General features: G+C 40.4%; 51 protein-coding genes and 1 pseudogene (2 of these 52 running past the window's edge). 26 read left to right on the forward strand and 26 right to left on the reverse strand.

Going from position 1 to position 57671, the window contains the following annotated elements; genetic code table 11:
• The 4 genes in view from FTV04_RS00775 to FTV04_RS00790 are tightly spaced (at most 22 nt apart) and all read left to right on the forward strand, a layout consistent with a single transcriptional unit that may run on beyond the window.
• Nucleotides 1-680: the final stretch of a circularly permuted type 2 ATP-grasp protein gene (locus tag FTV04_RS00775; RefSeq protein ID WP_180088152.1), read on the forward strand. It extends 868 nt beyond the left edge of the window; only the last 680 of its 1548 coding nucleotides appear in the window; its start codon lies beyond the left edge, outside the window; its stop codon occupies nucleotides 678-680.
• Between the two features lie 22 nt (nucleotides 681-702).
• Entirely contained in the window at nucleotides 703-1305 is a 603-nt protein-coding gene (locus FTV04_RS00780; RefSeq protein WP_168377743.1) for an alpha-E domain-containing protein, read from the forward strand.
• Nucleotides 1302-2081 (forward strand): transglutaminase family protein, encoded by a 780-nt coding sequence (locus FTV04_RS00785; RefSeq protein ID WP_168377742.1) that lies wholly within the window; start codon nucleotides 1302-1304, stop codon nucleotides 2079-2081. Before FTV04_RS00780 ends, FTV04_RS00785 begins: the two co-directional genes overlap by 4 nt.
• Nucleotides 2082-2098: 17 nt before the next feature.
• Nucleotides 2099-2833 carry a proteasome-type protease gene (locus FTV04_RS00790; protein WP_168377741.1) on the forward strand — a complete coding sequence of 245 codons (735 nt, stop codon included), beginning with the start codon at nucleotides 2099-2101 and terminating at the stop codon, nucleotides 2831-2833.
• 92 nt (nucleotides 2834-2925) lie between these two features.
• Here the strand turns inward: FTV04_RS00790 and alr are convergent, their stop codons facing one another.
• The 14 genes from alr to ppsA form a co-directional block, all read right to left on the reverse strand.
• The gene (gene alr, locus FTV04_RS00795) at nucleotides 2926-3999 is read right to left on the reverse strand and encodes an alanine racemase (protein WP_180088153.1); all 1074 of its coding nucleotides are present in this window, start codon (nucleotides 3997-3999) and stop codon (nucleotides 2926-2928) included.
• A 48-nt stretch (nucleotides 4000-4047) separates the two neighbouring features.
• Nucleotides 4048-5487 (reverse strand): replicative DNA helicase, encoded by a 1440-nt coding sequence (gene dnaB, locus FTV04_RS00800; protein ID WP_078188586.1) that lies wholly within the window; start codon nucleotides 5485-5487, stop codon nucleotides 4048-4050.
• Between the two features lie 238 nt (nucleotides 5488-5725).
• The gene (gene rplI / locus FTV04_RS00805) at nucleotides 5726-6172 is read right to left on the reverse strand and encodes a 50S ribosomal protein L9 (protein ID WP_078188585.1); all 447 of its coding nucleotides are present in this window, start codon (nucleotides 6170-6172) and stop codon (nucleotides 5726-5728) included.
• Between the two features lie 9 nt (nucleotides 6173-6181).
• Nucleotides 6182-6409, reverse strand: coding sequence for a 30S ribosomal protein S18 (gene rpsR / locus FTV04_RS00810; protein WP_004278792.1), 228 nt, complete (start codon nucleotides 6407-6409; stop codon nucleotides 6182-6184).
• 12 nt (nucleotides 6410-6421) lie between these two features.
• Entirely contained in the window at nucleotides 6422-6808 is a 387-nt protein-coding gene (gene rpsF, locus FTV04_RS00815; protein ID WP_004696436.1) for a 30S ribosomal protein S6, read from the reverse strand.
• 157 nt (nucleotides 6809-6965) lie between these two features.
• Nucleotides 6966-7754 carry a DUF3142 domain-containing protein gene (locus tag FTV04_RS00820; RefSeq protein ID WP_180007955.1) on the reverse strand — a complete coding sequence of 263 codons (789 nt, stop codon included), beginning with the start codon at nucleotides 7752-7754 and terminating at the stop codon, nucleotides 6966-6968.
• Nucleotides 7755-7760: 6 nt separating this feature from the next.
• Nucleotides 7761-9878, reverse strand: coding sequence for a hypothetical protein (locus FTV04_RS00825; protein WP_180088155.1), 2118 nt, complete (start codon nucleotides 9876-9878; stop codon nucleotides 7761-7763).
• Nucleotides 9879-9979: 101 nt separating this feature from the next.
• Entirely contained in the window at nucleotides 9980-10858 is an 879-nt protein-coding gene (gene cyoE / locus FTV04_RS00830) for a heme o synthase (RefSeq protein WP_180088156.1), read from the reverse strand.
• A 10-nt stretch (nucleotides 10859-10868) separates the two neighbouring features.
• The gene (locus FTV04_RS00835) at nucleotides 10869-11195 is read right to left on the reverse strand and encodes a cytochrome o ubiquinol oxidase subunit IV (RefSeq protein ID WP_078188582.1); all 327 of its coding nucleotides are present in this window, start codon (nucleotides 11193-11195) and stop codon (nucleotides 10869-10871) included.
• The gene (cyoC, locus tag FTV04_RS00840) at nucleotides 11195-11815 is read right to left on the reverse strand and encodes a cytochrome o ubiquinol oxidase subunit III (RefSeq protein ID WP_078188581.1); all 621 of its coding nucleotides are present in this window, start codon (nucleotides 11813-11815) and stop codon (nucleotides 11195-11197) included. The genes FTV04_RS00835 and cyoC overlap by 1 nt, the downstream gene beginning before the upstream one ends.
• 4 nt (nucleotides 11816-11819) lie before the next feature.
• Nucleotides 11820-13808 carry a cytochrome o ubiquinol oxidase subunit I gene (gene cyoB, locus FTV04_RS00845; protein WP_180088158.1) on the reverse strand — a complete coding sequence of 663 codons (1989 nt, stop codon included), beginning with the start codon at nucleotides 13806-13808 and terminating at the stop codon, nucleotides 11820-11822.
• 3 nt (nucleotides 13809-13811) lie between these two features.
• Complete coding sequence (cyoA, locus tag FTV04_RS00850; RefSeq protein ID WP_180088160.1) at nucleotides 13812-14879, reverse strand: ubiquinol oxidase subunit II; 1068 nt, start codon at nucleotides 14877-14879, stop codon at nucleotides 13812-13814.
• 302 nt (nucleotides 14880-15181) lie between these two features.
• Nucleotides 15182-15964 (reverse strand): RDD family protein, encoded by a 783-nt coding sequence (locus FTV04_RS00855; protein ID WP_180088162.1) that lies wholly within the window; start codon nucleotides 15962-15964, stop codon nucleotides 15182-15184.
• A gap of 82 nt (nucleotides 15965-16046) precedes the next feature.
• Nucleotides 16047-18425, reverse strand: a complete 2379-nt coding sequence (ppsA, locus tag FTV04_RS00860) for a phosphoenolpyruvate synthase (protein WP_078188577.1) — start codon at nucleotides 18423-18425, stop codon at nucleotides 16047-16049.
• 153 nt (nucleotides 18426-18578) lie between these two features.
• Here ppsA and FTV04_RS00865 point away from each other — a divergent pair, with 153 nt between their 5' ends.
• Nucleotides 18579-19415: a pyruvate, water dikinase regulatory protein gene (locus FTV04_RS00865; protein ID WP_168377735.1), complete on the forward strand. Its 837-nt coding sequence runs from the start codon at nucleotides 18579-18581 to the stop codon at nucleotides 19413-19415.
• A gap of 1000 nt (nucleotides 19416-20415) precedes the next feature.
• Here FTV04_RS00865 and FTV04_RS00870 read toward each other — a convergent pair.
• From FTV04_RS00870 to FTV04_RS00890, 5 genes are all read right to left on the reverse strand, one after another.
• Entirely contained in the window at nucleotides 20416-20988 is a 573-nt protein-coding gene (locus tag FTV04_RS00870; protein WP_180063546.1) for a flavoprotein, read from the reverse strand.
• 260 nt (nucleotides 20989-21248) lie between these two features.
• Nucleotides 21249-21725, reverse strand: coding sequence for an inner membrane protein YiaA (gene yiaA / locus FTV04_RS00875; RefSeq protein WP_180010362.1), 477 nt, complete (start codon nucleotides 21723-21725; stop codon nucleotides 21249-21251).
• 233 nt (nucleotides 21726-21958) lie between these two features.
• Nucleotides 21959-22966 carry an LLM class flavin-dependent oxidoreductase gene (locus FTV04_RS00880; protein WP_180088164.1) on the reverse strand — a complete coding sequence of 336 codons (1008 nt, stop codon included), beginning with the start codon at nucleotides 22964-22966 and terminating at the stop codon, nucleotides 21959-21961.
• A gap of 179 nt (nucleotides 22967-23145) precedes the next feature.
• Nucleotides 23146-23673, reverse strand: a complete 528-nt coding sequence (locus FTV04_RS00885; RefSeq protein ID WP_168377731.1) for a hypothetical protein — start codon at nucleotides 23671-23673, stop codon at nucleotides 23146-23148.
• Nucleotides 23674-23961: 288 nt separating this feature from the next.
• Complete coding sequence (locus tag FTV04_RS00890) at nucleotides 23962-24390, reverse strand: glycine zipper domain-containing protein (protein WP_078193959.1); 429 nt, start codon at nucleotides 24388-24390, stop codon at nucleotides 23962-23964.
• Nucleotides 24391-24758: 368 nt separating this feature from the next.
• On the opposite strand from FTV04_RS00890, the gene prfA reads away from it, so the two are divergent.
• Both prfA and prmC read left to right on the forward strand, forming a co-directional pair.
• On the forward strand, nucleotides 24759-25847 hold the full coding sequence (prfA, locus tag FTV04_RS00895; protein WP_078193958.1) for a peptide chain release factor 1: 1089 nt from the start codon (nucleotides 24759-24761) through the stop codon (nucleotides 25845-25847).
• A complete protein-coding gene (gene prmC, locus FTV04_RS00900; RefSeq protein WP_180084825.1) occupies nucleotides 25847-26665 on the forward strand; it encodes a peptide chain release factor N(5)-glutamine methyltransferase in 819 nt (272 codons plus the stop codon). The genes prfA and prmC overlap by 1 nt, the downstream gene beginning before the upstream one ends.
• A gap of 69 nt (nucleotides 26666-26734) precedes the next feature.
• Here the strand turns inward: prmC and FTV04_RS00905 are convergent, their stop codons facing one another.
• A complete protein-coding gene (locus FTV04_RS00905) occupies nucleotides 26735-27088 on the reverse strand; it encodes a hypothetical protein (protein WP_078188566.1) in 354 nt (117 codons plus the stop codon).
• Between the two features lie 200 nt (nucleotides 27089-27288).
• The gene (locus FTV04_RS00910) at nucleotides 27289-28323 is read right to left on the reverse strand and encodes an AraC family transcriptional regulator (protein WP_180088166.1); all 1035 of its coding nucleotides are present in this window, start codon (nucleotides 28321-28323) and stop codon (nucleotides 27289-27291) included.
• A gap of 141 nt (nucleotides 28324-28464) precedes the next feature.
• Between FTV04_RS00910 and FTV04_RS00915 the strand changes: the two genes are divergently transcribed.
• The 3 genes from FTV04_RS00915 to FTV04_RS00925 all read left to right on the forward strand — a co-directional run bounded on the left by FTV04_RS00915 (nucleotide 28465) and on the right by FTV04_RS00925 (nucleotide 32644).
• On the forward strand, nucleotides 28465-29235 hold the full coding sequence (locus FTV04_RS00915) for a 3-hydroxyacyl-CoA dehydrogenase (protein ID WP_078188564.1): 771 nt from the start codon (nucleotides 28465-28467) through the stop codon (nucleotides 29233-29235).
• Nucleotides 29236-29553: 318 nt separating this feature from the next.
• Entirely contained in the window at nucleotides 29554-30693 is a 1140-nt protein-coding gene (locus FTV04_RS00920; RefSeq protein WP_180088168.1) for an acyl-CoA dehydrogenase family protein, read from the forward strand.
• A gap of 307 nt (nucleotides 30694-31000) precedes the next feature.
• Nucleotides 31001-32644, forward strand: coding sequence for an AMP-binding protein (locus tag FTV04_RS00925; RefSeq protein ID WP_180088170.1), 1644 nt, complete (start codon nucleotides 31001-31003; stop codon nucleotides 32642-32644).
• Between the two features lie 98 nt (nucleotides 32645-32742).
• Here FTV04_RS00925 and FTV04_RS00930 read toward each other — a convergent pair whose 3' ends face one another.
• Nucleotides 32743-33942 (reverse strand): multidrug effflux MFS transporter, encoded by a 1200-nt coding sequence (locus FTV04_RS00930; protein WP_257220683.1) that lies wholly within the window; start codon nucleotides 33940-33942, stop codon nucleotides 32743-32745.
• Nucleotides 33943-34013: 71 nt separating this feature from the next.
• On the opposite strand from FTV04_RS00930, the gene FTV04_RS00935 reads away from it, so the two are divergent.
• The 7 genes from FTV04_RS00935 (at nucleotide 34014) to FTV04_RS00965 (ending at nucleotide 39226) form a co-directional block, all read left to right on the forward strand.
• Nucleotides 34014-34616 (forward strand): TetR/AcrR family transcriptional regulator, encoded by a 603-nt coding sequence (locus FTV04_RS00935; RefSeq protein WP_180088172.1) that lies wholly within the window; start codon nucleotides 34014-34016, stop codon nucleotides 34614-34616.
• A 104-nt stretch (nucleotides 34617-34720) separates the two neighbouring features.
• Nucleotides 34721-35500 (forward strand): HesA/MoeB/ThiF family protein, encoded by a 780-nt coding sequence (locus FTV04_RS00940; RefSeq protein ID WP_180088175.1) that lies wholly within the window; start codon nucleotides 34721-34723, stop codon nucleotides 35498-35500.
• A 58-nt stretch (nucleotides 35501-35558) separates the two neighbouring features.
• Nucleotides 35559-36857 carry an AarF/ABC1/UbiB kinase family protein gene (locus tag FTV04_RS00945; protein WP_180040380.1) on the forward strand — a complete coding sequence of 433 codons (1299 nt, stop codon included), beginning with the start codon at nucleotides 35559-35561 and terminating at the stop codon, nucleotides 36855-36857.
• Nucleotides 36858-36940: 83 nt separating this feature from the next.
• Nucleotides 36941-37321 (forward strand): dihydroneopterin aldolase, encoded by a 381-nt coding sequence (gene folB / locus FTV04_RS00950; protein ID WP_078188558.1) that lies wholly within the window; start codon nucleotides 36941-36943, stop codon nucleotides 37319-37321.
• Nucleotides 37278-37727 carry a 2-amino-4-hydroxy-6-hydroxymethyldihydropteridine diphosphokinase gene (locus FTV04_RS00955; protein ID WP_180088177.1) on the forward strand — a complete coding sequence of 150 codons (450 nt, stop codon included), beginning with the start codon at nucleotides 37278-37280 and terminating at the stop codon, nucleotides 37725-37727. The genes folB and FTV04_RS00955 overlap by 44 nt, the downstream gene beginning before the upstream one ends.
• A gap of 162 nt (nucleotides 37728-37889) precedes the next feature.
• A complete protein-coding gene (locus FTV04_RS00960; RefSeq protein ID WP_257220684.1) occupies nucleotides 37890-38468 on the forward strand; it encodes a DedA family protein in 579 nt (192 codons plus the stop codon).
• Nucleotides 38469-38545: 77 nt separating this feature from the next.
• Nucleotides 38546-39226, forward strand: a complete 681-nt coding sequence (locus tag FTV04_RS00965; protein ID WP_180088179.1) for a hypothetical protein — start codon at nucleotides 38546-38548, stop codon at nucleotides 39224-39226.
• A gap of 58 nt (nucleotides 39227-39284) precedes the next feature.
• Here FTV04_RS00965 and coq7 read toward each other — a convergent pair whose 3' ends face one another.
• Both coq7 and FTV04_RS00975 read right to left on the reverse strand, forming a co-directional pair.
• Nucleotides 39285-39920 (reverse strand): 2-polyprenyl-3-methyl-6-methoxy-1,4-benzoquinone monooxygenase, encoded by a 636-nt coding sequence (gene coq7, locus FTV04_RS00970; protein WP_180088181.1) that lies wholly within the window; start codon nucleotides 39918-39920, stop codon nucleotides 39285-39287.
• Nucleotides 39921-39923: 3 nt separating this feature from the next.
• Entirely contained in the window at nucleotides 39924-41243 is a 1320-nt protein-coding gene (locus FTV04_RS00975) for an MFS transporter (protein WP_180088183.1), read from the reverse strand.
• Nucleotides 41244-41420: 177 nt separating this feature from the next.
• On the opposite strand from FTV04_RS00975, the gene FTV04_RS00980 reads away from it, so the two are divergent.
• The 6 genes and pseudogenes from FTV04_RS00980 to rapA all read left to right on the forward strand — a co-directional run bounded on the left by FTV04_RS00980 (nucleotide 41421) and on the right by rapA (nucleotide 53955).
• Nucleotides 41421-44162: an autotransporter assembly complex family protein gene (locus FTV04_RS00980; protein WP_180088185.1), complete on the forward strand. Its 2742-nt coding sequence runs from the start codon at nucleotides 41421-41423 to the stop codon at nucleotides 44160-44162.
• A gap of 21 nt (nucleotides 44163-44183) precedes the next feature.
• Nucleotides 44184-48704 carry a translocation/assembly module TamB domain-containing protein gene (locus FTV04_RS00985; RefSeq protein ID WP_180088187.1) on the forward strand — a complete coding sequence of 1507 codons (4521 nt, stop codon included), beginning with the start codon at nucleotides 44184-44186 and terminating at the stop codon, nucleotides 48702-48704.
• A gap of 338 nt (nucleotides 48705-49042) precedes the next feature.
• Nucleotides 49043-49373: pseudogene (locus FTV04_RS16690) on the forward strand (IS3 family transposase); the annotation flags it as partial.
• Nucleotides 49374-49493: 120 nt separating this feature from the next.
• Nucleotides 49494-50198 (forward strand): phosphopantetheine-binding protein, encoded by a 705-nt coding sequence (locus FTV04_RS00990; RefSeq protein WP_180007925.1) that lies wholly within the window; start codon nucleotides 49494-49496, stop codon nucleotides 50196-50198.
• Between the two features lie 133 nt (nucleotides 50199-50331).
• Complete coding sequence (locus tag FTV04_RS00995; RefSeq protein ID WP_180007926.1) at nucleotides 50332-50976, forward strand: RluA family pseudouridine synthase; 645 nt, start codon at nucleotides 50332-50334, stop codon at nucleotides 50974-50976.
• A 141-nt stretch (nucleotides 50977-51117) separates the two neighbouring features.
• Nucleotides 51118-53955 carry an RNA polymerase-associated protein RapA gene (gene rapA, locus FTV04_RS01000; protein WP_180088189.1) on the forward strand — a complete coding sequence of 946 codons (2838 nt, stop codon included), beginning with the start codon at nucleotides 51118-51120 and terminating at the stop codon, nucleotides 53953-53955.
• A gap of 112 nt (nucleotides 53956-54067) precedes the next feature.
• On the opposite strand, the gene FTV04_RS01005 is transcribed toward rapA, so the two are convergent.
• Entirely contained in the window at nucleotides 54068-54505 is a 438-nt protein-coding gene (locus tag FTV04_RS01005) for a hypothetical protein (RefSeq protein WP_078193593.1), read from the reverse strand.
• 512 nt (nucleotides 54506-55017) lie between these two features.
• Between FTV04_RS01005 and FTV04_RS01010 the strand changes: the two genes are divergently transcribed.
• Together FTV04_RS01010 and FTV04_RS01015 are read left to right on the forward strand one after the other, a co-directional pair.
• Nucleotides 55018-55281: a PAAR domain-containing protein gene (locus FTV04_RS01010; RefSeq protein WP_078193592.1), complete on the forward strand. Its 264-nt coding sequence runs from the start codon at nucleotides 55018-55020 to the stop codon at nucleotides 55279-55281.
• A 106-nt stretch (nucleotides 55282-55387) separates the two neighbouring features.
• Entirely contained in the window at nucleotides 55388-56185 is a 798-nt protein-coding gene (locus FTV04_RS01015) for an alpha/beta fold hydrolase (RefSeq protein ID WP_180048880.1), read from the forward strand.
• Nucleotides 56186-56247: 62 nt separating this feature from the next.
• Here FTV04_RS01015 and fabR read toward each other — a convergent pair whose 3' ends face one another.
• Nucleotides 56248-56922, reverse strand: coding sequence for an HTH-type transcriptional repressor FabR (gene fabR, locus FTV04_RS01020; RefSeq protein ID WP_372491111.1), 675 nt, complete (start codon nucleotides 56920-56922; stop codon nucleotides 56248-56250).
• A 168-nt stretch (nucleotides 56923-57090) separates the two neighbouring features.
• Here fabR and FTV04_RS01025 point away from each other — a divergent pair, with 168 nt between their 5' ends.
• Nucleotides 57091-57671: the 5' portion of a ferredoxin reductase gene (locus FTV04_RS01025; protein WP_180088191.1), read on the forward strand. The gene runs 487 nt beyond the window's last position; only the first 581 of its 1068 coding nucleotides appear in the window; the start codon lies at nucleotides 57091-57093; its stop codon lies beyond the right edge, outside the window.

The raw sequence follows: 57671 nt of genomic DNA on the forward strand, positions 1-57671 counted from the left end.
ATGTAGAAAACGATAAGGTTTATGTGAAAACCATTAAAGGCCAACAACAGGTTGATGTAATTTATCGTCGTGTGGATGATGCTTTTCTCGATCCATTATGTTTCAAACCTGACAGTACTTTGGGCGTAGCAGGGCTCATGTCAGCGTATATGCAACATAATGTGGTCATTGCAAATGCACCGGGAACAGGCGTAGCAGATGATAAATCGATTTATCCATATGTGGATAAAATGATTCATTTCTATTTAGGCGAACAAGCGATCCTGAAAAATGTGCCGACCTATCAATGTCGTGAGCAGAACGAATTGGATTATGTGCTCTCGAATATCGAAAAATTGGTGGTCAAAGAAGCGCAGGGTTCAGGTGGTTACGGCATGCTGATCGGTCCGCAAGCCTCTTTACAAGAATTAAATAGCTTTAAAGATAAAGTGGCCGCAGCACCACATTTATATATTGCACAGCCGACTTTAAATTTATCTGTCAGCCCAACCCTAAGTGAGGCGGGTGTTTCGGAACGCCATATCGATTTACGCCCATTTGTACTGAGTTCACCATATCGAACTGAAATTGTACCGGGTGGCTTAACTCGTGTCGCGATGCAAGCAGGTTCATTGGTAGTGAATTCTTCTCAAGGCGGCGGCATTAAAGATACGTGGGTAGTAGACGATTTACGCTCATAGCACTCCAGTGAAGGAGCAAAACATGATTTTATTAAACAGTAATGCAGAACATATTTTTTGGTTGGGGCGTTATTTAGCACGTACTCAATATTTATGCAGTATTTTCCCTTTTCAAGATGTTGATACGGCATTGAACTATGCACATGCTTTTTGTTTGCCAGCATTTGATGCCGATTCAATGAATGAGTTAGTTTTAAATGCGGAGCAGCCGGCGTCATTTTCCAGCCAATTTCAATATGCGCAAAGTAATATTCAGGACTTAAGGGGTGTACTTTCAGCAAAAAGTTATGCAGAACTCAGCCGTTTAATTCGTAATGCGAGTGATAACCCTGGTTATATCTGTGACGTGGTAACAGATTGCCAAGATGTTTTAGAGTCCGAATCTGAAGATGTATTTTTATTTTTTAGTTTAGGACAAGCCATAGAGCAGCTTGATCGCCAGTTACGCATGCAGCAGGACATTCAACACACCCTAGCGAAGATTGAACATATTGTCATGGCTTTGGTTCAGTTTGGATGGGAAAGCGTGCAAGAGGCATGGTTGGCACTTAAACAGCAGCCGAATAGCCAAAACTTCTACCATTTCAGTGATCATATCCAAAATATGTTTGAGGTGGCTGTATGAGGCTCATGATCAACCATCAGACCCATTATGTTTACACTGATGTGGTAAACAGAAGCATTCAATATATCAAAATGACCCCGTCCACCAATGCACACCAACAGGTGCAAAATTGGGATGTGAGTGTGCCGGGGCAGCGTGATATGCAATTGGATACTTTTGGTAATGTGTGGTTGACCACAACGCAGCGCGAACCTTATCTGCAAATGACCATTATGGCGCAGGGCATCGTAGAGATGAATTTGAGTTCAAATGATTCAAATGCGGATGATTTAAACCCGAAATTGTTTTTACAGCCAACGCCGAGTACGCAGTACGATATTCACATGAAAAGTTTTGCCGATTGCTATGTCCCTCGTATCAATCGTGCCAATCTGATTCGTTTGGCTGAAGCGATCTTGGCGCATATTCCCTATGTATCGAATCAAACATCGGTACATACTTCAGCGATTGATGCTTTTCATCATAAGCAAGGGGTATGTCAGGATCATAGCCATGTCATGATCGCAATGTGTCGCTATTTGGGTATTCCTGCACGTTATATTTCTGGGTATTTATTTGTGCCGAATAGTAGCCACCTTGCCAGTCACGCTTGGGTAGAAGTCTATATCGAAAATAAATGGTATTGTTTTGATGTCAGTAATCAGCTATTTACACCACAATCACATATTTATGTTGCGATTGGGCGGGACTACTGGGATGTAGCTCCAGTTCGAGGCGTTCGTGATAAAGGTGGTATTGAGTCTATGAGCTCAATTGTACAAGTGCTGAGTTGTTAATCATTTGAGGGATAAAAATGACCTATTGTTGTGCATTACGGTTAAAAGATGGCATGGTATTTATCAGTGATACACGGACAAATGCAGGTGTTGACCATATTTCAGTTTTTCGCAAACTTTATTCCTTTGGTATTGTGGGTGAGCGATTTATTACCATCCAAACCTCTGGAAATTTAGCCACAACACAAGCGGTCATTGGGCATTTACAAAATCAGCTAGAGGTCAAACAAGAGCCGAATTTATATAGTGTAAATACGATGTTCGAAGTGGCTGAATTGGTCGGGCATACCTTAAAAAAAGTCATCTCAGATGTCACCTCAGATATTTTAGAACAAAGTAATTATTACTGTAGTTTATTGGTAGGCGGTCAAATTGGCAGTGCGGATATGCAGCTATATAATATCTATCCGCAAGGTAATTTTATTTGTGCGACACCGGATACCCCATATTTTCAAATTGGAGAAAGTAAATATGGTAAGCCGATACTTGACCGAACTTTGCGTTACGATATGCCACTCGATGAAGCAATGCGTTGTAGCTTAATTTCTTTTGATTCAACGATACGTTCGAATGTGTCTGTAGGTATGCCTTTAGATGCTTTGGTTTATAAAAAGGACAGTTTAGAAATACCAAATGGTAAGCGCATTTATGAAGAAGACCCATACTTCACCATGATCAGTAAAGGCTGGTCAGAAGCATTGCGTCAGGGCTTAATAGAATTGGCAAAACCAACAGCTGACTATTTTCAATAACGATTTGATTTACGAATAGATCAATAAAAAAAGTCAAGAAAAAAAGCCAATAAAAAAGCCCAGATTTGATCTGGGCTTTTTTATTTGGCTAATTAAGCTAATTTACGTACAGGGCGCGCGCTCATACGGCATAATAATTCATAGCCAATGGTTCCGTTCGCTTCTGCAACGTCATCAACCAGACGATCTTTACCCCAAAGCTCGACTTCTGTGCCTATGGGTGCATTCATACCAGTGATATCAATCGCAATCATATCCATGGCAACACGACCAATCACACGTGTTTTCTGTCCTTGAATAGATACATAGTTTTGTTTAGGGAAGGCACGTGGATAACCGTCACCATAACCAATCGACACAATCGCAAGATCCATTTCTTGTTCTGCAACGAAAGTCGATCCATAACCCACAGATTCACCAGCTTGAATGGTATTTAAAGCAATCACTTCAGCGGTAAAGGTCATCACCGGTTTAAGATCTAAGGCTTCTACAGAACGATCTGCGAAAGGTGTCGCGCCATAAAGCATGATGCCTGGGCGAACAAAATCAAAATTCAGTTCTGGCCATTTGAAAATCGCTGCTGAGTTACAGCACGAACCCATGATTGGCGCACAGGCTTCTTTTACGTGTAAAAATTGTTCACGTTGTTGGTCATTTAGTGGATGATTTTCTGCGTCAGCATTGGCAAAATGCATCGCCAGTACGCAAGTAAAACCTTCCGCCTTTAATGCATTGATAACATCAATAATTTCAGGCACTTTAAAACCTAAACGGTTCATACCGCTGTTGAGTTTAACCCAAACTTTCAGACCTTGAGCGATATAGGCATCTTTATGCTCACGTAACCAATCTAGTTGTTGCTGATGATGTACCACACATTCAATTTTTTTATCGATGATAATTTGCATTTCATCATCTGAGAAAATGCCTTCAATCAATGTAATAGGCTGTTCATAACCCAACTCTCGAATTTCTAAAGCTTCTTCTAGGCAGGCAACACCGAAGGCATCACTGTCTTTTAAGGCTGCTAAGCAGTCTTTAACTCCATGTCCATAAGCATTGGCTTTTACCATGCTTACAATTTTAGCGGTTGGGGCAAGTTGTTTGACACGGTTTAAATTATATTGAAGTGCTTGTTGATCAATATAAACTGTAGCTTGGCGCACCCTAAATACTCCTACAGGGTCGATGAATTAATGGATGATAGAGAGTCTTTACTCTTCATCATCATACTGAGCATAAAACTCAGGAGAGAGGTTACTAAATTTGGTGTATTGACCTTCAAAGGCAAGACGCACAGTACCAATTGGACCGTTACGCTGTTTACCAATAATAATTTCTGCAGTACCCGCTTCTTTAGATTCTTTGTTATAAACCTCGTCGCGGTAAATAAACATGATCAAATCGGCATCCTGCTCGATTGCACCTGATTCACGTAAGTCGGACATCACTGGGCGTTTATTAGGACGGTTTTCCAGTGATCGGTTCAACTGTGACAGTGCAATTACTGGGCAGTGCATTTCTTTAGCCAGTGCTTTTAAGCTTCGGGAAATTTCTGAGATCTCGCCAACACGGTTATCGCCCATACCGGGTACTTTCATAAGCTGCAAGTAATCGACCATGATGCAGCCAAGTTTACCGCCGTGCATTTTGGCAATTCGGCGCGCGCGGGCACGTACTTCCGTTGGAGGTAGTGCAGACGAGTCATCGATATACAAATTCTTTTCTTGGAGATGCACAATGGTACTGGTTACTTTCGACCATTCATCTGCATCCATTTTACCTGCACGTAAATGCCCTTGGTGTACACGACCGAACGAGGATATCAAACGCATTGCAATCGAGTCCGCGGGCATCTCCATAGAGTAAACTAGAGCGGGCAGGTTGTTATTAAACAGCACACTTTCAACCAAGTTCATGGCAAAAGTAGTTTTACCCATCGATGGACGGGCCGCCACAATAATCAAATCGCCTGCTTGCATACCTGAGGTTTTATTATCAAGTTCTACAAATCCAGTGGTTAAACCCGTGATACTGCCTTCAGTTTGAGAAAGTTCATTCAACTTATCAAATACACTAGCAACGACAGAGTTAATGGCTTTAGGGCCTTGAGCTTTGGCGTTGTTGTTGTGTTGCTCGGCAATAGAGAAAATATTAGTTTCTGCTAGATCTAAAATTTCACTGACCGTACGACCTTTGGTGTCATAGGCATTTTGTAAAATCTCCGAGCTGACTTTAATCATGCTGCGTAAAGTGGAAAACTCTTTAATTTTTGCAGCATACGTTTCAAGGTTATAGAAACTTGAAGGTGAATCTGACATGAGTTGCATCAGATATTCTTCGCCACCTGCAGCATCGAGCAAGTTTTGTTTAATCAGCCAGTCATTGACTAAGACCGCATCATAAGGTGAGCTATCTTTTGATAACTGGTCGATGGCACGGAAAATATATTTATGACGAGTCGCATAAAAATCAGCTTCAGTCAGTACATCACCCACTTGCTCAAAAGATTCTGCAACGGTCATCAGTGCAGCAAGCACAGCTTGTTCAATCGCTAGGTTATGGGGTGGGGTACGAAACTCTTTCAACGAACTTTGTTCTGTGGTTTTTGCTGTTGGCGTAGAGTTTGGCTTGCTGGCATTCGCCTGTGACATAAAAATCCCTGATGCTGAAACCATTTAATGTGATGGAAATGGGTGCTAATTACAGTTTTTTCAACTCTTCATTGAACTGAAATGATAGGCGTTTTCTACAGAAATGCGAACAAGTATTTCCGATTAATTCGTCATACATTGAATTGAATGAAGAGTTAAAAATATAAAAAAGTTGGAGCACTATTTTTTACAGATAAAAAAAGAGCATGCGTAAGCATGCTCTTTTCTTTGCAAGAAATTACTCAGCTACGATAGTAACTAGAACTTCTGCAACAACATCATGATGCAATTGGATTGCGATGTTGAATTCACCAGTGTTGCGAAGCGCACCATTTGGTAAACGAACTTCTGCGCGGTCTACAACAAGACCAGCATTAGTTAACGCGTCAGCGATGTCACGAGTACCGATAGAACCGAATAGTTTACCTTCGTCACCAGCTTTAGCAGTGATCACGATGTTAACTTCGTTCAATTGGTCAGCACGTGCTTGAGCAGCAGCTAATACCTCAGCTTCTTGTTTCTCAAGTTCAGCACGACGAGCTTCAAATGCAGCAGTGTTAGCTTCAGTAGCAGCAACTGCTTTACCTTGAGGGATAAGGAAGTTACGGCCGTAACCAGCTTTAACTGAAACTTTATCGCCTAATTTACCAAGGTTTTTAATGCGTTGTAATAAGATAATATCCACAGCTCAACCTCACTTATGATTGTCAGTGTAAGGGATCAAAGACAAGTAGCGAGCTTGTTTGATAGCAAGCGCTAATTGACGTTGGTAACGAGCTTTAGTACCTGTAATACGGCTAGGAACAATCTTGCCGTTTTCAGTGATGTACTGTTTTAAAGTGTCGATATCTTTGTAGTCGATGTACGTAACGTTCTCAGCTGTAAAGCGGCAGAACTTGCGACGACGGTAAAAACGTGCCATGTTATGTTCTCCTTATGCTTCAGCAGAGTCTTGAGCTTGTTGTGCTTCTTCACGTTGAGCTTTACGCGCACGTTTTTCTTCAGCACTCTTAGCCAATAGTGACTCTTCAGTGATAGCGTTTTCACGACGGATGATAAGGCTACGAATGATTGCGTCGTTGTAACGGAACAATTCTTCTAGCTCATCAAGAGTAGTTTGACCACACTCAACATTCATAAGAATGTAGTGAGCTTTGTGGATCTTGTTGATTGGGTAAGCCAATTGACGACGACCCCAGTCTTCAAGACGGTGGATTTGACCTTCAGCTTCTTTGATGTGAGTTAGGTAACGTTCTACCATACCCACAACTTGATCGCTTTGGTCTGGATGTACCAATAGTACGATTTCGTAGTGACGCATTGTCAGCTCCTTACGGTTTAGGCAGCCCCAATCATTAATTGATTGAAGCAAGGAGTCACAACCAAAGTTGTGTCGCAATAATTGCGAAGCGTGAATTTTAGAGCGTTTAGGTTTGAAATACAAGGCATGGATTTAAAATGCTTGAATTATTTATGGTTTAAGGCCGATTAGCGGTACGTAATAAAAACACCACATAACCTTTAAAATAAGGATCATTAATTAAATGTTGAGGTGCGTGCCAACGGCCATGTTGTACGAGGCCTATTTTATAGGGTAGTTTCAATTTTGAGACTTTATTCAGATAACTCGTGTAATTCTCGATCGTGGCACTACCACGATAAGTTTGAATGGCGATCTCATCAATATTGCGGCGCAATATACTGAGCGTTTGCTGATCTTGAACATTGGTCCAATCCATTAAACCAGTAATGCTTAAACGATATTTTTGAGGTAGTTGCTTTCGTATATTTTCAAGGAATAAGGCATATTGATGAATGTTTTTAGTTTTGGCGTCAAAATCGATTTGTAAGCCTTGGATCTGATTGCCGTTATTTTCCCAATGTTTAAGCCGCTGCAAAATTTGCTGAATATTGTTATTTGACCATTGTAAATGATGGCTACGGATTACAATCCAAATTTTCTGCTGTGGTTTATGGAGGACTTGAATACCTTGTGGGATAAACTCGGATTGCTTTAAAGGTTTATTCCAATTCATTTCACCTTGTAAAATATAAAGCTCTGAGGCTTGCTGTAAGTAGGGGCTACTAGAAATATTGCCCCAAATCCAAAAACTTGAATAATGTGCTGCATCAACACATTGCTGTAATTCGGTTTGAGCTTGTTGTGTATTTCCAGATTGGGCCGGTGTGCAAGCTGTACACAGAGCTATACTCAAGATAAGCAAAAGTCGAAATGTTCTTGACCACTTGATCACCTGCAAAATCATCATCAATTACCAATAATATTTTAGAGATTTAGCCCAGCTGGTTTCAGGATAGTCGCGTTTGATTTGATCAAACCATTGTTTTCGAACCGACTTATTTACATCTTTGTCTTGGCATTCATTATTGCCACTTGGCGCATAACATTGAATGGCACGGTACAGCGCATAAGCCGTTAATTCAGATTTTGTCCCTGTTTTAATAATGTTTTTATATACATCGCCACGGGCAAAATAAGTACCCTTGAAACTTTGCAGTGAATGATCAGGCAGGTAGTTGAGATTTAGTATGTTATAGGCTTGTGAACTACGCACATATTCACCTAAGCATAAATTAAGGCTCAGGTCTTTTGGGTTGACTTGCAATTGTTGGGTCAAAGTTGCCAAGTCAGGACATTTAATCGAATTGCTCACGCTTGCACCTTTCCATAAGAAATTTGCAAATGGTGGCTGATTGCGAAACTTCTCCGCAGTGTTTTGTTCAGTATTAAATTGAGCCGCGTTGCTTGGTAATTCACGGTACGCTTGGTTAAATAAATCAAAGTTTTGATAAGCCAATGACTTATTTAGTAGGGTATAAAGCGCAACATTTTTTTGATCTTGTGTGGCCACGTTATTTTTGACTACAGACATTAAACTTTGTTCATTCGCTGCATCGACTAAATATTGTTGCTGTAGATAAGCTTGCTTGATTTTGGCTGAAGAACCAATAAATTGTGCAGTATTTTGCTGTTGAGCATAGTAGCGATAGAGCATAAGTTCAGCCAATCCACGTTGTTCGGCGGTTTTGCTGATGGAAAGTAGGTTTTCCCAATATTTTTGAGTGGCCTGATTTCGCCCACTAGCTTCCAGAATACGGCCTTTAAGTAGTAACTGACTCAACTGTAGATAACTGTTGATGCTGCTCGGTACTTGTTGTGGCAGATATTTGAGTGCTTCTTGTGCTTTGTTTTGCACATTAAATAAGTGATTTGCCTGCAAATACTGAAACAGTTCTGGTGAATCTTTAAAATATTTTTTCTGTGCGTTTAACTCAGCCCATGAAATGACCACATCATCGGCCATTTCTTTTTTGCGCATATGCATAAGGTCATAAATGCTAAGAAAAAATGGATCTTTCAAATTTTTGACATTGAGTCTATTACTTTGAAAAACATGTCGATCTAATTCATAAGGTAGATTTGGCAATTCTAAATTATAGACGCTGGATGTTGGATGATTGATTTGCCAAACATATTCATTGATCAGTAAATCGTGTTTACCGCTGAGCCAAAAACCACGTCTTAATAAACCGCGTGCGCTTGCAGCATATTGACCCTGCGGATAGAGCTTAAAGTACTGAGTAATGTTATTAAAAAAAGTGGTTAATAAGTTTTGATTGAGTTTGTCATGTACTAAATCACCATATTCACCAACACCACTTTGATAGGCTTCATTTAAGGTGCTACGAATAAGCATATATTGAGAAGTTTCTTTTAACCACGTTTGATCAACATTGGTTAGTACTGAATAAATCTTAGTCGCTGTGGAAAAGTTAGCATTATAAAAAGAGATCGTTGCATTTAAATAGGATACATATTGACGTGCAGCGGCAGACCAATTGGGATTCACGCTCAGTAAAGCTAATGTGTTTTCACAGTTATTAATTTTTTCACGCTCGTGGATCAACATGTCTTTTTCACTGCTTGAAAGCTTAGTGTCGGTTTTGACTTGTTGAATAAACGCGTGCGCACCATTTTGCAGGCTATTGCAATGCTCGTTATAGCTTAAATCTGGTGCTTTTAGAGGTTTGCGTGCATTTGGCAATTTATTGTGGCTATTCACTAAAAGACTGGAAACTTCAAAAGGGACTTTGCTATAGCTAGTTGTCCATAAAGTGGATTTTTCTTCTTGAATATTAAATTTGGCAATGCCTAAATCGCTAAGCAACAGCAGCATATTGGTTTGATTGTCATTTGCCGGCGTGAGCGCAGGCAATTCATTGCATGCAGTATAGGCATTGGTCTGAATTTCTGTCGAAGGTTCACAATAGACATCCATACCTGCATGACTGTGTGCACTAAAGAAAATGCCAAAAGGAATAAATGATGTGAAAAGAGCAGAGCGAAGAATTTTTTGTTGAGAAGACATAAGGCACAGTTATTTATAATTGTAGGTGCAATGATATCAAGTGGGGAAAGTTGATTGAAGATGCCTAGAAATAAAAAAGATAGAGTAAAACTCTATCTTTTTTAAAAAAATACAATTGGCTTTAGAGGGGCAGTGGAAGTAAAACTAAAAATTAAACTAATCACTGTGATCAATTTGACTGAAAACATGAAATATTGTTTTGCCCAAACTTGATCATCTTCAGCTTTGAATCCTTGAATGGTTAAATAAATCCAATACAGACTTAAGGCATTCAGGATAATCATATAAATCCAATTTGCATAACCAAAAAAGAATAAACCATTCATGGTCATGCAGAACAAAAACACATAAACCAAAGACTCAACTTTGGTACGGTGAATTGAACGAGCTACAGGTAAAATTGGAATACCTGCATTTTTGTAATCATCAAATCGGTAAACAGCAATTCCCCAAGAATGAGGCATTTGCCAAAATGCATAACCAATAAAAATCAGTAATGCACCTAAATCAAACTGGTTTGCAACAGCCGTATACCCGATTACAGGTGGTGCTGCGCCAGAAAGACTGCCGATAATGGTTTGATGAATTGTTGTTCGTTTTGTCCATAAGCTGTAAAAACCAACGTATACGACAAAACCAATAACAGCAAAAAGAAAAGCGTAAGCATTTACCCAGAACCATAAAATGCTAAAACCAATTACACCTAAAACTAAAGCAAAAACTAAAGCAACAGGAATCGAGATTGATTTTTTAACCATCGCACGATTTTGTGTGCGTTGCATTTTTGAGTCGATGTCTTGGTCAATAACGTTATTGACAACACATCCAGAAGCGACCACAAAGAGGGTGCCTAAGAGGGTAAGAAGCAACAGAAGGAAATCTACAGAACTTTGGGCAGCTACAAAGTAGCCACCCAAAGCGGTAACAAAGTTACCAAAGAGAATTCCTGGTTTAGTCAGGAATAAATACTTTTTCAGCATGACGACCAGTTTAGATCATCATGTTGAAGTGAAGGTAGTTCATAATCCACACAGAACCTACTAAAAGGATAGCAATTGTGAGGATTGTATAAACAAATGCAATCACGTTCCAGCGTTGCTCTGAAGAAGAGTTCATATGCAGGAAGTAAACTAACTGAATAAGAACCTGAGCAACCGCAGTAATCGCGATTACGGCAACCAATAGACCACGGCTAAAACCACCCGCCATTACCATACCGAATGGAATTACGGTAAGTAGAACAGAAAGGATAAAACCGATTGTATATTGTTTAACGTTACCGTGAGCTGCACCAGCAGAGTTATGATCGTGACTCATTAGATAACTCCCATCAAGTAAACAACGCTGAATACGCAGATCCAAACGATGTCAAGGAAGTGCCAGAACAAGCTTAGGCAAGCAAGACGACGAGTGTTTGGAAGTGTCAAACCATATTTCTTGATTTGGAACATCAACACAAGCATCCATACCAAACCAGAAGTTACGTGAATACCGTGCGTACCAACTAAAGTAAAGAACGCAGATAAGAACGCACTTGTGCTTGGGCCATGACCAGCATGAACTAAATGATTGAACTCATAAAGTTCCATGCCAATGAAGGCTGCACCAAATACCCAAGTAACTGCTAACCAAGTTAAAACTTGACCAACATTTTTCTTGTATGCTGCAAGAACAGCAAAACCAAAAGTTACAGAAGAGATAAGAAGGGCGAAAGTTTCAGTTAAAACGAAACCTAAAGATTCACCAAACAGCTCTTGTGCACTTGGCGTACCCACTGGAACGTGGCTACTTAATACCGCGAACGCGATGAAGAGTGTCCCGAAAAGAACCAAGTCACTCATCAAGTAAGTCCAGAAACCAAAGACAGTGATGTCAGTATCATCGTGATGATGATGTTCGTCATGTCCGTGGTTGTCGTGATGAAGTACTTCAGCCATTGTCTTAGTCCTTCTTCAAATGTTTTTCAAGAAGCGCATAGCGTTCGTTTTCGATACGTTCAACTTCTGCAGCAGGAACATAGTAGTCCACTTTCTTAGTGAAAGAAGAAACGATGAAGCTGATGATTGAAGCAACGAAAGTAACAACTACTAACCACCAAATATGCCAGATTAATGCGAAGCCCATAACTGTAATAAACATTGCAATTACGAAACCAGCCGCACGGTTTGTTGGCATGTGGATGTCTTCATAGGTAGTTGGTTTAGCGTATGCAACACCATTTTCTTTGTCAGTCCAGAAAGTATCAATACCATTGATCTTTGGAAGATAAGCAAAGTTATAGAATGGTGAAGGAGATGAAGTAGCCCACTCAAGAGTACGACCATCCCAGATATCGCCAGTAACGTCCATGTTGTCTTTGCGTTGAAGGAAACCAACAACAATTTGCATAACAAAACAGAAGATACCGATAGCAACCAATACAGAACCAAATAAAGCGATCGCTAAGTACGGATCCCATTCAGGGTTGTCATATGTATTCAAACGACGAGTCATACCCATGAAACCAAGGATATAAAGTGGCATGAATGCAAAGTAGAAACCGAAGAACCAGAACCAGAACGCTGCTTTACCCCAAGTTTCATTCAGTTTCCAACCAAACATTTTTGGCCAGTAGAAAATGATACCCGCGAACATCGCGAACACAACACCACCAATAATTACGTTATGGAAGTGAGCGATAAGGAATAAAGAGTTGTGTACTAAGAAGTCCGCTGGTGGAACTGCCATTAATACGCCTGTTAAACCACCAATACCGAAAGTCACAAGGAAGCCAAGTGTCCAAAGCATTGGAGTTGTATAGGTGATGCGGCCCTTGTACATGGTGAATAACCAAGAGAAGATTTTCACACCAGTTGGGATCGCAATGATCATGGTCATGATACCGAAGAACGCGTTAACGTTGGCACCAGCACCCATTGTAAAGAAGTGGTGAACCCAAACAACCAGTGAAAGAACACCAATTGCTACAGTTGCGTACACCATAGATTTGTAGCCGAACAACGCTTTGCGTGAGAACACAGCAGTAACTTCTGAGTAAATACCAAAAGCAGGTAATACCAAGATGTAAACTTCCGGGTGACCCCAAGTCCAAATCAAGTTTACATACAACATTGGGCTACCACCCATGTCATTTGTAAAGAAGTGGAAGCCGAAGTAACGGTCAAGTGAAAGCATTGCAATAGTCGCAGTCAAAACTGGGAAAGTTGCAACGATAAGCACTACAGTAACTAATGCAGTCCAAGTGAAAATAGGCATGTCCATAAGTTTCATGCCAGGCGCACGCATTTTGATGATGGTAACGAAGAAGTTAACACCAGTAAGAAGCGTACCTAGACCAGAAACCTGAAGTGCCCAGATATAGTAGTCTACACCTACACCTGGAGAGTATTCGATGCCAGAAAGTGGAGGGTAAGCCATCCAACCTGTTGCAGCGAATTCACCAATTGCAAGAGAAGCCATCATTAAGCCCGCAGCGCCGGCAAATAACCAGAAGCTTAGAGAGTTTAATAATGGGAATGCTACGTCACGCGCACCAATTTGAAGTGGTACAGCAACGTTCATTAAACCAACAACTAGACCCATTGCTACGAAGAAGATCATGATTACGCCGTGGGCAGTAAAGATCTGGTCATAGTGTTCTGGGTGTAAGTAACCTTCACCGCCACCTTTTGCAAGGAACAGTTGAAGACGCATCATAATCGCATCGGCAAAACCACGCACAAGCATGACAATTGACACGAGGATATACATGATACCAATTTTTTTATGGTCTACAGATGTGAACCATTCGTTCCACAAGTAGCCCCATTTTTTAAAGTAGGTGATACCAGCAACAACTGCGATACCGCCAAGGATCATCATTGCAACAGTAACCAACACGATTGGATCGTGTGGAATAGCATCTGGTCCTAACTTACCTAATAAGCTCATGTCTTATTCCCCTGCAACAGTCGCATGTTCAACGTCTGCATGAGCTTCAGAAGCAGCAGCTTCATGTCCAACAGTAGCTGTATGATCAGCACCGTGGTAGTTGCTCATGTATTTGTTAATCACTGATTCGAACAATTTAGGTTCAACTGAAGAATAGTAAGTCACTGGGTGTGGCTTAGTAGGGTAAGGCTTCATTGCTTCAGCTAGAGCCTTCTCTTCAGGAGTAGTTGCTTTGGCAACTAAAACTTCGATCTGGTGTTTAGAACGGTTGCCGTCACGTAAGGTTGCAAATTCAGCTTGGTCTAAAACAGTTTTTTGAACTGCTTGTGGATTCACTGAAGTACCATTACCAGCTTTAACAGCAGAAACCCATTCAGCAAACTGAGCATCAGTCACAGCATGTGCACGGAAGCGCATTTGTGAGAAGCCATAACCTGAATAGTTAGAAGAGAAACCACGGAAGCCTTCAGCAGGACTAGTTTCATCAGCTAATAAGTTCAAGTGAGTTTGCATACCTGCCATAGCATAAATCTGACCACCTAACGCCGGAATGAAAAATGAGTTCATTGTGAAGTTAGATGTTAAACGAAGGCTTACAGGAGTTTTCTCAGGGAAGCGGATCTCGTTTACAGTCGCGATGCCTTGTTCCGGGTAGATAAAGATCCATTTAAATTGTTCAGCAATAACTTGAACAGTTAAAGGAGCTTTATCTGACTCGAGTGGACGGTAAGGGTCATACTTGTGGGAACCCCACCAAGTTAACCAAGCTAAAATAGCGATAATAATTACGGGAATACCCCAAACTACAACTTCAATTGCAGTCGAGTGTGCCCAAGTAGGTGCATAGTCTGCATCTTTATTTGACGCGCGATATTTCCAACCAAACCAAAGAGCCATAAGTGCTGATGGAATAACGACCAACAACATTAGGTAGATCGCAGTAAGCATGAGGTTTGACTGACCTTCAGCAACTGGACCTTTTGAGTTTAGAAGTACCATATCACCACCACACCCAGTTAAGAGTGCAGCGATCGCAGATAAAGACAATACAGCTAAAATTGTTTGTCTCATTTTACAACCTCGGTGAAGAGTCCCATTCCCTAAATTTAAAATTTGGGATAGCGAATAAAGTGTCGCATGATTGTGATTTTTTCAGACATGAAAAAACAGTCACAATGATGCGACACCGCTACGTTGTAGGGCATTATGCCTGATATCGGCAAACTAAGCTATACATAAAGATGCTTTAAATGACTGTATTAAAACCCTATTTTGTTGGTCGGGATTGTATTTTTTTTATCTAAATTTTATTTTAATTTCAATATAATGCACAAAAAAGGGATGAAAAAATCATCCCTGAATAAAAGTGAAAATTATTGGTTTATTACCTTGGTTTTTGCCAATTTGTCATGCAAGGTTTGACGCTTCTTGCCGAAAATGAAAACGGAATCGATGATTACGCTTAATGGCATTGATAAAAAGTTCAGGAAAATAAATAAAACACTGCGTAAAGTGAAGCCACGCATGAGGTTTACAGGTTGACTGGTTTCGGCATCTACAATTTTAATCTTGGTGATTTTTTTACCAATGCTTTGACCAGATTTAGCAATCAAATACGCTTGAATGAAAAGCATAATGAAGAGGTAAGCAAACATTGCAATCCAAGCTTGGTTGGGAAACATCTCAACCATTTGTGTTTGTAGTGCTTGTAAAACATTAGGGTCAGCATTTGGGGTCATCACAGCTTGCATAAACTGTTCATTTAGATTGGCAAATTGTGTCTTTTCACTTGGATTAAAAAATGCCGTTAAGATAAAAGTTGCCGGTATCCAAAGGAGTAAATCGACGATTTTAGCCAGGACACGTTTAGGAATACTTGCTAGGCTAGTTTGCTCTTGTACCGCTTGAGACTGTGCGTAGGTATTTGATGGTGTAGTTGCAGTTTGATTTGATTCGAATGCTGTTGGTGCAGTATATCCTGCAGGCATATAAACCAACTGACCTTGAGTGAGTTCACCCAAAGCTTTCCATTCGGTCATACCTTGGTGCCAAACCAAGTCCGTGAGTAACACTTGTTGGCTCGCGAGCATTTGGTTAAGTTGTTCTAAGGTGTAGGGACCAGCTTGTTGGTTATTTCGTGCCAAGTAAATCTGCATAAAACTAAAATCTCAAAAAACGTCTGTAAAAGTATAAATAAAAAAAAAGACCCACATGTGGGTCTTTTTTTAACACAGTTTATTAAGCTTGTTGAGCTTTTTCTTCAGAAAGGAAGAACCAAGTGTCTAATACTGAGTCTGGGTTAAGCGAAACAGACTCAATGCCTTGTTCCATTAACCATTTAGCTAGGTCAGGGTGATCTGAAGGGCCTTGACCACAAATACCTACGTATTTGCCAGCTTTACGACAAGCATGGATTGCCATAGAAAGAAGTGCTTTAACGGCTGGATCACGTTCATCAAATAGGTGAGAAACGATACCAGAGTCACGGTCTAGACCGAGTGTTAACTGAGTTAAGTCGTTAGAACCGATAGAGAAACCGTCGAAGTGTTCAAGGAACTGTTCAGCCAACAAAGCGTTAGTTGGAAGTTCACACATCATGATCACTTTAAGACCATTTTCACCACGTTTAAGACCGTTAAGCGCTAACAATTCAATAACACGTTTCGCTTCAGCAACAGTACGTACGAAAGGAATCATGATTTGAATGTTGGTTAAGCCCATTTCGTCACGTGCTTTTTTCAGTGCGCGGCATTCAAGTTCGAAGCAGTCACGGAAGTTGTCAGACACATAACGGCTTGCACCACGGAAGCCAAGCATTGGGTTTTCTTCTTCAGGTTCGTATAACTTACCACCGATTAAGTTTGCATATTCGTTTGACTTAAAGTCAGACATACGAACAATCACTGGTTTGTCAGCAAACGCTGCAGCAAGTGTAGAAATGCCTTCAACTAGTTTTTCAACATAGAATTCGATAGGAGATGCATAACCCGCAGTACGTGACATTACAGCAGCACGAGTTTCACGTGGTAGGCTGTCAATGTTAAGCAATGCTTTAGGATGTACACCGATCATACGGTTGATAATGAACTCAAGACGAGCAAGACCAACACCTTCGTTAGGAATTTGAGCAAAGTCAAATGCACGGTCAGGGTTACCTACGTTCATCATGATTTTGAACGGAAGTTTAGGCATAGATTCGATAGAGTTGCGTTGGATTTCAAAGTCCAAAGAACCTTCGTAAATAAAGCCTGTGTCACCTTCAGCGCAAGACACAGTCACTTCTTGACCGTCAGTCAATACTTCAGTTGCATTACCACAACCTACGATTGCAGGAACACCAAGTTCACGTGCAATAATCGCAGCGTGACAAGTACGACCACCACGGTTAGTGACAATCGCAGCAGCACGTTTCATTACTGGTTCCCAATCTGGGTCAGTCATGTCAGATACAAGTACGTCGCCGTCTTGAACTTTGTCCATTTCTTTGATTGAAGTCACGATACGCACGCGACCAGAACCAATACGTTGACCGATTGAACGACCTTCACAAATCACATTACCTTTTTGTTTAAGAAGGTAGCGTTCCATTGTGCCTACATTTTGACGGCTCTTCACAGTTTCAGGACGTGCTTGAACGATATAGATTTGGCCATCATCGCCATCTTTCGCCCATTCGATGTCCATTGCTGAACCGTAATGGTTTTCAATGATCAATGCTTGTTTAGCAAGTTCTTGAAGTTCGTGGTCATTTAAAGCGAATTGTTGACGATCTGCTTTTTCAACGTCTACAACAACCACTGATTTACCCGCAGCACCTTCTTCACCATAAATCATTTTTTGGTGTTTAGAACCAAGGTTACGACGTAATACAGCGTGTTTTCCTGCATTTAGAAGTGGTTTAGATACATAGAATTCGTCAGGGTTAACTGCACCTTGTACAACCATTTCACCCAAGCCATAAGATGCTGTGATGAAAACTGCGTCACGGAAACCAGATTCTGTATCAAGTGTAAACATTACACCAGCAGCACCTGTTTCAGAGCGAACCATGCGTTGAACACCAGCAGATAACGCAACGACGTCATGTGCGAAGTTTTGGTGTACACGGTAAGAAATTGCGCGGTCGTTATAAAGTGAAGCAAATACTTCTTTAATCGCAACAAGGATGTTATCGATACCACGGATGTTCAAGAAAGTTTCTTGTTGGCCTGCAAATGAAGCGTCTGGTAAGTCTTCTGCAGTTGCAGATGAACGAACGGCAACCGCGATTTCAGGGTTGCCGTTTGAAAGAGCTGTGAAAGCTTCACGAATTTCTTTTTCAAGTTCAGCAGTCAGCGGAGTGTCTACAATCCATTGACGGATTTTCGCACCAGTTTCAGCAAGTGCATTTACATCGTCAACATTGAGTGCAGCAAGTTCAGCGTTAATTTTAGCGTTCAGGCCACTTTGCTCGAGGAATTCACGATATGCTTGAGCTGTAGTAGCAAAACCACCAGGAACAGATACACCAGCATTTGCGAGATGGCTGATCATTTCACCTAATGATGAGTTTTTACCGCCCACGAGTTCTACGTCGTGTTTCCCTAATTTTTCTAGACCAATTACGCGCGCTTCCAAAGTTGTTACTCCACTTTTGCAGTATTAATCACTATCTTGGCATGAAATTATAACAAATTACTTAGCATTCTAAATTTACTAAGTGACAGTCATGTAAGATGGTTTACTATAATGATTATATAGCACTAAGACAAATTTTGGAGGAGAATTTTAATGTCAGAAGGTAAACAGATTCAGCGTAGTGTTTTCTTTGTTTCGGATGGTACCGCGATTACCGCAGAAACGCTTGGTCATTCACTGTTAGCCCAGTTCCCTCATGTAGATTTTGACATTCATATTATTCCTTATATTACCTCTGAAGAAGCAGCTACAAATGTGGTTGCAGAGATCAATCTTAGAGCGCAGCAAGACGGTCAAAAGCCTTTGGTGTTTGACACCCTTGTTGACCCGTATGTACGTGACATTATTAATACGGCAGATGCAGTAAATCTTGATGTTTTTGAAGGGCTTATTAGTAAATTATCTGACGAGTTAGGCACAGCTCCTACAACTTTAGTCGGTCAAACCCATGCAGTAACAGATTCTGAGTCTTATAAAGCACGTATTGATGCGGTGCATTTTGCTTTAGATAACGATGATGGGGCACGTACTCGTCATTATGACAAAGCCGACTTAATTTTAATTGGCGTGTCACGTTCGGGTAAAACACCAACTTCCATCTACCTTTCTTTGCAATTTGGTATTCGTGTAGCGAACTATCCTTTGACAGAAGAAGACTTGGATGACAACCGTTTACCTGCAGTTTTACGTGAACATAAGCATAAGTTATTTGGCTTGATGATTGATGCAGAGCGCCTTGTAGCAATTCGTTCAGAACGTAAGGCCAATAGTCGTTATGCTAGTTTTAGTCAGTGCCAGATGGAATTACGTGCGATTGAAGGTATTTATATTTCAGAAGGAATCAAATACTTAAACGTGTCGGAAATGTCGATTGAAGAAATTTCAACTCGTGTTTTACAAATGACTGGACTGAAACGTCGTATTGGTTAAGTGTAAATTGAGCCACTTCGGTGGCTCTTTTGATGATAATGAATTTCTGTATAAATTATATAAAAATAGTATTAATTTCTGGCTTGTCATACTTTTAATGAATGATAAATATTTAAAATATTGATGAAAATTTTCCTCAATATTTAGACTTAAAATTTAAGCAATTTCTGCATTCAAATGTGTACCAATTTGATGAATTTTTTTGCCTGAAAATTTATAAAATATGGCCTAATTGACAGCTTGAATCTTTTAAAATAATCCGTGCTGTGCTGTATTTTTAGCTATGAATTAAGCCTGAATAATCTACTTGATCTGAGTGGTGTATATACCTGATTTAGCACATACAGTTTAATATTTGATCAAGTTTTCAAAAATAGCTTGTTTAAATGCAAAAAAAATAGGCAAAAAATAGAATAAAAAATAATCAAACAGTTGCTTTTAGGTGTTAAATCTCAAGAAATAGCATCATTTATTTAATTGATGTGAGTGAAAAGTGCTCGAATTGAGACTATTTAGGCTTTAAAAGCTGATATGAAGTGATATTAAAATTGGATTTTTAGCAGTTATTTCCCTATTGAATATAGATTAGAACATAAGTAAATGTCGGCTGAATATGAGCATCGGTATAAATTTTCCAACTTATAGTTAGGGATTAAAAGAGTGGTGTAAGACCAGATTAAGCGACTGAAAAATTATTAGTTTGAAATAAATTTTTTATGAAGAATTGATCATAACTATTCAAAATTGCACGTCTATAAACTCGCTGTAGCTGATGGTGTAGGTCGGAGGCATGATTTAAGTCTGAGAGATGAAAAAGCATGTAGCACGATTAAAGCTATTTTCATTTATGGATTTTTAAGAATCCTTAGCCTTATCGAATGAAAGTATTCAATAACGTAGGGGATTTACTAAAAGCCACCAGAGATGGCTATTGGTATTGTGATTTTTTGATCAATCACAAAAATTTAATAGATGTCATTTGAAAATAATTGCAATGTCATTACTTTTCTTTGGATTGGTTAGATTCGCTGCGCACAATGACATCACACTCAAACGTATGTTCATCTAAAGCCGTGATTGAATTACTTTGAATTTTTGCAATTGGCCAAGTATTTAAGATGCAGTTGGGCTGCTGTAATGCTGCATAATAATGATCAGATTTTAGGAAGGTTTTGTTCTGAATTGCGGTATTTGGACTGAGTAAATGTCTTAACCAATGGTTCGGCACTTGATCTTCTAAAAAGCGAATCGCCAAAATACTCTTAATACGATTGCTAAATAAACGTCGATTTTTTGCAATCAGTGGGTGCTGGATTAATTTATTCAGTAGACGTTCGGTGCGTGGTAAGACAAATTGCGGTTTGATTTGATAGACCATGATGTTATCTGCAACCTGACATAGATGATGTAGTTCAGAGACCACATGCTGATCTATCCCAATAATTGCGATTTTTTGATTCTTAAAATCATAATCTTTGATCTGTTCTGAACTGATGATCGTTCCACGAAAGTGTTCAAAATCTTCTAGATGATTATTAAAAATATGGTGGGTTGCATCCTGCTTGTTGGCCATATTTATTCCTTATCTTTTCTTTTTTTAGTTGAGTCTTAGATAGGAATATATTCTGTGATGGGCCAGTTGGGGTAAAGCGTTTTTTCAGTCTGATGAGTCATGCAATTTGTCTAGAATTGATTTGCTTGGCCCTTGTCATTTATAGATTTCTAGGAGTGAACTGATTTTTTTATGCGTTGAAGTTCATCTTTCGCTCAAGCAGGTCGAAATAATGAGCGACCTGCATGAACGGCTTTTAAGATCTATAAATTTTGTGAGTTTTAAAGTGGTTCATCATCTTGTGAGCTATAGTCAAGCTGACTCGGGGTTGAATGCTTAAGTTCGGGTTGGTCGGTATGGGTACGTAAATAGTCCATATCACGAATATTCTTTTGTACTGCAACTGCGCCAAACAAACTCATTAAGTAAGCCATCATGTAAAAACCTTTTTCACTTAATGCTAGTTCAGCATTCCATAGGCCAATGGCAAGAAGTACGAGGCAAATAATGACGGATGCCCAGCACAGTCCAAAGTAAATTGCAGTGACATGCATTCCTTCTAAACGGTCACGAATGATTTTTTGTAATGAAACCGATGAAAATAATCCATAGAGCAATAAAATGAGATAAAAGCCTTTTTCATTCAACATCATATTTGCATTGAATAAACCTATGCAAAACACTACAGCGCCTAAAATGAGGGCACACCAACTTGCTGCGATAAATGCGGGTGTGGGTTTATTAATATATTGGCTCATCTGCTTATTTTTCTCATTGTTTTGCTTATGTTTAATATTTATACAGCAATAAAAATGAGTAAAGCAATTATTTCGTTGAGGCAATGATGGTTTTTAAGTACAGGTTTGGTCGTTGTTAGCCGAAACCATATTATCTGTTGACTGCTATCCGTCTAAAGAGCCACAAAAAATGTAGTCACAATTCTACCTTTAGACGGATTAAACGCTTGGATTAGATCATTAAGCTTAGAGTCTTAAGCGAGATCATTTTTGATTTGCATTAAACGTTCGAAATTTTCAATGCGCTTATCGGTATCGTAAATGTCGCAGGTGAAAATAAACTCATCAACGTCATATTTGGTGAGTAGGTTTTCTAAACCTGCTCGAACGGTTGCATTTGAACCGACTTGTCCCATAGCGTAGAAATTATCAACAGACAGCTTTTCTGCAGCAGACCATAAGCCTTGCATACTGTCGACCGGAGCTTTGAGTTTTAAACTTTGACCACGCATTAAACCTAAAACCCGTTGGTAAGCACTCGTTGCTAGATATTCTGCTTCTTCATCTGTTTCAGCAACAACCGTTGGTACGCCCATAGACACATAAGGTTGATCTAAATATTTGGATGCTTGGAAATTTTCACGATAGAGCTGAATTGCTTGTCCAAGCATGCGTGGTGCGAAATGTGAAGCAAATGAATAGGGTAGACCTAAACGTGCAGCGAGTTGTGCACTGAACAGACTTGAACCTAAAAGCCATACAGGAACATGTGTATTTTGTCCCGGTGTAGCAATGATGCGCTGCTGTGGCTCAGGTGCTTTAAAGTATTGCAATATCTCAAGGACATCTTGTGGAAATTGATCTTCGGTTTCCTGACGGCCACGGCGTAAAGCGCGCATGGTGGTTTGGTCAGTACCCGGCGCACGACCTAAGCCGAGTTCAATACGGCCGGGATATAGCGTTTCAAGCGTGCCAAATTGTTCAGCGACAACCAAAGGTGCATGGTTGGGCAACATAATCCCGCCTGAACCGAGCTTGATGGATTGTGTATTTGCTAAGAGATAACCGAGTAAAACCGCAGTTGCAGAACTTGCGATGCCATCCATATTGTGGTGTTCGGCTAACCAGAGACGCTCATAGCCAAGTTGTTCTGCTTTCTGTGTTAACTGGAGTGCATGTTTGAGTGAAAATTCGATGGTTTTATCATCTCGAACAGGTGCGAGTTCAAGTATTGAAAATTTTGTATCGGCTAGAGTACGCATGTTTTCTCTCAGAGATCTTTATATCGAAATAATACGATATAAAACGCCTAATGTATATCGAATAAATTCGATATATTGATTGGGCTGTGTAAAAAGACAACTTTAGATATATCTAAACTTTTTTTATATACAAAAAAAGCACCCGAAGGTGCTGATTTTTTTCCATTGAAATATATCGATTACCGTTTACCGTTTTTGTACCAACCTAAGTGACGACCATTGTCTCCACGGTAGCCTCGGTCGTTATAGCTATAATTATTGGTACGATAGCCACGGTTGTTATAACGACGGTCATAGCGATCATCATAACGACCATTATAGCGGTCATCATAGCGACGGTCTTCAGACACTTTTTTACCTAGTGCAGAACCACCAGCTGAACCAAGTGCAGCACCGATATAACCACCGTTTGTGCCGCCCATGTTTTTACCTACGGTATAACCACCTGCGCCACCAAGTGCACCACCGATGATGGCACCATTACGGTCACGTTTGTTTGCCGATGCTGCTGCACCTGCACCGCCACCAATTGCTGAACCAATCATTGCGCCAGTTTGGCCGCCAACTTGGTTACCGATTGCTGCACCAACAACACCACCTAAAGCAGATGTTAATGCAGTATTGGTGCTATTACCTGCATGTGTTGCAGTCATAGTAAGTGCTGAAGCGGCAATTGCTGCACTGAATAGAATTTTATTAATTTTCATTTTTAAACTCCTTACGAAGCATGATGTTTATCTGTTGATATCAATATATGAAAACACATAGCGAATATTTGGAGCGTGATGTGAAATAAAATACGTGTTCCGTTGCTGCAATGTAAATTTTGCACTTTATTTCTACATGATTGATGACTTGGTTGGAGGGAAGGCAAATCTAAATATTTATCAGGAGCAATAAATAAAGTTGTATTTATCATTTGAAAAAAGGCGATACATAAAAAAGCACCCGAAGGTGCTATTTTCACTATTCAATAAGGACTCACTAATTTTGAATTAGTGACGACGACGGTAACGTTTTTTGTATTTACGTTCTTGGTGTTTGTCGTAAGCTTTATCTTTAGAGATTTTATTACCTAGAGCAGCACCACCAGCAGCACCTAGTGCAGAACCAATGTAACCACCGTTTGTACCGCCCATGCTTTTACCAACGGTATAACCTGTACCGCCACCTAAAGCACCACCGATTGCAGATTCTGTACGGTTACGTTTATTACTTGCTACCGCAGCACCACCAGCACCACCAAGAGCAGCACCAATTGTAGCGCCGGTATTACCGCCCATGTTTTTACCAATTGCAGTACCTGCAACACTACCTAATGCACTAGCTGCAGCAACGCGTGTTGTACTATCTGCATTTGCAGACACAGTGAACATAGAAGCAGTTGCTAGAGTGGCTGTCATTAAAAGAGTATTCAGTTTCATAGTTCACTCCATGTCCTTCATAAACGCGAGGACTTTTTGATAATCATTTCGATGGCAGTAAATGTAACAAAACTATTCGCTATAAATATGGAGAGCTTTCACTTTATTTAGTGATTTGAGTGTCTAGTTTGTATAAGTTTTATTAATATTGTGAAAAAAAAGGTCGAATGCTGAAAATCTGTACGACTTTATGGAGAAAGGTAGGAGTGATGAAGTTCACACTTTGATATTTAGGGTCATTGATAGGCCAAAAAACAATATATATGTCATTTCAGACCCATTATCGGTACACTAGCCCCATTATTTTGAATTTTGGCATATCCGTGAAAGTTTAGCGGTAGAGCCTGTGTATTGAGATTTTTTGAAAAATGAAAGAATCGTTACGTTTACGATTAGATCAGCTCTCTGACCGTCACGAAGAATTAAATGCATTACTCGCAGATGTAGAAGTCATTTCAGACAATAAACGTTTCCGTCAGTTGTCTCGTGAGCATAGTGATTTATCTGAAATCACTGAAGTTTGGAAAAAATACCGTCAAGCAGAAGAAGATATTGAAACTGCTGAAGTGATGATGACGGATCCAGATTTCAAAGAAATGGCCGTTGAAGAAATTAAAGAAAATAAAGCTTTGATTGGTCAGCTTGAAGCAGACTTAAACATTCTGATGATTCCAAAAGATCCGAATGATGCGAACTCTGCTTATTTAGAAATCCGTGCCGGAACAGGTGGTGACGAAGCTGCAATTTTCTCGGGTGACTTGTATCGCATGTACAGTAAATATGCTGAATCACAAGGTTGGCGTATTGAAGTGTTGTCTGAAAATGACGGCGAACACGGCGGTTATAAAGAAGTGATTTGCCTCATCAATGGTGAAGGTGTATATGGTCGCTTAAAATTTGAAAGTGGCGCGCATCGTGTACAGCGTGTGCCTGCAACTGAGTCACAAGGTCGTGTTCATACTTCGGCATGTACTGTTGCGATTTTGCCGGAAGTTGATGTAGACACTAGTGTTGAAATTAATCCTTCAGAATTACGTATTGATACCTATCGTGCCTCTGGTGCAGGTGGTCAACACATTAACAAAACTGACTCTGCTGTGCGTATTACCCATATTCCAACGGGTACAGTTGTAGAATGTCAGGATGAACGTTCACAGCATAAAAACAAAGCCAAAGCGATGGCGCTGTTGGTTTCTCGTTTAGAAAATGCCAAACGCGCAGCGGCAGATGCAGCGACATCTGAAATGCGTCGTGACTTAGTAGGTTCTGGTGACCGTTCTGAGCGTATTCGTACCTATAACTATCCACAAGGCCGTATGACTGATCATCGTATTAATTTAACTTTGTATAAGTTAGATGCTGTGATGGAAGGTGATTTGACTGAATTGCTAGATAGTTTGCATCGTGAATATCAAGCCGATCAGTTGGCGTTATTAGCACAGCAGAATGGTGGCTAATGAATATTGCAGAGGCTTTGGCCTATCGTGGGGAACCTGAAAGTTATGAACGTCAGGAAAATGCGTGGTTGTTAGAACATATCACCAAGATTGATTCTTTTGATTTAATCATGAAAAAGGATCAAGAATTAACAGCTGAGCAAGAACAACAATATGTCGCATCACTTGCACGTATTGCAGCAGGTGAGCCTTTGGCTTATGTCACAGGTTCTCAGCCATTTTGGACGCTAGACTTAAAAGTGACTAAAGACACTTTGGTGCCACGTCCTGATACGGAAGTACTCGTTGAAACTGTACTGCGTTTAGAACTTCCTGAAGATGCTCGTGTGGTGGATTTAGGAACAGGAACTGGTGCTGTAGCGTTATCATTAGCCAGTGAACGTCCAGATTGGTCAATTGTGGCTTCGGATATTTACGAACCTACATTGGAAGTCGCTGAGTTTAATGCCAAAAAGCATGATCTTGAACATGTGCAGTTTGTCTTAGGTTCTTGGTTGAAACCCTTTGGTCGTGCTTTCTTTGATGTAATTGTGTCAAATCCGCCGTATATCGATGCTGATGATGTACACATGAAGGATTTGGCAACAGAGCCTGAACGTGCTTTGGTTGCAGATAATCATGGGCTTGCAGATCTTGAACAAATCATTCTTCAAGCCAAAAAACATTTAACCGTGAATGGTTGGGTGGTGCTCGAACATGGTTATGACCAAGGTGAAGCGGTCAGACATTTGTTCTTACAAGCTGGGTATCGAAATGTTCGGACTGTAAAAGATTATGGTGGCAATGACCGTGTCAGTTTAGGCCAGTGGCAACACTGATTTGGTGTTAGAGAAATAGTCAAAAATAAAGCGCATTGAATGCGCTTTATTTTTATATTCGATCAATGCTTACATTGGGTAGTCTTGTAAGCTATCGAAAACTTCAACTTGTTCTAAAGCTGCTGTTTCTACTGCAAGACAGTAAGCAATAATTTTTGCAGTTGCATTCACTAAATTTTCATCTTTTAGATTTGCACCTGCTTGAATTGCTTCAATGTCATCTGCTTGGATATCCAGTGCATGAGCAACTTCAACTGCATTTTCAGTGCTAAAAAATTGTGAGATCAAATTTTGCAAATCGATATCTGCGACAGTTTTAAGCTGTTCATGAAACAGTTCATCAATTGCGTCAATCTGAGTGAAAAGAGAATCTGAAAAGTTTTGAACAAGTTGTTGTTCAAGAACATCAATCATCTTAAGCATAGGAAAGCCTTTCAAGGAGATGCAGGAGAATTGGAATATAAATAAGCAAAGTGCTTTAAATTGAGTGAAAAATAACCTAATTAGACTAAAGTAGCAATCGTTCAAGGATGAATGGTCAGTCTATTTATTGAATATTTTTAAGTTATTGATTTTCTATTAATTAGATGAATATTCAATTTATAAATAGCGAATATCAAATTTTAGGCCTTGAATTCAGGCGCATTATTTTGTCGATACGCACCGGGACTGACACCTGTCCATTTTTTAAAAGCCCGATGAAAAGCACTCGGATCATGAAAATTTAGTTCTTCACTGATATCTTGTAAGCTTTTATCGGTATGGGTTAAAAAATCGATGGCAGTATCACGTCGGATATCATTTTTGAGTTGTTGATAACTCACACCTTCACTTTTAAGACGGCGATGCATCGTGGCTTCCGACATATTCATTTTGACTGCCAACTCATAAAACTCTAACCATTCGGCAGGAGAAACGTCTAAGAGTTGTTTGCGAATTTGGCTGCTAAGTGCATACGGGTTTTTAAAACGAACCAAGAGGTTTTCAGGCGTTTGTTGTAGGAATTGATACCAGGAACGTGTGTCTTGTTTGATGGGAAGGCTTAAATAACTGGCATCGAGCTGTATATAGTTTTGACTGGCTTGGTAATGAATATTTTCGCAGAAGCGAACTTTATAGTCGTGATCATCAAGCGGTGCATCACATTTAAATTGGATTTGGTTTAATAAAATCCGTTGACCACTTAGCCAGCACAGTAGCGTGTGGATGAGCATTAAATATGTGGCATAGCTGAACATGCGTTTAGGCGCATGTTGGTCATAGATCACGATATAAGCAAAGTGATCTTCAATGGTTAAATCGCTATGTAAGTCATCTAAAACCAGATTTAAAAATTGTAGGATTTGCTTGAGTGCATCACCCAATGTGCTGTTATGCATGACCATTTTCGACAGTAGCTTAAAACTACCACGTCGCATAGCATGCCGATCCATGCCAAAAAATTCATCATCCATCACATCTGCAAGATGAGTCCATAAAGCCGCATATTGTGAAACGGAAACTCTGGTTTTACTCGATAGCAGTAACTCTGAGGGTATACCAGACTTTTGTAAAATAGCAGAAATATCAAAGTGCTTTTTTTGCGCATCGTGTAATGCTTCATGCACCAAGTCGATAGAAATCGTCCCTTTGCTGTATTCGAGTCCATGCTTCGGCATATGTGCGGATAGGTCCTTGTTCAGAATTGTCCAAATACATCAGAAAAGATGCAACATTTGGAAATTGTACTGAATAAATTCTCTGTTTACTCTGCATCTTAAGTCGAATTTAAAACAAGACATCGTAAATAGGGAAATGCTATGGACATTAAAGGAAAAGTTTTTGTTGTGACAGGTGGTGCATCAGGACTAGGCGCTGCGACAGCAACACATCTGATTGGCTTGGGTGCCAAAGTGATTATTGTGGATATGAATCATGAGCATGGCGAAGCGATGCAACGTCAACTAGGTGATCATGCCAAATTTGTTCAATTGGATGTCACTGATGAACAAGCGGTCGGCGCTTTCTTTGCACAAGTTGAAGCTGAATTTGGTCAACTCAATGGCTTAGTGAACTGTGCAGGTATCGCACCCTCTGCAAAAGTTTTAGGGCGTGACGGATTACATGATTTGGCGATGTTCCAAAAAGTATTAAATATTAATGTTTCAGGTACATTCAACATGCTGCGCTATGCGGCACAACTGATTGCTAAATATGAATTAAAAGCAGGTGAAGAAGAGCGTGGCGTGATTGTGAATACGGCGTCGGTTGCAGCTTTTGATGGTCAAATTGGTCAGTCGGCTTATGCAGCATCTAAAGGGGCAGTGGTTGCAATGACATTACCTCTTGCACGTGAGCTTGCACGTGAGTCGATTCGTGTGATGACCATTGCTCCGGGCATTATGGAAACGCCGATGCTCAAAGGCTTGGCACAAAATGTACAAGATGCTTTGGGGCAAATGGTGCCTTTCCCACCACGCTTAGCAAAACCACAAGAGTTTGCAAAATTAGTGACGCATATTTTTGAAAACGCTTATCTCAATGGCGAAGTGATACGTCTTGATGGCGCGATTCGTATGCAGCCTAAATAGTTATTTATTAAAACTGCTTATTCAGGCTTCTACGACGGAGTCTTATCGAGAATAACTTCGTTGACAGTAGCTCATCTCATTACTTTTGTTTCGGCAAAAGTAACCAAAACCATTGTCATTTGCAAAACTCGTCATCAAGTATTTATTGATTTATAGGTCGCAGAAACATTTGAGATTAATGGCGTCCTGCCTCAGACAGTTGCAAATGACGTCGTCGTGTATCCAACTTTGCTTTATACAGCCAAAGTATTTTTAATTCCGCAGTTATCCAAAAATTAAAGCTATACACGCTATAAAAGATTTAGAAAAGGAAGTCTCATGATTTTAAATGATGAACAAAAAATGGTTCAGGACATGATGCGAAGTTATTCGCAAGAAAAACTGAAACCGACGGCAGCAGAGCGTGACAAAACGGCATCATTTCCTGCACAAGAGCTAAAGGAACTTGGTGAGCTGGGTGCTTTAGGCATGACGGTTTCGGACGAATGGGGTGGTGCAGGTTTAGACTATGTGTCTTTGGTTGTTGCCTTAGAGGAAATTGCTGCAGGTGATGGTGCGATTTCGACAATTGTCAGCGTACAAAACTCACTGCCATGTGGCATTACGCAGCGTTATGGTACAGAAGCACAAAAAGAAAAATACTTAAAAAAATTAGCCACTGGCGAATGGTTAGGTTGTTTTTGCCTAACAGAACCACAAGTGGGTTCAGATGCGAGCGCACTGGAATGCAAAGCGGAGCGTGATGGTGACGAGTGGGTATTAAATGGCACCAAGCAATTTATTACCACAGGAAAACATGCCCAAGTAGCCTTGGTTTTTGCGGTAACGGACAAGTCTGCAGGTAAAAAAGGGATTTCGTGCTTTTTAGTGCCGACGGATGCACCAGGTTATATCGTATCGCGATTAGAAGAAAAAATGGGTCAGCATTGTTCCGATACAGCAACTATTGTTTTAGATCACTGTCGTATTCCTGCAGACAGTCTCTTAGGCCAAGAGGGTGAAGGTTATAAAATTGCCTTATCAAACCTAGAGTCAGGTCGAATTGGTATTGCAGCGCAGTCTGTGGGTATGGCACGAGCAGCATTAGATGCTGCCGTTGAATATGCCAATGAACGCAAGGCATTTGGGGTGGAGATTGTACAGCATCAGGCCGTGGCATTTCGCCTAGCAGATATGGCCACCCAAATTGAGGCAGCACGCCAATTGATCTTCCATGCAGCGACGTTAAAAGATGCCGGTTTTCCATGTTTAAAAGAAGCCTCAATGGCGAAACTTTTTGCATCGACGATGGCTGAACGTGTGTGTTCAGATGCCATTCAAATCCATGGGGGCTACGGTTATGTATCTGATTTTCCAGTAGAACGAATATATCGTGATGTGCGTGTCAGTCAAATTTATGAAGGTGCATCGGACATTCAGCGGCTGGTGATAGCACGTGAAGTAACCAAAGGTAGCTGATTAAAAAATAGACTTTAGTCGATGTTCAAACCCTGCAATGGCGTTGATGGTTATGGAAATTGCAGGGGATATCCAAACATGGTTATCTAGGTATAGACAGTCTAAGAATAGGTAATTTACGAATAGATAGTTTAACAAAGTATAAGTTACAAAACTAAAAACCGACATTGCAATCGGTGTATGGAATAGCAGTAAAAGCGAACGTGGCAAAGGAATCGTCACGGATACGCAGCGGTATAACAACAAGATCAATAAACCTCAAAGTATTGCACTTTGAATCATAGAGAACAGGATAGGAATTGTCGTCATGAAGACACTAGAACAAGCATATCGTGATTTTAATTTTGAAAAGATTGTTACAGAACAATTGGTCGGTACGCCAAGTTCAATCAATGCTTATGATGAATGTTGTGGGCGCTATGTTGGGCAAAATAGAACTGCGCTGATCTGGGAAAGTAAAAATGGTGAATCTGAGCAATGGACTTTTGAGCAATTAGATTTAGCTTCTGCACAATTGGCGAATTATTATCAGCGCATTGGACTGAAAGCAGGTGATTGCATTGCAGGTCTATTACCACGCACAGCAGAGTTGTTGATTACTATTTTGGCAACATGGCGTATAGGGGCAATTTATCAGCCGTTGTTTACGGCATTTGAGTCTAAAGCGATTGAACATCGGGTGCAAACTGCGGGAACAAAGCTGATTGTAACCAACACTGAGCAACGCTCAAAACTCAATCATATTGATTTACCACATATTTTAACCGTGCATGCCGATCAAGCAATTCAGACAGATCCTGACTTTTGGTCAGAGCTGCAACTGCATGACACCACATTTAACTCAGTACCGCGTTCATTTGATGATGAATTTTTAATGATGTTTACCTCAGGAACGACCGGTTTAGCCAAGTCTGTCCCTGTGCCGCACAAAGCGTTGTTGGCATTTAAAGGGTATATGACACATGCGGTTGATTTGCGTGATGAAGATTCATTTTGGAATTTGGCAGATCCGGGCTGGGCTTATGGTTTGTACTATGGAATTGCAGGGCCTTTAAGTTTAGGGCACAGCATTATTATGGATGAACGGGCTTTTAGTGTTGATCATGCACTTCAAGTCATTAAAAAATATAAAGTCAGTAATTTGACCGGTTCACCAACGGCATTTCGTATGTTCTTTGGGTTTAAAGAAAAATTTGATGAACCCATAAAATCACATTTACGGGTTGTGAGTAGCGCAGGAGAGCCACTAACGCCCGAAGTGATTCAATGGTTTAATCACGACTTAAACGTCAATATTTATGACCAATATGGACAAACGGAACTCGGTATGGTGATTGCAAATCATCATGCTTTAGAACACTACAAAAAAGTGGGTTCAGCCGGTTTTGCTATACCGGGACATCGTTTCGCGGTGCTTGATAAAGACCATCAAGAAATTGAACGTGGTGGGATTGGAACATTGGCATTAGACTGGTCGCAATCTCCACTCATGTGGTTCACGGGCTATGGCGGCAATAACCGTAAAGCCTTTGTCGGGAACTACTATTTAACTGGTGATACTGTTCGTTTAAACGAAGAAGGCGGCATTGATTTTGTAGGACGTGCTGACGATGTCATTACAACATCAGGCTATCGTGTAGGACCTTTCGATGTGGAAAGTACATTATTAGAGTGCGAAGAGGTTTTAGAATCGGCAGTTGTCGGTAAGCCTGATCCTGAGCGTACAGAATTGGTCAAAGCTTTTGTGGTATTGAAACCACAATATCAAGCAAGTTCAGAACTCATGGACAAGCTACAAGCTTATGTACGATCTCGTTTATCCAAGCATGCTTATCCAAAAGAAATTGAATTTGTAGATGGGTTGCCTAAAACATCGAGTGGAAAAATCCAACGTAACTTATTAAAGCAACAAGAAGTGGCCAAAGCGCAATTAATTCAAAAGGTCAGTTAAGTTTAGGCTGAGATAGATTAAAGGAAAGGCTGCGTAAATGCAGCCTTTTTTGATTTGCTTATTTAAGTTGGATAATAATTATTTTTGAGTTTGCAATTTTAATGCTGAGACATCGGTAAATGTTTTGGAAAGCTAATGAGGCAAAGCTGTGCAGAAATAAGTGCACAAGCAAACATGATTGTGACTAAACCTAAGCTGCCAAAATTACTAAATTTACCGGTTAAAGTTGTAATGATCGCACCAAAGCCAAATTGTAAAGCACCTAATAATGCAGATGCTGTACCAGCATTTTTATGCTGAAACATAAGAGCCAAATGGCTTCCGGTAGGCATAATGAAACCTAAAAGTGCAACGGCGATAAATAGTGCGCTACAGAAGAATATTAGATTTGAATAGCCTGAGCATTGTGCAAGGAGCAATACAGCCATAATGAGTAAGAAACTGCTGTTCATGATTTTATAGGCATTCAGTGGTCCAAATTTTTCATGCACTTTGGGGTTAAAGATTGCAGCAGCAATTAAACCAAATGCATTGAATGCAAAGAGCAGGCTAAATTGGGTAGAACTCAACTGATACTCACTGATAAATACACTGGCTGAACCAGCGATATAGGCAAAGAAGCCAGCTTGTGCAATACACAGTGTGAGTGAGTAAATGATGAACTTACGATCCCTGATAATTTGCCCATATAATTTGATGGTTTGTGAGAGCTTGAATTGTTGACGCAATTCCACTTGACGTGTTTCAGGGAGTAGCATTGCAACGGCTGCCAATACAATCGCGGCATATACGGCTAAAAAAATAAAAATATTTCGCCATGAACCTAAAGCCTGTAAGCCATCGCCAATTAGAGGTGCAGCCACCGGTGAAAGGCCTAATATCGCCAAAACCATTGACATCATTTTGCCCATTGCCGGGCCTTGAAACTGATCTTTGATAATCGCAAAGGCAATCACCATCCCAATTGAACCACCTAAACCTTGAATAAAGCGAATCCATTGTAATTGTTCAACGCTTTGTGCAAATGTGCAGCCGATCGAGCCTAAAATATAAATCCCTAAACCTAAGTAAATAAGCGGCTTACGGCCAAATTTATCCGATAGTGGGCCATACATCAGCTGGCCAAGCATTAAACCCACAAAAAATGTCATCAAACTCAGTTGGATCGCACCTTCGCTACTCCCTAAAGATGTTGCCATAACGGGAATGCTTGGTAGGTACATATCAATACCTATCGGGCCGATGGTTGCGAGTAATGCAATGAGTATGGGCATTGCACGTGTATTTGATGCTGTCATAATGTGGTTGGATCTTGTGGAAAGCAGCGCATTCTGAAACTTATCGGTTTCCTAAGTCAAAGAGAGCAGCATTGGCAAAACTAGGCCGTCCTTTGGTCATGTCGGCAGAACAGCGGCGTGCAGAAATTTTTTCTATTGCAGAACAACTCTTTGGTGAGAAGGGCTTTGAAAATGTCACCATGTCTGAAATTGCGACCGCAGCAGGTATGTCTAAAAAAACGCTATATGTGTATTTTTCTGATAAACGTGAACTGCTTATTTCATTGGTTGAGTCGTCCTATATCTGGACTGAAGATGCTTTTGATGCCAATAGTTTAGATCGTGTGTTGGCCTTGCAAAATCAACTGAAGAAAATCGCTGAGCATGTCCTGTCCGAGCGGCATATCAAGTTGTGCCGACTGGCGATTGCAGAGCGTGTAGGTGTTGATGGTATAAGTGATACTTTTTATGAAAAAGGTATCGCCAAAAGCCGAGATCATTTGATTCATACTGTGAGTCATATTCCAAGTGCCCAATTTGTATTGAACTTAAATGCAGATATCATGGCGGATATGTTATTTGGTGCAACCATTTCGAAGCCTTTCGTCGATTTACTATTTTTAAATCAGCAGATCGATATGCAGCAGGTGTATACGGCAATTGAACAAAGTATTCAGGCTTTGTTTAAAATGTGAATGCCTAAATTTTCATAGCAAAATTGAATATTTATTTTCGTCCTTATCTTTGGATTGCTCGTTATAATGGCCTCGGTTTTATGTTTTAAATGAGATAGCAGAACATGGATGCACAGCTCGATCTAGATTCAGACATGGAATTAAGTGATGATGAAATGCATCTATACAGCCGTCAAATATTGCTTGATGGTTGGGACATCGATGCGCAAGAGAAGCTAAAACTTGCCAATGTACTCATCGTAGGGTGTGGTGGAATTGGTTGTACTACAGCCGAATTATTGGCACGTGCAGGCGTCGGACAAATTACTTTAATCGATGCAGATCGCATTGAAATCAGTAATTTGCAACGACAAATCGCGTATATCGAACACGATGTAGGTTTTTATAAAGCTGAAATTTTGGCTAAACGCTTACAAGCGATTAACCCGCATATCCGAGTGCAAAGCTATACCACAAAATTAGATGAAAGCAACGCAAAGATATTGATTTCACAGCAAGATTTGGTTCTCGACGGTTGTGATAATTTCAGCACGCGTTATTTGGTCAATGCAAGCTGCGTAGAAAATAGTGTGGCGCTGATTAGTGCTTCTGCAATTGGCTTTCAAGGGCAGTTATTTATGGTTGAAGCCGATGCTGCCTGTTATGAATGTTTATTTCCAAAAGAACATCATACCAGTGAAAGTTTGCGCTGTGCAGACTCGGGTGTGCTTGCAACCACACCAAATGTTATGGCAAGTTTGCAAGCACATCATGCCTTACTCTATTTGGGTTTGGGGACGACAGCACTGAAACAAAAGCTTTTGTTGTGGGATGGTCGGTCAATGAAACAAAAAATTCTCGCTTTTGAAAAAGATCCCGATTGTCCAATCTGTCAGGCAAGATAAAGCAGCAAGCCCTTATTTTTTTGCTACACTCACGTTAATTATTTTTTTCTAAGACATTATGAAAAACAATATCTGGTTAGATGGAATTCGCTCGGTTGCCCGCATGGGTGAGACCGCTGTCGTTGCGGCGAAAGCCGGCTTTAAATATGCAACTGAAAAACCAAGTAACGCAAAATTAATGCGTGAAACTTTTGAATCACTAGGTTCAACCTATATTAAATTGGGTCAATTTATTGCCAGTACACCTTCTTTATTTCCGCGTGAATATGTCGAAGAGTTCCAAGGCTGTTTAGATCAGACACCGTCATTGCCGTTTAGTTATGTGCAGCAGGTATTGGCTTCAGAATTTGCTGGTCGTAATTTAGATGAAATATTTGCTTCAATTGATGAAAAGCCTTTGGCTTCTGCATCGATTGCACAGGTGCATGCCGCTAAATTGGTCACTGGTGAAAATGTTGTTATTAAGGTGCAAAAACCGGGTGTCGAGACGATTCTCTATACAGATTTAAACGTCTTACATTGGGCTACTAAACTGGTCGAAAAAGCTGTACCCAAAGTCAAATTTGCTTCACTTGCAGATATCGTTGAAGAAATTAAAGTTCGCATGGTACGTGAGGTGGACTTTATTGAAGAAGCTCAAAATCTTGACGACTTTGTGAATTATCTGAACGTAACTCAAAACAAAGCCGCAACAGCACCAAAGGTTTATCACCAATATTCAACACGTCGTGTCTTAACCATGGAACGTTTATACGGCGTGCCATTGACCGATTTTGACGTGGTCAAGAAAGTCGCTAAAGATCCATCGCAAGTTTTGGTGACAGCGATGAATACATGGTTTGGCAGCTTGATGTTATGTAACAGTTTCCATGCAGACTTACATGCAGGCAACCTGATGCTGCTAGAAGATGGTCGAGTAGGCTTCATCGATTTTGGTATCGTGGGCCAGTTGAAACCTGAAGTGTGGACAGCATGTATTGCGTTTATGGATGCCCTACAAAAAACTGACTACAACTTGATGGCTGAAAACATGCTGAAAATGGGCATGACGGCTGTCAAAATTGACACACAAGTCTTAGCTGCCGATTTAGAGCGTTTATTTAGCGGTGTGCTTTTGGCTGATCCACAGGAATTATTAACCTCAAATCCTGCCGATTTGAATGACATCATGATGGATATGGTACAAGTCGGAGAGCGTCATGGTATTCGCTTCCCACGTGACTTCGCTTTATTATTCAAACAAATGTTGTACTTTGACCGCTTTATGCGCATCCTTGCGCCATATACTGATATTTATGCAGACCAGCGTATTCAAATGGTGCAGACTATGGACCCTAATTTATTGTTGAAGCAATAATTTAGCCGCAAGATATAAATAAAACCCTCCTTCTTTAACAGGAGGATTTTATCGATGTTTAAGATTTTAATTTGAGTGTAAGAATGGACGCAATTATCATTGAAGGTTTGAAAGTTGAGACCGTCATCGGCTGTTTCAATTGGGAGCGTCAGATTATTCAGCCTTTGATGCTCGACCTCAATATTCAAACCAGTTTAGCGCAGGCGGCTCAGTCAGATGAGCTTGAAGATACCTTGAATTATGCTGAAATTTGCGAAATATCAGCCAAAGTCATTCAAACTGCTCAACCTAAATTGATCGAACATGCAGCAAAACTGGTGATTGATGCACTTTTCGCTACCTATGACAGTATTGAATCTATTATGATTACCATCCGGAAGCCTGCCATTATCGCGCAAGCCAATTCTGTAGGAATTCGTCTTGAACGCCACCGAAACGATTTTCGCCCTAGCTCTGGCGAGTAATTTCAATCCCAAACTGCATTTTCAACTGGCTTTACGTCAAATTCAGGCTTTGGGTCATGCTGAATTTTCCAAAATTTATGTGATTCCTTGTCGTGATGGCATTGGGGCGGATTATTGGAATGCAGCTTGTTTGGTGAAAAGCAGTTTATCTGTAGATGAAATCAGCACCTTACTGAAAAAAATGGAAGCAGACTCAGGTCGTGTTCGTCCGTCTCATAATATCGCTTTGGATCTAGATCTGATCGCGTGGGGCGAAGGCTTAGCGCACATGCAATTTAATCCGAAAAAACTGCCATTAGCACTCGATGTTAAAATTCCAATGTTCGACATTTGGAAAAATGAGATGTTTGAACATCCAGCACATCAATTTCCTATGGTGAGTTGTCAAAAAGTTTTAGTGGATTGAGCGAATGAAACGCAATGTTTTCAATGCACATGAGTGGTATTTCAAACTGACCTAACTATGCTAGATAAACAATAACAAAAATATTCAAATCCTGTCATGGTATGCGCTAGCGTATAGGCTGTCGCAGGATTACATTATCTTTTTTAGCTTCAAAATAATGATATGAACTGGACTGATCTGATTCAGCATTATGGCTATATTGCGATTTTTATTGGCACATTGTTTGAGGGAGAAACAGTGCTGATGATTGGCGCCTATGCCGTCCATCAACACATACTTCATTTTCCAATGTTGATTGCAGTGGCGATGTTGGGCAGTTTTATTGGCGATCAGTTTTATTATCAAATGGGCGCTCGCTATGGGCAAAAACTTATCCAGTCGAATGCAGAATTTGCACAAAAATTCGATCGTGCGAGCCAGTTTATTGAACGTTATCCTATTTTGACCATTTTATTTATGCGCTTTGCTTGGGGTTTTAGAACTATTTTACCTATTGCAGTAGGTGTGCGTGCTTATCCTGTTTGGAAATATGTGCTGATTAATCTGGTTGCCTGTTTTATTTGGGCGATGTTGGTCGCAACGATTGGCTTCCAAATCAGTCATTATTTACATCTATTTTGGGCGAAAATGCTGCCTTATCATCAAGATATTTACATCGTTATTGCCGTTATTTTATGTATCGTATTCTTCCGTGTGCTCTATACGGTGTTGAAGTGGTGGCGTAAGCATCATCAACATTGATAAAGTGAACGTGGCTGATCTGATAAAATCGTCAAAACATAATCAAAAGATTTAAAGGGATATTTAGTGAGCGCAATATGGGCTTAGGTTATGGTGTGGGTGCGGGAGGTTTCCTTATTATTTGCTTTGCGATTTTGGTGCTATTTATTGTCATTGCGATTTGGTTGAGTTGGAATAATTGGTATAAAAAGCAAAAAAATCGACCATATAAAGTAAATGCGGTACTTAAAATTGGTTTATCTGGCGTATTGTTTTTCCCTTTATTTGTTGCAGTAACGCTGGGATTGTTCGTGATTTCAGATCTTAGTTCTGACTATGCAGAGTGGCAGCATCAAAAGAAAATTCATATACAGTTGCAGGAACCCTTAAACTTTGGAGAGGTTGTACTGCCTGAAGGCACGTGGATTAACCGATCATTTGAAACCGATTATACTCTGGAACAGATGACTGATATTCGTCAAGGTTTGACATCGGCTCGTTTTCCACAGCCGATTCAAATAGCTGGATTTGATGTTATTGCATTTGAGCTGCATCGCCATTTATTGCTTGAGTTGGCACATGATCAAACCGTTATGATGAATAACCAAAAAGTAATTTGTCCGGCAGGATGGCTGCTTGAATTAGGGGGATCAGGTTATCCGTCCACTGCACAACGTTATAGTTTGAATTTTGATTGGTTTACACCAAGTCGATGGCAGCCTATAAACTGTTTTGATGGTGAAGGAATTATTGTATTAAAGTCAAAAGATTTCTCATAAAAAAGCCTGCATCATTGCAGGCTTTTTTTTCACTATTTATAAAACTTAGCGAAAATCATTAAATGTAATAACTGGTTTTGGTCATCAGCTTTGAAATACCAGTCATGGCAATACGAACTGGAACAGGAAGGTCTACACCACCTGCATTGAGTGCTGTATCACGGTGATGCAGCTCATCTTCATTCATTTGCACTAAGATTTTACGTGAACGTTCGTCTTGTTCAGGAAGTTGGCGGATGTGATCTTCTAAATGCAGGCTCACTTGACGCTCAGTTTCAGCGACAAAACCTAAGCTGTATTTATCACCGGCAATACCTGCCAATGCACCCATCCCAAAAGAAAGGCCGTACCAAATAGGGTTGAGCAGACTGGTATGGCTGTCTAATTCTTTTAAGCGGTCTTCACACCAAGCCAAATGATCTTGTTCTTCAATCGCAGCTTGTTCCATTTCACGGCGTACATTTGGAAGTTTCGCGGTGAGGGCTTGGCCATGATAAAGCGCTTGAGCACACACTTCACCACTATGGTTGACCCGCATTAGACCTGCCACATGGCGTGCTTCGCTGACTGCAAGTTGAGTCTTTTCAGCAACCGACGGATTATCACGATGTGCAGCCGTTGCTCCGGGAACTAAACTACGTAAGGCCTGATCAAATGAGTGAATAAGTTTGTCGACACCTGTAAATTGACGCATGGATTAATCCTCCAGAGAGACTTGCGTAGTTTGAAGCAAAGGTTTGATGTGTAATAGCAGCCAAATACAAAAGATTGCACTGAGCACTGCGGTTATACAAAAAAGTATCTTAATATCAATCTTTAAAACACTCAGAATGATAATTGAAAATATAGCAGAAGATACCATAAATACCGCATTTAAAATGTTGTTTGCGGCAACGACTCGCGCACGATGTGAGCGTGGAGAGTAAGCTTGCATCATTGCATAGAGCGGAACGATGTAAAAACCACCACTAATACCCAATAAAGTCACGGCAATCATGACATGGTAATAGCCCCAACCTTGATGAAAAACTTCTGAAAGGGTAATAAGTGGGCCAGTTTGAGTCGGGACAAGCGTTAAACTAAGTGCTAAATACAGTGCAAATACCGTTAAACCTACAGCACCGATTGGAACCATCTTAATATTGACTTGGGTGCCGCCCAATTTACGACAAAGCAATGAACCCACGCCCACACCGACAGAGAAAAAGGTCAATAGCAAGCTAACGACATTTTCAGAAGCATGTAGGTTTTGCTGAGTCATTTGTGGAATTTGAGTGAGGTAGGTTGCACCATAAAACCAATACCACGAGTTCCCCAATAAAATGGTAAAAATCAGCGGTAAACTTTTGGCATATTTCATCGTTTGGTAACTGGTACGGAAAAAGTTCCAATCGATTTTTAAATCCGGTGTTGTGACATTTTGCTTAAGAATAAAACGACTGGTGATATAACCTAAAATAGCGATGGTCATCACTGTCAGGCTGATCCACATTAAATTGCCTTGTGATGAAGCAATCACAGCACCACCCAAGATCATCCCGAATAAAATCGCCATGGACGTTGCCGATTGGAAGAGCGCATTGCCTGACATTAGTTCATTGGGCTTTAAAATTTCAGGCAAAATCGCATATTTGATTGGACCAAAAAATGTCGAATGGGTCCCCATCAAAAATAACGCCAGCAATAATAACCATAAATGACTGGTCAGAAAGCCAATACTGCCGATGATCATGATGATAATTTCTAAAATTTTGATACCACGGACAAGTTGTGAACGTTCAAACTTATCTGCGATCTGTCCCGCTGTCGCTGAAAAAATAAAGTAGGGTAAAATAAACAATAATGCAGCTAGATTGTTTAGCGTGCTGATGGGTAATGCCTGTTGTTGGATTAATCCATAGGTGATGACCAACAATAAAGCCTGTTTATAGACATTGTCATTGAGCGCCCCAAAAAATTGGGTCAAAAACATAGGCAGGAAACGGCGTGTACCTAGCAGATGTTCGTTGTTATTCATAAGCGTCTTGCTACATTAAGTTTTATTAAGAAATGTGAGTGATTGGTAAAATCTCTAAAAAAATCATGTAATATGTTTTTGAGTTTGGGGATGGCGAAAAACCAATAGATATAAGATCTTTAGCTCTAAATCTGATTGACTAAGTCCATTACATAATGAAATTTGTTAGAGTTTGCTATGCCTGCAAAAATCAAGTTTAAAAAAACAATGCTTCATCACAGTATGGCTCACTGCATACGACAGCATCATAGCAATAAAAGTCTATATATGAGCATCTTTTTGACCTTGTGTGCTCAGCATAGTTTCGCCCAAACTCCCGCAGAAACGGTTCCAACATCTACCGATACAAAAGCAGAGATTGTTGCTGAAATCAAGGATGAGGCTGTAAAGCAAGGGCTATCGACGCCTGAAGCAATTGAAAAAATTGAAAATATAAATGAACCAGAAGAATCTGTTGATAGCATGAAAATGCTGCAAGAACAGCAGCAAGCAGGAACTCAACTACAAGAATTTAAACCCATTGAGTTTGAAGATTTAGAAAACTTACCCGTGACACCTGTTGATCAAAACATGGCGAATGAAATCTTCCAAGTTGCTGAAGAAGCCAAACGTCAAGCGCAGGAGTACCGTGCAACACAGCAAACAGAAGTTGCTGTTGCAGATATTACCCAAAAAGAGTTAACGGAAATTAACCAAGCGCCAGTCAATATTGATCAGCTCATGGGTGAAATTCGTTCGGATAATGAAATTACCGCGACACGAAATGAAAATGCCAATACTCTGCAAGAGCTGCATAACCCAACAGTTGAGGATGATGCAGAGCCGGGTATTTTCAAGCGCTTATTATATAAAGTACGTCCGCCACGTCAGATGAACACGGCAAAAGTGCCACGAATTAGTGCGGATGTTGAAATTACATCAGCACATAATACCAGTCAAACGTCGAGTAAAGCCTACGGTGCGGCACTGGAAGATCTCAAAGCCAATATTAAAGGCAAGCTTTCAAGTTTTACTCAAGAATCCTTTAGTGATTTTCCATCAGCTTTGCCTCAATTACGTAGCTTGTCCAATCAAGCCGCGCAAGCCGTGGGTTTCTATCAATCTGAATTCAAATTTGAAAAAGTGTCTGACAGCAAAGTTCGTGTATTGGTTACACCAAATACGCCTGTGCAAATTGAAAAACAGAATGTTGAATTTTCTGGGGCTGGGGCGAACCAAGCTCAGTTTCAGGTGATTGGTGTATTACCAGATCAGGAAGAAGGTGACATTCTTAATCATGGTAAATACGAAACGACGAAAGGCCGAATTAATGATGCAGCAACTAATAACGGTTATTTCGACTCGTACTGGCGTTTGCACGATGTAAGAGTGGCTCAACCACAAAATACAGCCGATATCAATTTGCGCTTTGAAACGGGCGAGCGTTATAAGCTGGGCGAAGTCGAATTTAGAATGAGTGATCCGAATGCAGAGTTTCCATTGGATCGCGATATTTTAGAAAGCTTGGTGACGTGGAAAGACGGTGCTGACTATACTTTCTGGCGTGTGAATGGTTTGGCCAATAACCTGACGAACTCGCGCTATTTTAACTACACCTTGGTTGATGCGATTCGACCAGACCCGATTGAAAAGCCGCTTGAACTGCCACCAGATATTCAGACCTTGGTTGATCAAAATCAGTTGTCTGAAAGTTCACAAGTGGTGAAAGATAAAACTGAAGTGATGTCGAATAAAGAAGTCACGCAAAAAGTGGTTGATGAAGACCAATTTGCGGGGGTGAATGATGCAGAGCAATCCTCTAAATTACGCAGTTTGCAAGATACGCAAGATGCCAAACAAGCAGAACAAGATCGCTTAAAAGCGCAAGCACGCGAAGATAAAAAAGTCCCTGTGATCGTGACACTGAATGCAGACAAGCTGAATAGTGCAGAAATTGGTGCAGGTTTTGGTACTGATACAGGCACACGTGTTCGTGGCCAGTATCGCCGTGCCATCGTGAATAAACGTGGTCATTCTTTTGACGCCAACATGGAAGTATCCAAAATCCGTCAATCGATTGATGGACGCTATAACATTCCATATAACCACCCATTAAATGACTATGTCAGCTTAGTCGGTGGTTATGAACGTGAAGAACGTGATGATGTCGGTCAAGGTGTTAATCTTTCCATTGAATCTGCTGTAGCGGGTGTGGACCGGATTATTAAAAACCCCCGTGGTAGTTGGCAGCATACCTTTGGTTTACGTTATCGTTTGGACCGTATTACTGATGACGGACTTAATCCTAGTGATGATATTCCAGATGCGTTCTTGGTCAATACTAACAATGAACAGCAATCCTTAATGTTTGGCTATGAAATTTCTCGAACCGACTCAGATAAACGTGTGAATCCAAGTAAAGGGATAAAGCAAACCTATAAAGTTGAAGTCGGAAGTGAAAGCTTACTTTCGGATGTTGATATGGCTATCTTGAATGCGGGCTGGCGCTTTATTTATTCATTGGGTGAAAATGATAATCACCAGTTCGTGGGGCGCAGTGATGTAGGTTATATTCTGACAGAGAACTTTGATAAAGTTCCTTATAACTTACGCTATTTTACCGGTGGTGACCAAACCATTCGCGGCTTTGACTATAAGAGTTTAGCGGCTGAAGAAGATGGCTATAAAATTGGTGGTCAAGTTTTGGCAACTGGCTCATTAGAATATAACTACCAATTTAAAGAAGGTTGGCGTGCTGCGGTCTTTAGTGACTTCGGTAATGCTTACGATAAAGACTTTAATACACCGACTGCATATAGCGCAGGTGTGGGGATACGTTGGGCATCGCCAATTGGTCCAATTCGTTTAGATGTGGCTACGGGACTTTCTGACGACAGCAAACCAATTCGTTTACATTTCTTTATTGGTTCACAATTATAATTTTTAGGTGATGTGTTTTTTATGACTGAACAAGAGCAGCAAGAACCAGAAAACGAAACGCCGGTAGAACAACTGCCGAAGAAGCGTCGTATTCTTCGAAGTGTCATTTTGACCTTCGTGTTCGTGCTTATCTTTTTGGTGGCTGCATTAGCAGTTATGTTCTCTACAGACAAAGGCAGTAAGTTTTTACTTGACCGTGTTCTGGAACGTCAGCAAATCATTCACTATGAATATGAAGGTGGTAACCTGTGGCGGGGCATTATTCTACGAAATGTCCTCGTTACGCTAAAACCTGTCGATGTAAAGATTGACCGTGCCGATATTACACTCGGCTGGCGCGCCATTATTAATAAAGAAATTCATTTAAATAAGGCAGATGTTAAAAATCTGCAAATTATTACCAAGACCCCACCTAGCGATAAACCTTTTGCATTTAGTGAAATCCGTTTGCCTTTCGTACTTCGTGTCGATCATGCAGATTTAGATCATATGCTGATTAAAACGCACAGTTCAGGTGTAGATTTTTATGACATTGAATTAAATGAAGCGCTTTGGTCAGGGACGGAATTAAAATTTGAAGATACCCGTATGGATATGGGGTATTTGTCTGTGCGCCAAGCGTCTGGGAATATGAAGTTTGAAGACAAGTATCCGCTAAATGCTGTGGGGATTGTCAATTTACCTTCACTACGTGAAAGCTTGAAAATTCATGATATTCAAGTGGTGGCTAAAGGATCTCTTGATACGATTCAAGCTGGTGTGGCAACTCATACCCCAGATCTTTTAACTGGTTGGGCTGTGGTTCATCCAATGCGTCCACATGTTCCAATGTTTGGTGCACTCAAATTTAAAAACTATCATTTACCTTTACTGACGGAGCAAAAGCTTTTTGCTAAAAATGGTCTGGCAAAATTCAAAGGGGATATTCAGCGTCTTAATTTAGATTTAGACACGGACCTGAGCGGTGCCAATATCCCTGAAGGTAAATATACTGCGCTCATGAGTACGGACTTGGTCAACCAACTTGATATTACTAACCTAAATGGACAAGTAATGGGCGGCGCTGTCAACTTGGGTGGCGTGGTGAGTTGGAAAGATCAGGTCACTTGGGATGTAAGCGGTCGTTTAGATAAAATTAATCCAAAACATAAGCTGATCCCGCAGGTGGTTCAAGATTTTCTACCTGTAAATTTAAACAGTAAGATTGCGTCTAAAGGGACCCTTGAAAAAGGCATGCACCTGACGGCGTTGGTGGATTTTGACCAATATGAAACTTGGAATTTAAAACTCGATCAAGCACCTGCCAAAAATAATAAAGCTCAGCCGATGCTGATGGATGTGTCTTGGAAAAATATAGACCGTGCAGTGCCATATGTTGGATGGTTGAGTAGTGATTTGGGCAATGTGCAATTGGCGCTTACAGAAGGTCAGCAAAACATTAATGTGGCGACCACCGTGTCACGACATGAAAAAGGTGCTCTGCCTGCTGGACAATATCAAGCCAAACTCAATCTAAAAAATAACAATCTTAATGTCCCTGCCTTTAGTTATGTGGCCGACAAAGGTCAGCTCAAAGGTAACGCAGTTGTAGAATTGCCTGATCAAAAACGTATGCTGAAATGGCAAGCCAATGTACAAGCACAGCAGTTCAATCCGCAAACCATCGTAGCTGCTGCGCCTGTCGATCAAATTACAGGGTCATTAAAAGCCAATGGTTATGCAAAACCAAATCAACAGATTATTCAGCTGAATAATATTGATTTGTTAGGCCGACTAGCACAGCAAAATGAAACGGTTCATTTAACAGGTCAATCTACTGCTGCGCTGACTTTCCATGATGAGAAACAAGGTGGAGGCTTTAAAGCTTTTGCTGTGAATTATAATGGTGGCCTCAATGCAAGCCAAGTTGCCGCAAGTAAAGGCAGTTTGATTTTCAAAGTATTTGGTACCCCAGAACTCATTAAAATTACCGAGCTGCGTCATGATGGTGTGGCAGGTAAAATTTCTGCCAATGGACAAGTTTTACTACAAAAAGCCATTGGTTGGGATATCAATGCATCACTGGTGCATTTTAAGCCGCATTACTTTGCCTCAAATGTACGGGGTGAATTATCTGGAAATTTAAAAACCAGTGGTGTGTGGTCAGATACGCTAAAACGTATTCAAATTGAACGTCTGAATTTGGCAGGTATGATCAATAACAAACCTGTCCGTGGTCAAGGTAACTTGGCGATGGTGATTAATTCAAATCAATCTGGTTTTATGCCAAAACAGTTTGAAGCGAATAATTTACTGTTGGCTTATGCCAATAACCAAATTCAAGCCACAGGTAATGCACAAAATTTACAATTGAAAATTAATGCACCGGCATTATATGAAATTTATGCAGGCCTACGTGGACGTGCTTATGGCTACTTAAATGTTCAAGCACAACCACGACTGCAAGCATCTGCCAATATCGCAATAGATGATTTTGCTTTTAATAATTTATTCAGTGTGAAAAAAATACGGGTGCAAGGCGAGTTGCCAACTTCTGCGACTTCACCAAGTTTATTAACGGCAACGATGGATAATTTACGCAGTAACAACCGTGAGATTGTGAAAGGTCAAATTTCACTAGCAGGAACACGTAATGCGCATTTATTAAAAGTCAGTGCTGAAAATAAATTATCAAAATTTTATGTGCAGTTAGCTGGTGGTTTTAACGCACAAAATAATTGGCTCGGTCAGATTCAAAAAGGCGATTTTGACTCCTTACGTACCCGTCTTGTGCAGCGTCAAAATGCATCGATTATTTACAACACTGCACAGTCTGACTTATTTGTTGGCGCACATTGTTGGATGAGCCAGCAAAGTGAATTATGTTTTGATCAGCCGATTCGTGTGAATAAAAACCGCGGCAATGTATCCTTTGTGACAAAGAACCTAGACTTAAATGATTTTGCAGCATTTATGCCTGAAGGCCTGGCGATTACGGGTAAAGTGAATGGTTATGCAAAAGCGTCTTGGGCGAAAGGTGCAAAACCTAAAATTGATGCACGTTTAGTGACTCGTGACGGTTTACTTGGTTTAGCAGCTGAAGATCCACAGTATTTAGCATCCACTTTAAAATATGATGAAGTTGGCTTGATGGCGAAAAGTGTCGCTGAAGGGCTACAAATTCGACTCGATACCAAAGCCCCAGATATTGGTACAGGTTATGCCAATATTATTATTGATCCGTATAAAGCCAATAAACCGATCCGTGGTGAAGTGGCCTTTAACCAAGTTCAATTGAAAATCTTAAAACCATTTATACAAGATGTCCGTTCAATGGGCGGTACGTTGTCTTATGCGGCAAAAATTAGCGGAACATTGTCACAGCCTTTAATGGATGGTGAGATTCGAGTGAAAAATGGCTCGATTAGCATGATTTCATTGCCTGTGAACTTGACCAATATTCAGTTGTATTCTGCTGTACGTCAAAACCATGCGACGATTGATGGTGCATTTAACAGTGGGCGTGGTGTGGGCAAATTAACCGGAAATATTGACTGGAAAAATGATCCACGTATCCAGTTGAATTTAACGGGTAATGAAATGTTAGTCCGTCAAGCGCCATTGATCACCGCTGTTGTAACGCCTGATTTATCTTTAGATGTGCTGCCTTTCAGTAAGAAATTAACCTTAAAAGGTAAAATTGATGTGCCGCGTGCATTGATTTCGATGCCAGAATCGTCTGCAACAGTGGTTGGGGTATCTTCAGATGTACGTGTGGTACATGAAGGTGATAACCAACTTGAGATCTTAAAATCGGCACGTCCTTGGGATATTCGCGCTGACGTACAGGTGAATATTGGTAATCAAGTGATTTTCCAAGGTTTTGATAGCCGAATTCCGTTGATTGGTCGTTTGAATTTGACACAACGTGGTTTAGAAACAGCAATGCGTGCCAATGGTGCAATCGGTGTTTCTCAGCGTGTGAAAATCGAAGCTTATGGTCAAAGTCTGGACTTGAACCGTGCGATTGCCCGTTTTAATGGACCATTGGCGAACCCAACTTTAGATATTGATGCCAATAAAGCCGTTCAAGGCAGTACCGTTGGTGTTCGTGTGACGGGTACAGCATCAAGTCCAGCAATTCAGGTGTATAACGATGCAGGTCTGTCTGAACAAGAAGCCTTAAATGCCTTAATTACAGGTCGTATCAATGAAGGAAGTTCAGGTTTAAGTCAGGCGGAAGGTTTCCGTTCAGATGTGAACAATACGATTGCTGCAGCCGGTATTAGTATGGGCTTGGGTGGTACACGTGCATTGACCAATCAAATTGGTCGTACATTTGGTCTGAGTGGTTTGGCATTAGATGCTCAAGGAACAGGAGATGATACTCAGGTTTCTGTGACGGGTTATATCACACCTGACTTATTCATTCGTTATGGTGTCGGGGTATTTACGCCAGTGAATAAACTGACCTTACGTTATCAAATGAATCAACGTTTGTACTTGGAAGCGAGTCAGTCTTTAGAACGAGCAATTGACTTGTTTTATAATTGGCGTTTCTAAGGTATTGAATTATAAGTGATAATTTAAGTTTTTAATAAAAATTCTTGTTTATGGCTGATCTAATAATTTTTAGACTAGACAAAAATAGGTCTATAAAGCGGTTTTGTGTAACACAACCCTTTAAGAAAGATCCTACAATCATACATATTTGAAGTGCTTAAAGCGGGTGTAGAGCTATTAAAAAATAAAAGAGGTGTGTTTCCACAAACAGTAGCTCAAACAATTGGCCTCAAAAAAGTATTAAATTTGTTGAGAGAAGGATCAGGAAATTTGGACAATTGACATAAGTATATTTGTCTCCCTAAATGATGTTGTAAACATCAATATATCAGTATTTTATGGCACATGGACCAAGAAGAAATCATTCAAATGATTTTAAAGCTAAGTGAGCATTTGCTGCGATTAAAGCGGAAAAACACTTGTTGAATTAAGTGCTGAATTTGATTTTATCAAAACCAAATTATCGACTGGGAAAATCAATTGATCGCAGCCTCATTGCAAGCTTTCGATCAATTAAAAGCTCTTATAGAACTGCAAATTGATCTAAAAAAAACTACATGCAAAAATCGGCGAGCAGGCATGAAAAAGTGATTTTTCAGAAGGTGTGTTGAAGAAAATGGGGCGCTTCAACCACAAAAGTTAATTTGCAGCTCACTTCAAATTTCAGTTTTAGTTGTCCAACAAGTGAAATCACCTCCAAGTACATCATCATAAGATGAAAGCCACTTTGAGACTCGGTTCTGCGGTAACATAACAGTTGTTCTAACATAAGTTTTGTACCGAGCCCGTATGCTTTACCCAATGCCTAAAAAAATCCAATTTGCACCTTCTCAAGCGAAATGGCAGCTGTCATCAACACAGTCGGTATTGGTGCTGGTTGGTTTACAAAATTTACGCATGCAGCAGGGCATACAAGATACGCAGCTGATGGAAAATTTGATCCAACTGACCAATAAAGCCAAAGCCTTAGAGATTCCAATTGTCGATTTATATGGTGATGATTTACTTCAAGGCATGCAGCAGCTCGGTGAATATGCAACAACACACCCGCAGCTCATCTTTGCAGGGCAAATCACGCCTATGCTGAAACAGATCTTGCCGCATCTATACAGCGTGACAGAGCAAATCTGTATTGTTGATGACGCAATTGTGCTGAATAATCAGGAACAGCATATTCTGTGGGTGGACTCCATATCAGGCCAAGGTATCCATCATATGAGTAGTTATAATTTGATGCGGCTTTGGAATCTGTCAGCGCCAACGGAATTCGTCTTGTCGGCCAAAGGCATATTATTGGCTATCGCAGAACAGTTAGATATGGACGCATTGGAAATAGATCCCTTAATCGATTTACGCAGTTATGGGCTCGATTCCATTGCCATGGTCAGCTTAATTGGGTTGTGGCGTGCCAATGGTGCAAACATTCGTTATGAAGACTTTTTAGATGGTGCAAGTTTAAAAGCATTGCTAGAAAAATTGCTCAATACAGATTAAACAAAGCCAATTGGAATTATTTTTGTTCTAAATCGGAAAATACGTCGGGAAATATAGCTTTGTGCATTGTAATTGTTGGCTAAGCTTTTTATTATTGCCGCCTTGTTTTTCGAGATCAGAACTGGATTGAACTTTGAGTAATTTTCTAACCGAACACCTGATACATCGTGATACTGACTTTATGGTGATCCATAAACCAGCAGGTTTACTCACAGTTCCGGGAAAAACAGCAGATTTACAAGACTGTGTTATCAATCGATTATTAAAAATTGAACCGAATACCTTGCTCATCCATCGTTTGGATCGTGATACCTCAGGTATTTTGGTTTTTGCATTAACCCGTCAAGGGCAAAATCGAATTTCACGCCAGTTCCAAGAACGTCAAACTTCAAAAACATATCAGGCATTGGTTGCGGGTACGCTCGAAGGTGAAGGTACTGTCGATGTACCGGTCATATATGACCCAGAACATCCGCCACTGCATATTGCCGATCCTGCACACAATAAGCCTGCGCTTACGCATTGGAAAGCCACTGAACATTTTGAGATTCAGGGGCAAGCCGTAACACGTGTAGTTTTAACTCCTATTACCGGTCGATCACATCAGCTTCGCGTTCATATGCAATATTTAGGTCATCCTATTGTTGGTGATACTTTGTATGCAACACCTGAGCAACAGAAGCTGATGCCGCGTTTATGTTTACATGCTGAGCGTTTAAGTTTTAACCATCCTGAAACAGAGCAAACAGTGGAATTTCACTGTCCTGTACCATTTTAGGAAAATCATTTAAATCCCTAAGAATTCTGCTCACTATTTAGTGGGCTTTATGTCAAAATATATTGCTTTATGGTCTAGATTTTTGCTCAAATAACGTTCACAGTTTGAGCATAATATTTTCAGACCGAACTTGAGAAAAAGGTGGAAAAATTGCAGCAGTTTGCTATTGGTCAACGTTGGTTATCAGATACAGAAACGGAACTGGGTTTAGGTGTTCTTATTGATGTTGATGAGCGATCGGTCAGCATTTTATTCCCAAAAAGTGATGAAACTCGTGTCTATGCCCGTCACAATGCGCCTTTATCTCGTATTGTTTTCAATGTAAATGACGAAGTCCAAGACCAAGAAGGTCAAATTTGGATTGTCGAATCGCTTGAAGACCGTGGTGGTGTGGTTCGTTATAACGCGGTACGTAAACTTGCCGATGGTACTGAAGAGCGTAAAGCACTGAATGAAACACGTATTGGTGCAAGTATTCAGTTAGCAAAACCATTAGATCGTTTACTTGCAAGCCAAGTGGACTATAAAGAATGGTATGACCTGCGTATCGAAGCACTGCTTCTTCAAGCCAATATGAAGTCTAGCCCTTTACGTGGCTTAGTGGGTTCACGTGTGGGTCTCATTCCACACCAACTGTATATTGCGCATGAAGTGGGTAAACGTTTTGCTCCACGTGTATTACTTGCTGACGAAGTGGGTTTGGGTAAAACGATTGAAGCTGGTCTGATTATTCATCAGCAGCTTAAAACTGGTCGTTCAGAACGTATCTTGGTCTTAGTACCTGATTCATTGCAATATCAATGGATGATTGAAATGCGTCGTCGTTTCAATCTTGAGTTCTCATTATTTGATCTGACACGTACAGCATCGATTAAAGAGCACGATCCAGACCTCAACCCATTTTTAACTGAACAATGCATCATTGCCAGTGTCGATTTGATGATCGACCATGATGACTTGCGTGAACAAGCCCTTGAAGCTGGTTTTGATTTGCTTGTAGTCGATGAAGCCCATCATTTAATGTGGTCAGAAGAAGAAGGCGGCAATGACCGTTATGACCTTGTTGAAGAACTTGCTGAAAAAACACCGGGTGTCTTGTTATTAACCGCAACGCCTGAACAATTAGGTGTGGAAAGTCACTTTGCACGTTTACGTTTACTTGATCCACAACGTTTTAGTTCGCTTGATCGTTTCTTGGATGAAGAAGATCAGTATCACCAAACAGCTAAAATTGCTGAAGTGCTGATGTCTGATCTGCCACTCGAAGAAGGGCATTTGGCAGCGATTGAAAGCCTATTAGGTCATCGAATTACTGACGAGCCAGAACAACGCTTTCGTGCCATTCACGAGTTGTTAGACCGTCATGGTACTGGTCGTATTTTATTCCGTAATACACGTGAAGCGATTCAAGGCTTCCCAGGTCGTGACTGTCAGCCTGCGCCATTACCTGCACCTGAAAACTGGTCTAAAGATGGCAAGCTACGTGAACAAATGTGGCCTGAAGAAGCGCAGCTTGATGGCTCGTGGATGGAAACCGACCCACGTGTGATGTGGTTGATGGAACGTCTGCGTACAGACCTAAAACACAAAAAAGTGTTATTGATTGCACGTAGTGGTCCAGTCGTTGAGTCTTTAGAAAATGTACTTCGTTTGCATGCGGGTATTCGCACAGCGATGTTCCATGAAGGCATGAGCCTATTAGAGCGTGACCAAGCAGCAGCTTATTTTGCGGAAGAGTCATACGGTGCGCAAATTTTACTATGTTCAGAAATTGGTTCTGAAGGTCGTAACTTCCAGTTTGCATCGGACTTAGTTTTGTTTGACTTGCCTGCAAACCCAGACGTACTTGAACAACGTATTGGTCGTTTAGACCGTATTGGTCAAGAAAATCGTATTCAAATTCATGTGCCTTATCTGGTTGGCACTGCGCAAGAGCGTATGTTCCGTTGGTATAACGAAGCATTAAATATTTTCTGTAATATCTCGCCGACTGCGCAAACCTTACAAGAAAACTTCATCGTCAATCTGAAAGATTGTTTGTTGGCAGATAAAGGCCAAGAGTTTGAAGATCTGCTCGAAGCCGTAAGTGTGCAACGTGAAGCGCTTGAAGCTGAACTTCAAGAAGGTCGTGACCGTTTACTTGAATACAACTCTTGCCGTCCAATCGTGGCACAAGAAATTGTGACTGCACTTGAAGATTATGATGACAACACGACTTTGCCAATGTTTATGAAACGCTTTATGGCGTCTACAAACATTGATTTTGATGAGCAAAGTAATGGTACCGTGATCATCAAGCCAACGGATCAAATGCAAGTTCAAGGTCTGACTTTGGACGAAGAAGGTATGACGGCGACGTTCTATCGTGACCAAGCACAGATCCGTGAAGATGCTCAATATTTAACACTTGAGCATCCATTCACTGAAAGTGTGATGGAAATGATTAATACGCAAGGCTTTGGTAGTACCAACGTTGCTGTATTGAAATCGGCCGCTTTACCGCAAGGTTCTGTGTTAATGGAAGTGTGGTTTAAAGTCGATGTCGTTGCACCGAAAGCATTGAATTTGCCGTCAAGTTTGCCACAACAGTTGGTTCGTGTATTACTGAGCGAAAAAGGTCAGGATTTATCGCAAAAAATTGCACCTGAAATTTTACGTCCTTATTTACATCATCTTGATGGCAACAGTTGCCGCCAAGTGGTTAAGGCGCGTCGTGATGTCATTGAACAGCGTTATACGCAAGCGCTTGAAATTGCTCGTGGTGCATTACCGGGCTTTAAACAACAAGCCAAAGAAATCTACGGTAGCAAATGGCAATATGAAATTGACCGTTTAACTTATTTGAAGCAGTTCAACCCAAGTATTCGTGAAGACGAAATTGCACGTTTACAAAAACTGCAAAAAGAAGGTTTAACACTGCTTGATGGTCTAGCGGTTATACCAGAAGCGATTCAAATTATGGTAGTGGTTAAGCCATAAGTTAAGAATCTTAAAAAAGCACCTTAGGGTGCTTTTTTTTATGGCTAAAATTATAACTGTAAAATTAATCACGACAGATTTACGCTAAATCAAAGTTTTGTATTGTTTATTTTTAATCTAAATTGTCGACATCGGCATAAAAAAAGTAACTATTCTTCAGCAATTCTACAGCTTGATCAAAATCTTCATTTTCATCCAACATATAAAATATGCCATCAAGCTTTGTATAGTCAGGATGATTTTTTGCTAACTGAATTTGGATCGTACTTCGTTCTGCTTGGCTGCGTGTTACATAATGAACACTAAGTAAATCAAAGTCGATGTCATTACATAGCGGCTGTTTTAAGGCAATGGCACCACAATAATCATGTATTTCGGGTAATAAGCGTAGAACTAAATCAGCCTCTTTGCTTTCCGCCACGATGAGCTCTGGGTCTGCAGTCTTACACAAGGCCAGTATTTCTGTTAATAGGGTTGTTTCATCTAGTGTATGGTCTAACACGATGACTTTTTGCGGTTGGGTTAAATCAAAGTCATTTATTAAAATCATAAAACCTCCTGAAAATAGAATGGTTATGCTTTATTTATCTGCGTTATAAAATGAAATGGTGCTACGTTTGGAATCTAAAATTTACTAAAAATGGTTTTGAATAATGTGTTTAGTCTAAGAACGTTCTAAAGTTAATCCTGTCGTAGAAAAGCGCCATTTTCTGATTCGAAGCTTAGTTAAATACTGAAATTGTAAAATAGGCTGCTACGCTTCATGCTCATTGCTTGACCCAATATACATGCTTTGATTAGTAAAAGAATCGGCATCGCGACATAAGCTGTCGTTATTGATATCAATTGAATTATGAACGTGAAATGATTAAATGTATTAGGACATATAGCGATAGCATCATAATCAAATGATTGTTCACGAACTGGCTTAATGTCGTGTTTTGATGCTTTAGTTAAGTAAAGTTTTGGCTTGGTTAAATTTATACGTCGATGCTAGCGAGTTGTGGGTAGTTCCGTTAAAATGCTTCAAATTTCAGCAGTTCGTTAGAAGAAAATAAAAATATGAAATCCTTAATTACCTTAGGTAGTAAAACGTCACACGGTGGTGTGGTTTCAGAATGTGAACCTTCATTTGTGATTAATGGTATTGCGGTGCATTTAAACGGCATGAAACATTATTGCCCGAAATGTAATTCGACTGTGGCTGCGATCGCGGCAGATCAAAGTACAACGGTAAAGGGGCGAGGTGTTGTGGTTGCTGGAGATAAAACCACTTGTGGCGCAACATTTTTACCGAATCAATCAATGGTCGGTTCACAAAAATAATCTGCAAACTGACTTTGAGGTCATCTAGATAAACTCATTGAGTCCTGTTTAAATCGTATTGATCTCTTTATGATGTGGCATCATCAGTTGATTGGATGAGTTTTAGATGAAAAGCGCGATCCATTTTACCCATGCCAATGGTATTCCTGCTGCAAGTTATCGAAAGTTTTTATCCTACTTTGCACCGCAATTTGATGTGAAGGTGATTCCGCTTATTGGTATGGATGAGCGCTATCCGATCACCAAAGATTGGCGATATTTGGTCGATCAAGTCATAGCAGATATCGAGCACCAATTTCCAAAACAAAAAGTGATTGGGCTTGGGCATTCTTTTGGCTCTTTAGTCACCCTTATGGCGGCTTATAAACGTCCAGATTTGTTTTCACAACTGATTATTATGGATCCACCTTTCGTAATCGGTCCTAAGTCTGCCATTTTTGAAGGTATGCAAAAATTAAAGCTCAAAGCTGTCGATAAACTTACCCCGGCGGCAATTACATTGAAGCGTAATGACCATTGGCCAAATTTGGATGAAGCCTATACGGCACTACGGAATAATCGTTTATTTAAAAGTTTTGATCCGCAATGTTTTGAGGATTATTTTGCACAAGGTGTTCGCGCTGATGAAAAACGCGGTGGCGTGACCCTCAGCATTCCAAAAGCCGTGGAAGCGCAAATCTTCCGTACAGTGCCTGCATGGTGGTGGCGTACTCCACGAAAAGCCCCTCAAATGCCTGTACACCTTATCACCGCAGATAACAGCCATTTTTATAAACAAGGTTTGCCTGACGGAATGAAGAAAACCTATGGTATAGATTATAGTGTAGTTGAAGGTGGGCACATGTTTCCACTTGAGCAGCCGAAACAGACAGCGCTACACGTCATGCAGTACTTACAGCATTAGAAAAATAAATTTTGCTCATAAAAAAGGAGACCTGAACGTCTCCTTTTTTTGACCGTTAATTTTTAGCGAATCTGTGCTTCATCTAAATGGCGAGCGCCTTCCAGGATCATACGAATCATAATCATGGTTTGTTCGGCAACTTCTTTGCGTTGTTCTGTCGGTAGATCAATGACTTTTGCACCCATGTTAAACACCAATTGGGTAATACCACGTGCCACGATGTCAGGATGAGCCAACTTGCTTTGATTTAAACGTTCTAGGACGATTAAATCTTCTCTTAATTCTTGTTGGAAATAGTTAAGTTGACGCTCAACTGCATTTTTATAGGAATGCGAACCAGTATAGCCTTCACGAAGTAAAAGGCTTAAGTTGCCTTCATCGGCATCTAGCTGCTGAATAAATACTTCAACTGAACTACGAATAATACTGCTTTGGCGTGATGCCTGAAGGCGTGCTTCATGCAAAATTTGACGTAACACACCACCAGCTCGATCAATCAACTCAATGGCTAATTCATCAATATCCTTGAAGTGACGATAAAAACTATTTGGAGCAATGCCAGCTTCACGTGCAACTTCACGCAAACTCAGTGATGAAATACTTTTTTGTGGACCAATTAAATTAAGCGCTGCCTGAAACAGTTCTTCCTTGGTAATCGTTGCTTTACGGCCTACAGTGCGAACTGCAAGTGGAGTTTCAGCTTCAGAATGTAATTCTTCCTGGTACATGTTAACCATATTCGTCTGTGCAGACTGAGTCATATTTTTTAATAGATTAAAAACATTAACATATTATAGCGTCTGCTAATAGCTTTTGTGAAAATGTCGATTAAATGCACAAGCGTATATACAAATATATATACATGTGTATAATAATTAAAAACCTCCCATGAGTTGTATTTGATTATGCATGTACTCGAAAAAGCGAAAAAGCCTTTAAACGCACTCAAAGACAGTGTTGTAGACGTCAATGCGGTAAATTTCTGGTTGCAGAAATTTAATCCGTTATGGTCTGGTAATCAGGCACTCGGCAAAATTGTACAAAAAGAAAATGCAGCAAATGAGATGGTCAGCCTAACCATACAGGTGAACCGTTTATTTAAAATTGGCGAAGCTGGTCAGCATCATCCTGTTTTTGCTCGCGTAAATGGTATCCGTTACGAACGTACTTATAGTTTGACTCAGTTAGATGATCAACACGTATTGCTTAGTGTAAAAAAAGTGAATACGGGTATTGTGAGTACTTGGCTCGTAGAACAAGCGCAAGTGGGTGATATCTTAGAATTTGGTCAGCCTTTTGGTGATATGACCTTGGTGTCAAATTCTACACCGTTGCTACTATTGGCTGCGGGTAGTGGTATTACGCCTATGTTGAGTTTATTGAAAGCGATGAGCAAAACCAAGCAAATTGCGGAGCAACCAATTCAGTTAATGTACTGGGTTAAGTATCACGATGATGCCGCATTCAAATTACGCTTCGAAGCATT

The organism is Acinetobacter sp. YH12219, assembly GCF_013417875.1.
Lineage (GTDB): Bacteria > Pseudomonadota > Gammaproteobacteria > Pseudomonadales > Moraxellaceae > Acinetobacter > Acinetobacter amyesii.

What these genes read in the sequence shown, in the direction of transcription:
- FTV04_RS00905 (WP_078188566.1), bottom strand. Translation starts at nt 27,088, where the DNA reads ATGCTTAAGATGATTGATGTTCTTGAACAACAACTTGTTCAAAACTTT.
- prmC (WP_180084825.1), top strand. Translation starts at nt 25,847, where the DNA reads ATGAATATTGCAGAGGCTTTGGCCTATCGTGGGGAACCTGAAAGTTAT.
- FTV04_RS00825 (WP_180088155.1), bottom strand. Translation starts at nt 9,878, where the DNA reads ATGTCTTCTCAACAAAAAATTCTTCGCTCTGCTCTTTTCACATCATTT.
- FTV04_RS00865 (WP_168377735.1), top strand. Translation starts at nt 18,579, where the DNA reads ATGTCAGAAGGTAAACAGATTCAGCGTAGTGTTTTCTTTGTTTCGGAT.
- prfA (WP_078193958.1), top strand. Translation starts at nt 24,759, where the DNA reads ATGAAAGAATCGTTACGTTTACGATTAGATCAGCTCTCTGACCGTCAC.
- rpsF (WP_004696436.1), bottom strand. Translation starts at nt 6,808, where the DNA reads ATGCGTCACTACGAAATCGTACTATTGGTACATCCAGACCAAAGCGAT.
- FTV04_RS01005 (WP_078193593.1), bottom strand. Translation starts at nt 54,505, where the DNA reads ATGATTTTAATAAATGACTTTGATTTAACCCAACCGCAAAAAGTCATC.
- FTV04_RS01010 (WP_078193592.1), top strand. Translation starts at nt 55,018, where the DNA reads ATGAAATCCTTAATTACCTTAGGTAGTAAAACGTCACACGGTGGTGTG.
- FTV04_RS00835 (WP_078188582.1), bottom strand. Translation starts at nt 11,195, where the DNA reads ATGAGTCACGATCATAACTCTGCTGGTGCAGCTCACGGTAACGTTAAA.
- FTV04_RS00960 (WP_257220684.1), top strand. Translation starts at nt 37,890, where the DNA reads ATGAACTGGACTGATCTGATTCAGCATTATGGCTATATTGCGATTTTT.
- FTV04_RS00880 (WP_180088164.1), bottom strand. Translation starts at nt 22,966, where the DNA reads ATGCGTACTCTAGCCGATACAAAATTTTCAATACTTGAACTCGCACCT.
- cyoA (WP_180088160.1), bottom strand. Translation starts at nt 14,879, where the DNA reads ATGAGACAAACAATTTTAGCTGTATTGTCTTTATCTGCGATCGCTGCA.
- FTV04_RS00915 (WP_078188564.1), top strand. Translation starts at nt 28,465, where the DNA reads ATGGACATTAAAGGAAAAGTTTTTGTTGTGACAGGTGGTGCATCAGGA.
- rpsR (WP_004278792.1), bottom strand. Translation starts at nt 6,409, where the DNA reads ATGGCACGTTTTTACCGTCGTCGCAAGTTCTGCCGCTTTACAGCTGAG.
- FTV04_RS00920 (WP_180088168.1), top strand. Translation starts at nt 29,554, where the DNA reads ATGATTTTAAATGATGAACAAAAAATGGTTCAGGACATGATGCGAAGT.
- cyoC (WP_078188581.1), bottom strand. Translation starts at nt 11,815, where the DNA reads ATGGCTGAAGTACTTCATCACGACAACCACGGACATGACGAACATCAT.
- FTV04_RS00975 (WP_180088183.1), bottom strand. Translation starts at nt 41,243, where the DNA reads ATGAATAACAACGAACATCTGCTAGGTACACGCCGTTTCCTGCCTATG.
- FTV04_RS00890 (WP_078193959.1), bottom strand. Translation starts at nt 24,390, where the DNA reads ATGAAACTGAATACTCTTTTAATGACAGCCACTCTAGCAACTGCTTCT.
- FTV04_RS00785 (WP_168377742.1), top strand. Translation starts at nt 1,302, where the DNA reads ATGAGGCTCATGATCAACCATCAGACCCATTATGTTTACACTGATGTG.
- FTV04_RS00990 (WP_180007925.1), top strand. Translation starts at nt 49,494, where the DNA reads ATGCTTTACCCAATGCCTAAAAAAATCCAATTTGCACCTTCTCAAGCG.
- FTV04_RS00855 (WP_180088162.1), bottom strand. Translation starts at nt 15,964, where the DNA reads ATGCAGATTTACTTGGCACGAAATAACCAACAAGCTGGTCCCTACACC.
- FTV04_RS01015 (WP_180048880.1), top strand. Translation starts at nt 55,388, where the DNA reads ATGAAAAGCGCGATCCATTTTACCCATGCCAATGGTATTCCTGCTGCA.
- cyoB (WP_180088158.1), bottom strand. Translation starts at nt 13,808, where the DNA reads ATGAGCTTATTAGGTAAGTTAGGACCAGATGCTATTCCACACGATCCA.
- fabR (WP_372491111.1), bottom strand. Translation starts at nt 56,922, where the DNA reads ATGGTTAACATGTACCAGGAAGAATTACATTCTGAAGCTGAAACTCCA.
- FTV04_RS00980 (WP_180088185.1), top strand. Translation starts at nt 41,421, where the DNA reads ATGCCTGCAAAAATCAAGTTTAAAAAAACAATGCTTCATCACAGTATG.
- FTV04_RS00820 (WP_180007955.1), bottom strand. Translation starts at nt 7,754, where the DNA reads ATGATTTTGCAGGTGATCAAGTGGTCAAGAACATTTCGACTTTTGCTT.
- FTV04_RS00790 (WP_168377741.1), top strand. Translation starts at nt 2,099, where the DNA reads ATGACCTATTGTTGTGCATTACGGTTAAAAGATGGCATGGTATTTATC.
- folB (WP_078188558.1), top strand. Translation starts at nt 36,941, where the DNA reads ATGGACGCAATTATCATTGAAGGTTTGAAAGTTGAGACCGTCATCGGC.
- dnaB (WP_078188586.1), bottom strand. Translation starts at nt 5,487, where the DNA reads ATGTCACAGGCGAATGCCAGCAAGCCAAACTCTACGCCAACAGCAAAA.
- FTV04_RS00945 (WP_180040380.1), top strand. Translation starts at nt 35,559, where the DNA reads ATGAAAAACAATATCTGGTTAGATGGAATTCGCTCGGTTGCCCGCATG.
- coq7 (WP_180088181.1), bottom strand. Translation starts at nt 39,920, where the DNA reads ATGCGTCAATTTACAGGTGTCGACAAACTTATTCACTCATTTGATCAG.
- FTV04_RS00965 (WP_180088179.1), top strand. Translation starts at nt 38,546, where the DNA reads ATGGGCTTAGGTTATGGTGTGGGTGCGGGAGGTTTCCTTATTATTTGC.
- FTV04_RS00910 (WP_180088166.1), bottom strand. Translation starts at nt 28,323, where the DNA reads ATGCCGAAGCATGGACTCGAATACAGCAAAGGGACGATTTCTATCGAC.
- FTV04_RS00985 (WP_180088187.1), top strand. Translation starts at nt 44,184, where the DNA reads ATGACTGAACAAGAGCAGCAAGAACCAGAAAACGAAACGCCGGTAGAA.
- FTV04_RS00780 (WP_168377743.1), top strand. Translation starts at nt 703, where the DNA reads ATGATTTTATTAAACAGTAATGCAGAACATATTTTTTGGTTGGGGCGT.
- FTV04_RS00870 (WP_180063546.1), bottom strand. Translation starts at nt 20,988, where the DNA reads ATGGCCAACAAGCAGGATGCAACCCACCATATTTTTAATAATCATCTA.
- yiaA (WP_180010362.1), bottom strand. Translation starts at nt 21,725, where the DNA reads ATGAGCCAATATATTAATAAACCCACACCCGCATTTATCGCAGCAAGT.
- cyoE (WP_180088156.1), bottom strand. Translation starts at nt 10,858, where the DNA reads ATGCTGAAAAAGTATTTATTCCTGACTAAACCAGGAATTCTCTTTGGT.
- FTV04_RS00930 (WP_257220683.1), bottom strand. Translation starts at nt 33,942, where the DNA reads ATGACAGCATCAAATACACGTGCAATGCCCATACTCATTGCATTACTC.
- FTV04_RS00925 (WP_180088170.1), top strand. Translation starts at nt 31,001, where the DNA reads ATGAAGACACTAGAACAAGCATATCGTGATTTTAATTTTGAAAAGATT.
- FTV04_RS00940 (WP_180088175.1), top strand. Translation starts at nt 34,721, where the DNA reads ATGGATGCACAGCTCGATCTAGATTCAGACATGGAATTAAGTGATGAT.
- FTV04_RS00885 (WP_168377731.1), bottom strand. Translation starts at nt 23,673, where the DNA reads ATGAAAATTAATAAAATTCTATTCAGTGCAGCAATTGCCGCTTCAGCA.